This is a genomic window from Mesonia sp. HuA40 (assembly GCF_008017835.1).
GTDB lineage: Bacteria > Bacteroidota > Bacteroidia > Flavobacteriales > Flavobacteriaceae > Mesonia.
Genome location: NZ_VRLT01000059.1, coordinates 1 through 57,671, shown reverse-complemented (window position 1 = coordinate 57,671; position 57,671 = coordinate 1). Strand labels below are relative to the sequence as shown.

At 35.8% G+C, this 57,671-nt stretch carries 53 protein-coding genes and 1 pseudogene (1 of these 54 running past the window's edge); 32 read left to right on the top strand and 22 right to left on the bottom strand.

The features are described 5' to 3' along the window. The 3 genes from FT993_RS09975 to FT993_RS09965 form a co-directional block, all read left to right on the top strand. Positions 1-271: the 3' portion of a hypothetical protein gene (locus FT993_RS09975; RefSeq protein ID WP_147862405.1), read on the top strand. 155 nt of this gene lie to the left of the window's left edge; the window shows 271 of its 426 coding nt (coding positions 156-426); the start codon falls outside the window, past its left edge; its stop codon occupies positions 269-271. Between the two features lie 70 nt (positions 272-341). Further along, complete coding sequence (locus tag FT993_RS09970; RefSeq protein ID WP_147862404.1) at positions 342-689, top strand: hypothetical protein; 348 nt, start codon at positions 342-344, stop codon at positions 687-689. A gap of 149 nt (positions 690-838) precedes the next feature. Then, entirely contained in the window at positions 839-3,343 is a 2,505-nt protein-coding gene (locus FT993_RS09965; protein ID WP_147862403.1) for an outer membrane beta-barrel family protein, read from the top strand. A gap of 147 nt (positions 3,344-3,490) precedes the next feature. Here the strand turns inward: FT993_RS09965 and FT993_RS09960 are convergent, their stop codons facing one another. Next, positions 3,491-3,670, bottom strand: coding sequence for a hypothetical protein (locus FT993_RS09960; RefSeq protein WP_147862718.1), 180 nt, complete (start codon positions 3,668-3,670; stop codon positions 3,491-3,493). 295 nt (positions 3,671-3,965) lie between these two features. On the opposite strand from FT993_RS09960, the gene fumC reads away from it, so the two are divergent. Further along, positions 3,966-5,360 (top strand): class II fumarate hydratase, encoded by a 1,395-nt coding sequence (fumC, locus tag FT993_RS09955; protein ID WP_147862402.1) that lies wholly within the window; start codon positions 3,966-3,968, stop codon positions 5,358-5,360. Between the two features lie 99 nt (positions 5,361-5,459). Here the strand turns inward: fumC and FT993_RS09950 are convergent, their stop codons facing one another. Together FT993_RS09950 and ccsA are read right to left on the bottom strand one after the other, a co-directional pair. Next, complete coding sequence (locus FT993_RS09950; RefSeq protein ID WP_147862401.1) at positions 5,460-5,789, bottom strand: multidrug efflux SMR transporter; 330 nt, start codon at positions 5,787-5,789, stop codon at positions 5,460-5,462. 9 nt (positions 5,790-5,798) lie between these two features. After that, positions 5,799-9,038 carry a cytochrome c biogenesis protein CcsA gene (gene ccsA / locus FT993_RS09945; protein ID WP_255504467.1) on the bottom strand — a complete coding sequence of 1,080 codons (3,240 nt, stop codon included), beginning with the start codon at positions 9,036-9,038 and terminating at the stop codon, positions 5,799-5,801. 127 nt (positions 9,039-9,165) lie between these two features. Here ccsA and FT993_RS09940 point away from each other — a divergent pair, with 127 nt between their 5' ends. The 5 genes from FT993_RS09940 to FT993_RS09920 all read left to right on the top strand — a co-directional run bounded on the left by FT993_RS09940 (position 9,166) and on the right by FT993_RS09920 (position 12,559). Next, complete coding sequence (locus FT993_RS09940; protein WP_147862400.1) at positions 9,166-9,915, top strand: Rossmann-like and DUF2520 domain-containing protein; 750 nt, start codon at positions 9,166-9,168, stop codon at positions 9,913-9,915. Next, positions 9,912-10,418, top strand: coding sequence for an HAD family hydrolase (locus FT993_RS09935; RefSeq protein ID WP_187240802.1), 507 nt, complete (start codon positions 9,912-9,914; stop codon positions 10,416-10,418). The genes FT993_RS09940 and FT993_RS09935 overlap by 4 nt, the downstream gene beginning before the upstream one ends. A gap of 1 nt (position 10,419) precedes the next feature. Then, positions 10,420-11,349, top strand: coding sequence for a geranylgeranylglycerol-phosphate geranylgeranyltransferase (locus FT993_RS09930; RefSeq protein WP_147862398.1), 930 nt, complete (start codon positions 10,420-10,422; stop codon positions 11,347-11,349). Beyond that, positions 11,349-11,939 carry a Maf family nucleotide pyrophosphatase gene (locus FT993_RS09925; RefSeq protein ID WP_147862397.1) on the top strand — a complete coding sequence of 197 codons (591 nt, stop codon included), beginning with the start codon at positions 11,349-11,351 and terminating at the stop codon, positions 11,937-11,939. The genes FT993_RS09930 and FT993_RS09925 overlap by 1 nt, the downstream gene beginning before the upstream one ends. Positions 11,940-12,010: 71 nt before the next feature. Beyond that, the gene (locus FT993_RS09920; protein ID WP_147862396.1) at positions 12,011-12,559 is read left to right on the top strand and encodes a mechanosensitive ion channel domain-containing protein; all 549 of its coding nucleotides are present in this window, start codon (positions 12,011-12,013) and stop codon (positions 12,557-12,559) included. Here the strand turns inward: FT993_RS09920 and FT993_RS09915 are convergent. Continuing rightward, on the bottom strand, positions 12,556-13,053 hold the full coding sequence (locus FT993_RS09915; RefSeq protein WP_147862395.1) for a GTP-binding protein: 498 nt from the start codon (positions 13,051-13,053) through the stop codon (positions 12,556-12,558). The genes FT993_RS09920 and FT993_RS09915 overlap by 4 nt on opposite strands. Positions 13,054-13,105: 52 nt before the next feature. On the opposite strand from FT993_RS09915, the gene FT993_RS09910 reads away from it, so the two are divergent. Further along, entirely contained in the window at positions 13,106-15,610 is a 2,505-nt protein-coding gene (locus FT993_RS09910; RefSeq protein WP_147862394.1) for a PIG-L family deacetylase, read from the top strand. A 98-nt stretch (positions 15,611-15,708) separates the two neighbouring features. Then, positions 15,709-17,385 carry a sodium:solute symporter gene (locus FT993_RS09905; RefSeq protein ID WP_147862393.1) on the top strand — a complete coding sequence of 559 codons (1,677 nt, stop codon included), beginning with the start codon at positions 15,709-15,711 and terminating at the stop codon, positions 17,383-17,385. A gap of 45 nt (positions 17,386-17,430) precedes the next feature. Here FT993_RS09905 and FT993_RS09900 read toward each other — a convergent pair whose 3' ends face one another. Further along, positions 17,431-18,279 (bottom strand): DUF2911 domain-containing protein, encoded by an 849-nt coding sequence (locus tag FT993_RS09900; protein WP_147862392.1) that lies wholly within the window; start codon positions 18,277-18,279, stop codon positions 17,431-17,433. A gap of 127 nt (positions 18,280-18,406) precedes the next feature. On the opposite strand from FT993_RS09900, the gene FT993_RS09895 reads away from it, so the two are divergent. Then, a complete protein-coding gene (locus FT993_RS09895; RefSeq protein WP_147862391.1) occupies positions 18,407-19,930 on the top strand; it encodes a helicase HerA-like domain-containing protein in 1,524 nt (507 codons plus the stop codon). Beyond that, positions 19,930-20,520 carry a pseudouridine synthase gene (locus FT993_RS09890; RefSeq protein ID WP_147862390.1) on the top strand — a complete coding sequence of 197 codons (591 nt, stop codon included), beginning with the start codon at positions 19,930-19,932 and terminating at the stop codon, positions 20,518-20,520. Before FT993_RS09895 ends, FT993_RS09890 begins: the two co-directional genes overlap by 1 nt. Positions 20,521-20,529: 9 nt before the next feature. Here FT993_RS09890 and FT993_RS09885 read toward each other — a convergent pair whose 3' ends face one another. Then, the gene (locus tag FT993_RS09885; protein WP_147862389.1) at positions 20,530-22,476 is read right to left on the bottom strand and encodes an endonuclease; all 1,947 of its coding nucleotides are present in this window, start codon (positions 22,474-22,476) and stop codon (positions 20,530-20,532) included. 176 nt (positions 22,477-22,652) lie between these two features. Between FT993_RS09885 and FT993_RS09880 the strand changes: the two genes are divergently transcribed. Beyond that, the gene (locus FT993_RS09880; protein WP_147862388.1) at positions 22,653-23,282 is read left to right on the top strand and encodes an NAD(P)H-dependent oxidoreductase; all 630 of its coding nucleotides are present in this window, start codon (positions 22,653-22,655) and stop codon (positions 23,280-23,282) included. Positions 23,283-23,351: 69 nt separating this feature from the next. On the opposite strand, the gene ribB is transcribed toward FT993_RS09880, so the two are convergent. The 6 genes from ribB to FT993_RS09850 all read right to left on the bottom strand — a co-directional run bounded on the left by ribB (position 23,352) and on the right by FT993_RS09850 (position 30,757). Then, a complete protein-coding gene (ribB, locus tag FT993_RS09875; RefSeq protein ID WP_147862387.1) occupies positions 23,352-24,494 on the bottom strand; it encodes a 3,4-dihydroxy-2-butanone-4-phosphate synthase in 1,143 nt (380 codons plus the stop codon). Positions 24,495-24,513: 19 nt separating this feature from the next. Further along, the gene (locus FT993_RS09870) at positions 24,514-26,022 is read right to left on the bottom strand and encodes an LptF/LptG family permease (protein ID WP_147862386.1); all 1,509 of its coding nucleotides are present in this window, start codon (positions 26,020-26,022) and stop codon (positions 24,514-24,516) included. 21 nt (positions 26,023-26,043) lie between these two features. Further along, the gene (locus FT993_RS09865; protein WP_147862385.1) at positions 26,044-26,685 is read right to left on the bottom strand and encodes an outer membrane lipoprotein carrier protein LolA; all 642 of its coding nucleotides are present in this window, start codon (positions 26,683-26,685) and stop codon (positions 26,044-26,046) included. Positions 26,686-26,698: 13 nt separating this feature from the next. Next, positions 26,699-29,137, bottom strand: coding sequence for a DNA translocase FtsK (locus FT993_RS09860; protein WP_147862384.1), 2,439 nt, complete (start codon positions 29,135-29,137; stop codon positions 26,699-26,701). Positions 29,138-29,207: 70 nt separating this feature from the next. Next, the gene (locus FT993_RS09855) at positions 29,208-29,570 is read right to left on the bottom strand and encodes a diacylglycerol kinase family protein (protein WP_147862383.1); all 363 of its coding nucleotides are present in this window, start codon (positions 29,568-29,570) and stop codon (positions 29,208-29,210) included. Positions 29,571-29,773: 203 nt separating this feature from the next. Further along, on the bottom strand, positions 29,774-30,757 hold the full coding sequence (locus tag FT993_RS09850; protein ID WP_147862382.1) for a hypothetical protein: 984 nt from the start codon (positions 30,755-30,757) through the stop codon (positions 29,774-29,776). Between the two features lie 374 nt (positions 30,758-31,131). Here FT993_RS09850 and FT993_RS09845 point away from each other — a divergent pair, with 374 nt between their 5' ends. From FT993_RS09845 to FT993_RS09815, 7 genes and pseudogenes are all read left to right on the top strand, one after another. Then, positions 31,132-31,512, top strand: a complete 381-nt coding sequence (locus FT993_RS09845) for a hypothetical protein (RefSeq protein WP_255504466.1) — start codon at positions 31,132-31,134, stop codon at positions 31,510-31,512. 133 nt (positions 31,513-31,645) lie between these two features. Beyond that, positions 31,646-32,350 carry a hypothetical protein gene (locus tag FT993_RS09840; RefSeq protein ID WP_147862380.1) on the top strand — a complete coding sequence of 235 codons (705 nt, stop codon included), beginning with the start codon at positions 31,646-31,648 and terminating at the stop codon, positions 32,348-32,350. 784 nt (positions 32,351-33,134) lie between these two features. Beyond that, positions 33,135-33,464 (top strand): annotated as a pseudogene (locus FT993_RS09835) (serine hydrolase); the annotation flags it as partial. A gap of 211 nt (positions 33,465-33,675) precedes the next feature. Continuing rightward, positions 33,676-34,227 carry a hypothetical protein gene (locus FT993_RS09830; RefSeq protein WP_147862379.1) on the top strand — a complete coding sequence of 184 codons (552 nt, stop codon included), beginning with the start codon at positions 33,676-33,678 and terminating at the stop codon, positions 34,225-34,227. Between the two features lie 389 nt (positions 34,228-34,616). Next, entirely contained in the window at positions 34,617-34,790 is a 174-nt protein-coding gene (locus FT993_RS12355; protein ID WP_187240801.1) for a hypothetical protein, read from the top strand. Between the two features lie 471 nt (positions 34,791-35,261). After that, a complete protein-coding gene (locus FT993_RS09825) occupies positions 35,262-37,766 on the top strand; it encodes a heavy metal translocating P-type ATPase (protein ID WP_147862378.1) in 2,505 nt (834 codons plus the stop codon). 589 nt (positions 37,767-38,355) lie between these two features. After that, positions 38,356-38,769, top strand: coding sequence for a hypothetical protein (locus tag FT993_RS09815; RefSeq protein ID WP_147862377.1), 414 nt, complete (start codon positions 38,356-38,358; stop codon positions 38,767-38,769). A 263-nt stretch (positions 38,770-39,032) separates the two neighbouring features. Here FT993_RS09815 and FT993_RS09810 read toward each other — a convergent pair whose 3' ends face one another. The 3 genes from FT993_RS09810 to FT993_RS09800 all read right to left on the bottom strand — a co-directional run bounded on the left by FT993_RS09810 (position 39,033) and on the right by FT993_RS09800 (position 40,322). Further along, complete coding sequence (locus FT993_RS09810) at positions 39,033-39,281, bottom strand: hypothetical protein (RefSeq protein WP_147862376.1); 249 nt, start codon at positions 39,279-39,281, stop codon at positions 39,033-39,035. Beyond that, entirely contained in the window at positions 39,262-39,573 is a 312-nt protein-coding gene (locus FT993_RS09805) for a co-chaperone YbbN (RefSeq protein ID WP_147862375.1), read from the bottom strand. Before FT993_RS09805 ends, FT993_RS09810 begins: the two co-directional genes overlap by 20 nt. A 110-nt stretch (positions 39,574-39,683) precedes the next feature. After that, a complete protein-coding gene (locus FT993_RS09800) occupies positions 39,684-40,322 on the bottom strand; it encodes a peroxiredoxin (RefSeq protein ID WP_147862374.1) in 639 nt (212 codons plus the stop codon). A gap of 270 nt (positions 40,323-40,592) precedes the next feature. Between FT993_RS09800 and hutI the strand changes: the two genes are divergently transcribed. Together hutI and FT993_RS09790 are read left to right on the top strand one after the other, a co-directional pair. Beyond that, on the top strand, positions 40,593-41,828 hold the full coding sequence (gene hutI / locus FT993_RS09795) for an imidazolonepropionase (RefSeq protein WP_147862373.1): 1,236 nt from the start codon (positions 40,593-40,595) through the stop codon (positions 41,826-41,828). A 1-nt stretch (position 41,829) separates the two neighbouring features. Then, positions 41,830-42,804 carry a formimidoylglutamase gene (locus FT993_RS09790; protein WP_147862372.1) on the top strand — a complete coding sequence of 325 codons (975 nt, stop codon included), beginning with the start codon at positions 41,830-41,832 and terminating at the stop codon, positions 42,802-42,804. A gap of 305 nt (positions 42,805-43,109) precedes the next feature. Here the strand turns inward: FT993_RS09790 and FT993_RS09785 are convergent, their stop codons facing one another. From FT993_RS09785 to FT993_RS09770, 4 genes are all read right to left on the bottom strand, one after another. Next, on the bottom strand, positions 43,110-43,553 hold the full coding sequence (locus FT993_RS09785) for a DUF4168 domain-containing protein (protein WP_255504465.1): 444 nt from the start codon (positions 43,551-43,553) through the stop codon (positions 43,110-43,112). A gap of 152 nt (positions 43,554-43,705) precedes the next feature. Further along, positions 43,706-45,247 (bottom strand): acyl-CoA carboxylase subunit beta, encoded by a 1,542-nt coding sequence (locus FT993_RS09780; RefSeq protein ID WP_147862371.1) that lies wholly within the window; start codon positions 45,245-45,247, stop codon positions 43,706-43,708. Between the two features lie 15 nt (positions 45,248-45,262). Further along, positions 45,263-46,708: an acetyl-CoA carboxylase biotin carboxylase subunit gene (gene accC / locus FT993_RS09775; protein WP_147862370.1), complete on the bottom strand. Its 1,446-nt coding sequence runs from the start codon at positions 46,706-46,708 to the stop codon at positions 45,263-45,265. Between the two features lie 37 nt (positions 46,709-46,745). After that, positions 46,746-47,231, bottom strand: coding sequence for an acetyl-CoA carboxylase biotin carboxyl carrier protein subunit (locus tag FT993_RS09770; RefSeq protein ID WP_147862369.1), 486 nt, complete (start codon positions 47,229-47,231; stop codon positions 46,746-46,748). Positions 47,232-47,399: 168 nt separating this feature from the next. Between FT993_RS09770 and FT993_RS09765 the strand changes: the two genes are divergently transcribed. The 5 genes from FT993_RS09765 to FT993_RS09745 all read left to right on the top strand — a co-directional run bounded on the left by FT993_RS09765 (position 47,400) and on the right by FT993_RS09745 (position 50,327). Beyond that, a complete protein-coding gene (locus FT993_RS09765; RefSeq protein ID WP_147862368.1) occupies positions 47,400-47,810 on the top strand; it encodes a hypothetical protein in 411 nt (136 codons plus the stop codon). 280 nt (positions 47,811-48,090) lie between these two features. Next, a complete protein-coding gene (locus FT993_RS09760; protein ID WP_222708310.1) occupies positions 48,091-48,321 on the top strand; it encodes a TrkA C-terminal domain-containing protein in 231 nt (76 codons plus the stop codon). Positions 48,322-48,514: 193 nt separating this feature from the next. Continuing rightward, positions 48,515-49,243, top strand: coding sequence for a DUF3667 domain-containing protein (locus tag FT993_RS09755; protein ID WP_187240800.1), 729 nt, complete (start codon positions 48,515-48,517; stop codon positions 49,241-49,243). Positions 49,244-49,292: 49 nt separating this feature from the next. Continuing rightward, positions 49,293-49,856: a pentapeptide repeat-containing protein gene (locus tag FT993_RS09750; protein ID WP_147862365.1), complete on the top strand. Its 564-nt coding sequence runs from the start codon at positions 49,293-49,295 to the stop codon at positions 49,854-49,856. Between the two features lie 174 nt (positions 49,857-50,030). Then, complete coding sequence (locus FT993_RS09745) at positions 50,031-50,327, top strand: hypothetical protein (protein WP_147862364.1); 297 nt, start codon at positions 50,031-50,033, stop codon at positions 50,325-50,327. Between the two features lie 119 nt (positions 50,328-50,446). Here the strand turns inward: FT993_RS09745 and FT993_RS12350 are convergent, their stop codons facing one another. Next, positions 50,447-50,608, bottom strand: a complete 162-nt coding sequence (locus FT993_RS12350; protein WP_187240799.1) for a hypothetical protein — start codon at positions 50,606-50,608, stop codon at positions 50,447-50,449. A gap of 252 nt (positions 50,609-50,860) precedes the next feature. On the opposite strand from FT993_RS12350, the gene FT993_RS09740 reads away from it, so the two are divergent. The 4 genes from FT993_RS09740 to FT993_RS09725 all read left to right on the top strand — a co-directional run bounded on the left by FT993_RS09740 (position 50,861) and on the right by FT993_RS09725 (position 54,388). Further along, entirely contained in the window at positions 50,861-51,739 is an 879-nt protein-coding gene (locus tag FT993_RS09740) for an AraC family transcriptional regulator (RefSeq protein ID WP_147862363.1), read from the top strand. 25 nt (positions 51,740-51,764) lie between these two features. Continuing rightward, entirely contained in the window at positions 51,765-52,649 is an 885-nt protein-coding gene (locus tag FT993_RS09735) for a pirin family protein (RefSeq protein ID WP_147862362.1), read from the top strand. Positions 52,650-52,984: 335 nt separating this feature from the next. After that, a complete protein-coding gene (locus FT993_RS09730; RefSeq protein WP_147862361.1) occupies positions 52,985-53,701 on the top strand; it encodes a pirin family protein in 717 nt (238 codons plus the stop codon). Positions 53,702-53,863: 162 nt separating this feature from the next. Next, positions 53,864-54,388, top strand: coding sequence for a YceI family protein (locus tag FT993_RS09725; protein WP_147862360.1), 525 nt, complete (start codon positions 53,864-53,866; stop codon positions 54,386-54,388). A 569-nt stretch (positions 54,389-54,957) separates the two neighbouring features. Here FT993_RS09725 and FT993_RS09720 read toward each other — a convergent pair. Together FT993_RS09720 and FT993_RS09715 are read right to left on the bottom strand one after the other, a co-directional pair. Then, on the bottom strand, positions 54,958-56,400 hold the full coding sequence (locus tag FT993_RS09720) for a S41 family peptidase (RefSeq protein ID WP_147862359.1): 1,443 nt from the start codon (positions 56,398-56,400) through the stop codon (positions 54,958-54,960). 473 nt (positions 56,401-56,873) lie between these two features. Next, a complete protein-coding gene (locus tag FT993_RS09715; RefSeq protein WP_147862358.1) occupies positions 56,874-57,275 on the bottom strand; it encodes a hypothetical protein in 402 nt (133 codons plus the stop codon). Between the last annotated feature and the right edge of the window lie 396 nt (positions 57,276-57,671).

The following is a 57,671-nucleotide window of genomic DNA, read 5'->3' as shown; positions in this document are numbered from 1 at the left end:
TGATGAACGCCTATTGGTCCGCAATGCTTTAATGGTACACGAAGTACAGAAGCAAAAAATTGAAAAAACTACTTGGAGTGCTGCACGAAAAAAGGCAATGTATGATAAGATTGACGCAACCCTAACAGGCGAATTGGCCAATATTCTCACTCCAAATCAATTTAAAATTTTCATGCGCTATCAAGAAGATCAACGCCAAAAACTTCGTCAACAACAAAAAGTCGAAAATGCCGATAAGATAAGAACCCAAGGACAAACGAATAAATTTTGACCAAAGGAATTAACGGAGTTTTAACGAGCCAAATGCCTGTATTTTATTAAATTACGATAAAATTTAAATTATGAAAAGTATTATTAGTTTATTACTAATTGGATTTTTGACAATAAATATTCAAGCGCAGGAAGTATTGGCAAGTGAAGTAACTCCACAAATTGAGCAACAAGTTGAAAACGAAGTGAAAATTTTGAAAAACAAATTGGCACTAACCGGGAAACAAGAAAGTCTCATTAGGCTAAAACTTAAAAATTTTGGAGTTAAAGAACAAGAAATCATTAAGAGTTCACTTCAGCCAGAAGAAAAGAAAAAAGCCGTAATGGCTTTAAAACAAAATGAAGTACTTGAAATGCGTAACATTCTCACCGATGCCCAATACAATCAATATGTTTCAATGATGTTAGAAAAAAAATAAATTGTAAATTACTTAAATTGTTCATTCGCAAAATCATAAAGCCACTTCTAGTGGCTTTATGATTTTTTTATGAAAGTGCAATTAAACCTTTAGATGCTTAAAAGGTCTTACACACATAAACAAAACAATAAACAGCTAATTGTAACTTCATGAAACTTCAAAAAAAATTACTAACCTTATTTGCTATAGTAGCTTGTAGTTTAGGTTATGCACAAAAAAATTATCAGATTTCAGGAAAGGTAGTCGATAAGGACGCCGGGATACCTCTAGAATATGCCACTATTACTCTTAAAGATATAAAAGGGAGCCTCCCCCCTCAAGGTGGTGTAACCGATTATGATGGTAATTTTAAGTTTGAGGTTAAAGAAGGAACTTATGACATAGTGGTTGAGTATATTTCTTTTGAACCCAAAAAATATAGCAACCGTACCATTGATAAAGATACAAAAATGGGTACGATAAGTTTAGGCCTTAAATCAGATTCACTCGATGAGGTAGTCGTTCGCGCCGAGACTACTCAGGTAGATATTAGGTTAGATAAAAAAATATACAATATCGGTAAAGATTTAACGACGCAAGGCGCCACCGTTAGTGATGCCTTAAATAACGTTCCTTCTGTATCTGTAGATGTTGAAGGGGGTATAAGCTTACGCGGAAATGAAAACGTTCGTATACTTATTAATGGTAAACCATCGGCTATGGCAGGATTTGGAAATACCGATGTTTTTCAACAACTACCTGCAGATGCTATTGAGCGTGTTGAGGTAATTACCAGCCCCTCTGCCCGCTACGATGCCGAAGGAAGTGCAGGTATTCTAAATATTATTTTGAAGAAAGAAAAAACCCTAGGTTTTAATGGATCCATCACAGCAAACGTAGGTTATCCAACAAATAGTAACTTATCGGCCAACGTAAACCTAAGAACCGATAAGTTTAATGTATTTAACACTACAGGGGTTTACTATAGAGAATCACCAGGGAACGCCAACTTTAATAACCGATATTTTGGGGATGATGTAAGCGTAGATAATACAATAGAAGATAGAGAGTATGACCGTAGAAGAAAAGGAATCAATACCAATATTGGTATGGAATATTTTCTTACCGAAAGTTCATCTATCACTGGTAGCGCTTTTATGCGTTGGGGCGACGACAAAGACATTAGCACCAATAAAACTTCACGATTTTTCGAAAACAATTTAGTAAATAGAACCGAAAGAGAAGAAATTGAAAAGGAAGAAGATGCTAGTTACCAATTCTCATTAAATTACCAGAATAAATTTGATGATAAGGGCCACAAATTAACCGCCGATTTTCAATATTCGTTCGACAATGAAGATAAGCCTACAAGTATTGTAGAAAATATCTTAGAACCCAATGAAGATATTCTAGACCAAGAGAGAATCTTTGAGAACGAAAAACAAAATCAATTCTTAGCTCAAGTAGACTATGTTCTTCCTATGGGGGAAGCACAATTTGAAGCGGGTTACCGAGGAACTTTTGAAAACACCGATACCGATTATAATTTAGAGCGTTTTAATTTTGACACCAATCAATTCGAAATTGATGAAGGATTAACCAACTTATTCAAATATACCGAGAATGTAAACGCTATTTACACTCAATACGGAAATAAATTTGGTAACTTTTCATTCTTGCTAGGCTTGCGTTTGGAGCATACCTTATTAAAAGGAGAAGTTTTTTCTGAATTTGGCGACGAACAAGCCTTAGAAGAAGCGTTAGGAATAAACGTAGATACCAATTTTGAAAAAGATTATCTAGAGTTGTTCCCTACAATTAATCTTATTTATGAATTAGGTGAAAATGAAAACATATCTCTAGGTTATAACCGTAGGATTAACAGACCTCGCGGTTGGTTTATCAACCCCTTCCCTTCTCGTTCTAGTAGAACCAATATCTTTCAAGGTAATCCAGATTTAGATCCAGCTTTTTCAGATGCTTTTGATTTAGGTTACCTTAAGCAATGGGATAAACTTACGTTAACTTCCTCTGTATATTACCAACGCGAAACTGGAGCATTCAACAGAATTCAAGAAGAAACGGGCGAAACTACTCAAGACGGGGTAAAAATTATTCGAACGCTACCTATTAACCTTTCAACCGAACAGCGTTTTGGTGGAGAATTAGGTGTAATATACAATCCAGAAAGATGGTTGCGAATAAACGGAAGTTTTAATCTATTTGCATCTGATACAAAAGGAGATTTTAATGGTGTAAATTATGATGCCAAAAATACCAGCTGGTTTGCGCGTTTTAGCTCTAAAGTTACCTTACCTGCAAATATAGAATGGCAAACTACAGGGTTTTATTTTGGTCCCAGAGAAACAGCAATTATCGACACCGATGGTATCTTTAGTCTAAATTTAGCCTTTAGTAAAGAAATCATTAAAGACAAAGCTACTCTTTCTTTAAATGTTAGTGATTTACTCAATAGTCGTAAAAGAAGGTCTTTAACCAACACCCAAGAAAATAGTTTAGATACAAATTATTTCACGTCTGATTCGGAATTTCAATGGAGAGAAAGACAAATTACCTTAGGTTTAATTTACAGATTCAATCAGCCTAAAAACGGTCGCAGAAACGGTCAACGTAACTCAGGTGGAATGGATATGGACGAGGAAGGTGGATTTTAAGCTACCAATTTTCTGAAAAACACAAAAACCCCTTAGCAAAACTAAGGGGTTTATTATTTGAATTAGTTACTTATCACCTACCATAAAAAAAGCTTGTCTCTTAAAAAGACAAGCTTATTGATATAAAATAAAGATTTTTAGAGCGATTTACTCCTCAATCATTTCTCTGTTTTTTCTTGCTTCTTTTTTCTCTTTAAAACGCTCTAGAAGAGAACCTCCTATCCAATAAGGCACTACAAAAGTTAATAAAAATAGCATTAACCAAAAACCGATTAAACCAATAACCGCAAACGCTAAAAAACCTAACCACTGGTCGAATTCGAACATCATAATTTCTAAATTTCAAGAATTTTTTCAAAGATACATATAATTACAAATTATTTCCAACAAAAAGTTAAAAAATAAATAGACCTGCAAACTTTGGCGTCATTCTATATCTAGTAGATTTGATTAACCACAAAATAAGTTTAATTGGCTTGATCAAAACAGGTTCAACTATTAAAATTAAAGCACTCTACAATTCTTTGTCTCTAGGTCAAGTTTAAAGGCTTTATTTAAAAAACAAGAGCAAATCAAGTCTGAATTGATTAAATTTGTGCTGCAAAATTCAAAATACTTCAAAATGAAATACAGAATCGAAAAAGACACGATGGGCGAAGTGCAAGTACCCGCAGATAAACTTTGGGGAGCACAAACAGAGCGCTCAAGAAATAATTTTAAAATTGGCGCACCTGCATCAATGCCTTTAGAAATTATATATGGTTTTGCCTATCTTAAAAAAGCCGCTGCATACACCAACGCAGAAGCTGGTGTTTTATCTAAGGAAAAAAGAGATTTAATAGCTCAAGTATGTGATGAAATTTTAGCAGGAAAACATGATAATCAATTCCCTTTAGTTATTTGGCAAACTGGATCGGGAACGCAAAGCAATATGAACGTAAATGAGGTAATTGCTAATAGAGCACATCAGTTGGCCGGTAAAACTATTGGTGAAGGCGAAAAAACACTACAACCTAATGATGATGTTAACAAATCTCAATCTTCAAATGATACCTTCCCGACAGGGATGCATATTGCCGCTTATAAAAAAATTATAGAGGTAACCCTACCTGGTATTAAACAACTACGCGACACCTTAAATGCAAAAGCAGAAGAGTTTAAAAAAGTAGTAAAGATTGGTAGAACGCATTTTATGGATGCTACCCCCCTAACACTAGGGCAAGAATTTAGCGGCTACGTATCTCAACTGGACCATGGTTTAAAAGCATTGAATAACAGTCTGCCACATTTAGGTGAATTAGCTTTAGGTGGTACTGCGGTTGGTACCGGATTAAATACGCCTAAAAACTATGCTGAAAAGGTAGCTCAATACATCGCCGATTTTACCGAATTACCGTTTACTTCGGCTGAAAATAAATTTGAGGCCTTAGCAGCTCATGATGCATTCGTAGAAACACACGGTGCATTAAGACAATTGGCCGTTTCATTAAACAAAATTGGCAACGATATTAGAATGTTAGCTTCGGGACCTCGAAGTGGAATTGGCGAGATCAATATTCCAGCAAATGAGCCAGGTTCTTCAATCATGCCAGGCAAAGTAAATCCTACCCAATGTGAGGCGTTAACAATGGTATGCTCTCAAGTAATTGGTAATGATGTGGCTATGAGTGTTGGCGGTATGCAGGGTCAATTTGAACTAAATGTTTTTAAACCTGTTATGGCGGCTAACTTGTTACAAAGCGCTCAATTATTGGGAGATGCTTGTGTTTCTTTTGAAGAACATTGCGCTAGTGGCATCACGCCAAACCAAGCAAGAATAGATGAGCTATTACAAAATAGCTTAATGCTGGTAACAGCACTTAATACAAAAATTGGTTACTATAAAGCTGCAGAAATTGCAAATACAGCCCACAAAAATGGCACAACACTTAAAGAAGAAGCCATTAACTTAGGATATACCACAGCCGAAGAGTTTGACGCTTGGGTAAAACCTGAAGATATGGTAGGAGAAATATAGGCCATAATAAACAAAACTTTTTTTACTTTTTAAGAAAGTATTTATTAGTTAAACTGATAAAAAAACCGCTGAAGATTTCAGCGGTTTTTTTTATTAAAGTTAAGTATTTGAGACATATTTAAGTCCAACAATGGAAAGCACTAGCGTACTAATAAAAAAGATGCGCCAAAAATCTATAGGCTCTTTAAAATATAAAGTTCCCACAAGAGCGGTTCCGATAGCCCCTATGCCTGTCCAAACCGCATAGCCAGTACCTATTGGTAACTCTTGTGTTGCTTTTATTAATAATAGCATGCTTAAACACAAGCAAATGACAAAACTGCCATACCAATATACGGCTTCATTGCCAGTACTTTGTTGAGCCTTGCCTAAAGAAGAAGCAAAACCAACCTCAAACAAACCACCTAGAATTAAATAGACCCAACTCACCTTTTGATATTATTTTATATAGAACTTCTTATATTTTCGGTAAGCAAAATGACCCAAAATGAGCCAAGCCACGAAAGCACCAATTATAAATTGATAACTAATGATTTGATCTCCCGAAGCATAGGAATGTAATCCTGTAAGATAAAAATTAACACCAAAATAAGTCATTAAAATAGAACCAAACGCGAGTATAGCTACCCAGTTAAATATAAATCTACCACGCAAACCAGGAACCAAGCGCATATGTATTACAAAGGCGTAAACCATTATGCTTATCAAAGCCCAAGTCTCTTTAGGGTCCCAACCCCAATATCTACCCCAGCTTTCATTGGCCCATTGACCTCCTAAAAAGTTACCAATGGTCAATAACACTAGGCCTACGGTAAGTGCTAACTCATTAATAATTGTTATCTCTTCTATATTTATGCCTAATTTCTTGCGGTTGTTATCGTTGGTAAAAATCATAAGCAAGAGTGCTACCAAACCTAAAATCATTCCCAAGGTAAATGGACCGTAACTGGCTACAATTACTGCCACGTGAATCATCAACCAATAAGAATCTAAAACAGGTTGTAAATTAGCTATACTTGGATCTAACCAATTTGAATGGGCAACGACTAAAATAATTGCAGTAACAAATGTCGTTGACGCGGTAGTTAAATCGCTCTTTCGCCCCCAAGCTAAGCCAAAAAACATTGTTGCCCAAGCTACATAAATTATACTCTCATAAGCATCAGACCACGGAGCATGCCCCGAAACGTACCAACGAGCTATTAAGCCAGCGGTATGAAGCATAAACAATAAAACAATTACAACTTTTGATACCGTTATGAGTATTGGTAAAGCTTTATGCTTTTTGAAAATTGCAATAACCACAAATAGGAACATTGCCATACCAGCTATCATATACATCCAGAATAAATTTCTGAATACATCATATTTATTATAAAGTACCTCTGCTTTAATTTTATTTTCGGAGGGTAATACTTCTGATCCGTATTTTTTCTGAAACCCTACTAAACTCTCTAAAACTTCATTAGCTTTGGTGTAATCTTTGGTTTTCTTAGCCACCTGAATGGTTTGCATATAAAGAGGCAATATATTGGTAACATATAAGCTATCTACCCCAGTAAACATGCCTTCACCTTTAATAGCCTCTGGGTAAGAAACCCATTTATTATTTTCTGCATTGGGTATCGGGAAAATACGTAATATCCTACCTTCTAATGCACTATATAATAAGTTTACTTTTTCATCGGCAGCGATGTAATCTTTTTGAAATTGGTTTTTAACGCTAGCGCGATAGGCTTCTTCTAAAAAAGGAGCTAATTTATAGTTACCTCTTGCATCAAAAAATTGTGCTAAACGTACATGAGAGGCACCTTCTTCAATTCCTATTACGTGATGCAAGCTATCATTTTTGGCTTTTATAGCTATTAGAGGAACATTATACCATAAAGCCGGGTTCTCGGTCATGGAGAAAAACACTTGATCTGGATTTAGACCCTCATAATTGTTACTTTTACTGAGTTTCCTAAGCAGTTCTGAAGAAAAAGTGTTTACAGGTTTCATCCTACCGCCCGCATCTTGAATTACTAAATGTCCGAATTTATCGGCGTGCTCTTTAGAAACTTGTGTAGCTTTTAAAATAGAGTCAATTCGCTTTTTAGGCATCATAGCTTCTAACATATCCATATGGCTATGTTCTTCGTTTGGCGGTGTAGCCTCAGCGGCTGCTTGTGCTATACTATCTAATTTTGCCTTGTTGTGCGTATGATTTTCTTGTGCCCATGAGGTAAAACCAAATAGCAAAGCGATTATCGTAATTTTAGCCTTTTTGGCTTTTAACTTCTCTAATCTTTTAGTTAACTCTCCAAAACGAGATCCTGGTTCAAACAATAAAATCATCAAGGCTAAATAAAGCAGGAAGTAACCGATATAGGTAATCCAAGTCCCCCACCAGTCATGGTTCACTGATAAGATGGTACCTTTTTCATCTGGATTAAATGAAGCTTGGAAAAAGCGATAGCCTTCATAGTCGAGCACATGGTTCATATAAATATCATAATCAAATCTTTCGTCCTCACCTATCACTTCTACCTTACTCTTAAAAGAAGCATAACTAGGAGTTGGATTATCCTCAGTACCCGGATGTTTTTCAGCAATAAAATCATTCAGCTTAAGCGAAAAGGGCAACTGGTATTCTTTACTTCCGTAACGCAAATAAACCTCTAAATCACCAATTTCCAACTTTTTATAATCGTTTAGGTAACCCTTACCCCCTAATAACTTAATCTCTTTGGTTTCACCTTGGGTACTTACATTTAAAAATACTCCATCTTGCTGATTATCCACTCTTTTTTCTGAGGCTTTAACATCATATTTCCCTTTTACCATGGGATCTGGAAACACAAACTGCATTCCCGCCATCTGGTATAATGAACGCATCATAAGTGGCTGTACAGAATCTACTACAACTTTTCCTTGCTTCTGGTCGGCCATACGCATATAAGTCCCCTCAAAAGGAGTTGAGATGCTTTGTTCTTGATCATTAATAGTGATGTTAATGGCTCCGTCGGTAGGCTTATTCAACGTAAAAAGTACATTATGAATTGAGGTAATTTCGCCCTCTTCTAAATAATGATCGTGTCGATCGCCACCTCCAGCTTCAACAATTTTTAGGTAATTCTTACCATTTTCATCCTCAATTAGCCCTTCTTCGGCACCATGGATAAAATCTGTCACCGCAAACTCAATATGCTGGCCTTTAAAATCTGTACTCAATGTTTGCTTATTATCTATCTTAGGAGCTAAAGTCAAAGGTAAATTAACAGTCCGTCTAAGATGCTCTCCATCTACCTCACCATCTACTAAAACAGAAAGATAGGTTTTTTCAGATAACATTATATTACTTGTCTCGCCTTCACGAATGGGCATCACACCTTCATAACCAATATACCTTGTTACCCCGGCTCCTATTATTATCAAAATAAAAGAGAGGTGTAGCAGTAGCGTATTTAACTTTTCTTTTCGTAGCAAGCGATAACGCTTAATATTACCGATAAAATTCAAGGCAAAAATCAGCATCATAACTTCAAACCACCAAGCATTGTAAATCCAAGCTCGAGCTGTAGCAGTAGAATATGAATTTTCAACAAAAGTACCTACAGCCATGGCTACAGAAAATGCGATAAAGAGGAAGGCCATTGTACGTGTAGAAAAAAGAATTTTGGCCAGTTTATTTTGCATAGCAGTCATTTTTTTATAAACACTGCAAATTTACCACCTTTAAAGTTATTTTTACTGCTTTTTTGATAACTTATTGCAGGCATTATTTTAATTTTTTAATGAAAGAAACTTTTAATATTTTAGCCCCATGCTTGAAATTTGCATCATAGGTACGGGAAGGGTTGGAAGTCAACTTATTAGGGTTTTATCGCACACAAATGGCGTAAAAATCACGCAGATTTACAACCGAACAAAAATAAAATTAAAGGCTTTTGAATCTATTGCTCCTACCACTTCTGAAATAAGCGATTTAAAAAGTGCTAATTTAGCCTTGATAGCGGTGAAAGACGATGCCATTGCTCCACTTATTTCTAGTATTGCCTCTATTTTTCCTATCATAGCACATACATCGGGTAGCTTAGGGTTGCAAAAGCACGCACAAAATAATGCTGTATTCTATCCGCTGCAAAGTTTTAGTCAAAAAGAAATCGACTTTAATCAAGTACCACTATGTTTAGAAGCTGATAACCGTCAAACTTTAGATACCATTGAAAATCTGGCAAAAAAAATAAGCACACAGGTTTATAACGTAACTACAGAGCAACGTAAATATTTGCATCTAGCGGCTGTTTTTGCCAATAATTTCACGAATCAAATGTATGCTATGGCTCAAAAAATTTGCCAGGCAAATAATTTAGATTTTGAAATATTGCATCCGTTAATTCAAGAAACAGCGACAAAGATTAAAACTACGCCTGCTATAGAAGCACAAACCGGGCCTGCCCTTAGACAAGATACTCAAACCATGCAAAGGCACTTAAAACTTTTAAGCACACCAGAAGAAAAAGAAATTTATAGGCTGCTATCACGGGCCATTCAAAACACGCATAAATTATGAACTACAAAGAAATTTTAAATCAAATTCAAGCCTTTATTTTAGACGTAGATGGCGTACTTACCAATGGTACTGTACATATTGCTCACGACGGTGAATTGCTAAGAAGCATGAATATAAAAGACGGTTATGCATTAAAAAGAGCAATAGATGCCGGTTATGAGGTTTGTATAATTTCTGGCGGAAAAAATGAGGCAGTTAAGAAAAGGCTAAATGGTTTGGGCATAAAACAAGTTTATCTAGGAATTGAGAATAAAGTAGAGGTGCTAGAACAATTAGCAAAAGAATATAAACTGAACTTAAATCAAATGGCTTATATGGGCGATGACATACCCGATGTATCTCCTATGCAACGCGTAGGATTACCAACTTGCCCACAAGATGCAGTACCCGAGGTAAAATCTATTGCAAAATATATTTCTCATAAAAATGGCGGCCAAGGGTGCGTACGCGACTTAATTGAACAGGTAATGAAGGTACAAAACAAATGGATTAAAATTGACTAACATGCCAATTAAAGCTTTTTTCAACCTCATTCGTTGGCCCAATTTATTGCTAATTGCCTCGTGTTTAATTATCATTAAGTTCAGCTTATTTTCTATAGAAGCATACCCTGTAGCTATTACGCTAAATTGGTTCGGATATAGCCTATTAATCGCTTCTTGCATATTTATTGCTGCGGCCGGTAATATAATTAATGATATACAAGATGTTGTTGCCGATAAAGTAAATAAACCTAAACGCGTAATCGTGGGGCGTTTAATTTCTGAGAAAACCGCATTCAATTGGTTTCTGTTTTTTAATGTTCTCGGGATCCTGTTAGGTTTTTATTTAGCTAATCTTATTGGCAAACCCATATTCATCATGCTTTTTATTGGTAGTTCAGGCTTGCTTTACTTATATGCCACTACGTTAAAATCTTATGTACTCATTGGTAATATCCTAATAAGCGCCCTAGTAGCGCTGGTCTTTCTTTTACCGGCTATTTTTGATTTAATGCCGGCTATAACCCCTCAAAACCAAAGTTTGCAAAAATTCTTTTTCTCTATATTAACAGATTACGCAGTCTTTGCGTTTGTTGTTAATTTAATCAGAGAAATCGTAAAAGACCAAGAAGACATAGCAGGTGACCATAAAATGAAATTTAAAACTTTACCCATAGTATTGGGCAAACAAAGAACCAATATTATATTGTTAATTTTGGGATGTCTCGCTGTAATTGGTTTGGTATATTACGTGCTTACTTATTTTTATAAAAATACCCTTTTTTTAACCTACAGTCTTATTGGCTTAGTCTTGCCGCTTTTACTTTTTGTAGTTAAAGCTCCTTCTGCCAACTCAAAAAAAGATTTTAGACAACTAAGTTTACTGCTCAAAATAACTATGAGCTTGGGTGTTTTATCTCTATTACTTTACGGATTTATACACAACAGCTAATGGCTAATTTAAGTTTACAACAAAAACTAAAAGATAGGCAAATAATATTGGCCTCGGGATCACCACGCAGACAAGCGCTTTTAACTGAATTAGGTCTACCCTACCGGATTGAATTAAAACCCGTAGAAGAGATATTTCCAGATCATCTTACACCAAAAGAGACCGCAGAATACTTGGCAAAATTAAAAGCAAATGCTTTTGACCATTTAAAAGATTCAGAGATCCTAATTACTGGTGATACTGTAGTAGCAATCGATCAGATTATTTTAGGTAAACCCAAAGATAAAGAAGAGGCTATCAAAATGTTAGAATTACTTTCGGGTCGTAAACATCAAGTTATTTCTTCTGTTTTTCTTAAATCAAACCAAAAATCTTGCTGTTTTTCTGCCACTACACACGTAAATTTTAAATCGCTTACGTCTGCCGAGATTGAATTTTACGTGAATACTTTTAAACCTTTTGATAAAGCGGGAGCATACGGTATTCAAGAATGGATAGGACAAATAGGTATTACAGGTATAGAAGGCTCTTATTATACTGTTTTAGGTTTACCTGTACATTTACTTTATAAAAACTTGTTGCAATTTTAATTGTTAGCGAAGTATTAAATTTATTTTGTAGTTGAACAGAATGCAATACCTTTGGTTGAATAATAAACGGCATGCTCAACTATATTAACATCTACCAAAGAGAGCTTTTTATAACCCTTGGTATTCTTATCTTTTTAGGAATATTAAAGTACTTATTCAACAAGGCTACGCTTAAAATTTATCAAAAAGAGGCGATTCATCAGGCTCGTTTTAGACTTATTATTCGCTATATCAATGTATTTATTGTTTTTTTAGCCGTCTTCTTATTGATGGTTGCTTGGGGCGTTAAGATTCAAGAGATTTCGTTGTTGTTCTCGTCTATTTTTGCGGTTATTGGTATTGCGCTTTTTGCCATTTGGTCTATTTTAAGCAATATCACATCGGGTATAATTATGTTTTTCTCGTTTCCTTACCGCATTGGCGATCGCATCAAAATTCACGATAAAGATTTTATTGCTGAGCCTGCAATTATTGAAGATATAAAAGCGTTTCATCTTTACCTCAGACTCGAGAACGGAGAATTAATTACGTATCCAAATAACTTGATTTTACAAAAACCGGTTTCGCTCATCCAAAAAGATGCGTTACTTGATAAAAACAATTCTGATTTTGAGGATTAAACAGCTACACCTAAAGTTTTTTTGTAAAACTGAAACATAGCATCCATATCGGGTCTTCCCTTCATTCGGCCTAAACGACCACCAAAATATAAAACCACCCAAAAGAATACGATGAGTATCATTAAAAAAACCTGCCAAAAATAAGAATTACCTAGATTGTACTGGGTGTAAGCCCATACTAATAAACCCAAAAACGCGGTAGCCAGTATGAGATGAGCAAACATAAAAAGTGTCCAAACCGAAGGATTGGGACCAAAAAAACCATGAATTGAGGTTTTTTCTTCGTCTTTATTAAGTTCTAAATGCAATTGCGGTGACCAAAAATGCTGTTCGTTTTTAGGTAATTTAATAAAAACGTGTTCATCAAAATACACAATCTTATAACGAGATTGTTTAGTTTTTTGCTCCACAAATCGTTTAACCACCTCCTCCAGGGGTAATTTTATCGTCTCTTTAAATCGAGGACGTAAAACAATTTGGTTGTTTAACTCCATAGGCTTCTGTAATAAAAGCTAAAAAATAGTATATTCGAGCAAAAAAAACGCTATGAAACAAAGTAACCTTTGTTTAGTGGTCTTTCTACTATTACTAAGTAAAAGCTTTGCGCAATACCAATCTGCTTTAAATTCTTCCGAAATATATCAAAAAATACAACAACTTAACGTGTTGGGCAGTGTTTTATATATTGCAGCACATCCCGATGATGAAAACACCGCTTTAATAAGTTATTTTGCCAATCATAAAAAAATGCAAACCGCTTACCTCTCACTCACACGAGGTGACGGTGGGCAAAACTTGATTGGCCCTGAACTTCGTGAAAAATTAGGCTTAATTCGTACTCAAGAATTAATTGCTGCGCGTGCCATAGATGGCGGACAACAATTTTTCTCAAGGGCAAATGATTTTGGTTATTCAAAAACACCAGAAGAAACTTTCTCTTTTTGGAACAAACCCGAAATTTTACACGATGTGGTATTAGCCATTAGAAGGTTTAAACCCGATATTATTATCAATCGTTTTGACCACCGAACATCAGGCACCACCCACGGTCACCACACGGCCTCGGCAATTTTGAGTTTAGAAGCCGTAAAAAAAGCTGCAGACCCACACTATAAATTAAAATCCAGTTTTAATTTTCCTACGTGGCAGGTAAAACGCGTATTTTTTAATACCTCTTGGTGGTTTTATGGAAGCCAAGAAAAATTTGATGCAGCCGATAAATCGAATATGATTAAACTGGATAAAGGTTTATATTCACCCATCACAGGGAAATCGAATACAGAAATTGCTTCGCAAAGCCGAAGTCAACACAAGTCTCAAGGATTTGGAAATACACCTATTCGAGGTCAGCAACCCGAATACCTCGAACTGGTTTATGGTAAGCCCTTACAATCAAATGATATTTTCGAAGGTATAAATACGCATTGGTCAGGTTTAGAAAATGGGAAATCGGTTCAAAAACAACTCAATAAAATCATTCGAAATTATGATTTCACCGCCCCCGAAAATAGTATTGAAGCCTTAATAGACCTGAGAAAAAAAATTAAAACGGTAAAAAACAAACATTGGAAAAACATAAAGTTAAAAGCTTTAGATAATATCGTTGCCGCTTGCGCAGGACTGTATTTAGAGAATGTAAGCCAGGAAGCATTTGCTACACCACAAGATAAACTTAATCTACGACTAGAGGTCACACAGCGAAGCGGTTCTCCGCTTATACTGGAAAAATTTTGGATTAAAGGTTTAGAGGTAAATCAAACCTTAAATCATCAACTAAGTATCAACCAGCCCTTTCATACTACGGTAAAAGCAAAGATACCGGCAAATACGGCCTATAGTAACCCTTATTGGTTAAATGAAAAGCCATCACTTGGGTTGTATAAAGTTCCGAATGATTCTTTAATCGGTTTACCCGAATCAAATGCCGCTTTTGAAGTGACTTATCAATTTAAAATTAAACAGGAGACAATTCAATACAAGGTTCCTGTACTTTATAAATACAATGATCCAATTGCAGGCGAAGTTTTTGAACCATTTTATGTTGTGCCACCTATTAGTATAGGCTTACCTACTAAACAGCTTATTTTTACTGAAAATACACCTAAAGACATACAAGTAGAATTAAGGGCTTTTCGCAAAGATATAACAGGCGAACTTATTTTTGATTTACCCGAAAACTGGAAATATACCAGCGAAAATAAAAATCTTCATTTTAAAGAAAAGGGTGAAATCAAAACCGTGAAACTACGCGTATTTCCGCCAAAGAATTCCGCGCAAGCGCAATTAAAGATATCATTTAAGCAGCAAAATAAATTTTATCCCTACACGGTTTCGTTTATCGATTATCCGCATATTCCTAAACAAGTCTTGTTAGAACCAGCCGAATTGAAGCTTACTCGATTAGATTTAAAAACAAAAGCTGAAAAAATAGCCTATATTGTTGGTGCAGGCGATGCCGTGCCCGAAGCTTTAAAAGTAATGAATTATAAGGTTGATCTGTTGCATTTAGATCAGCTTACAAGCGCGCAAAAACTTGAGCAATATGACGCTATTCTACTGGGAATTAGAGCATTTAATGTTTTACCCGAATTAAAATTTAAAAATAGTTGGTTATTTGATTATGTAAAAAACGGTGGTAACTTAATTGTGCAATACAACACTAGCCGCGGATTAGTGACCGAGGAAATAGCACCTTATCCGCTCCAATTAAGTAGAGATCGAGTAACCGATGAAAATGCCAAAGTAACTTTTATCGATAAAAACCATCCGGTTTTAAATACCCCCAATGTCTTAGAAAAAAGTGATTTTGACAACTGGGTACAAGAACGCGGATTATACTTCCCCAATACTTGGTCTGATCGTTTTACGCCAATTCTTAGTATGGGAGACCCCAACGAGTCGCAAACACAGGGTGCTTTATTGGTAGCACCTTATGGTAAGGGCTATTATATTTATACCGGTTTGAGTTTATTTAGAGAATTGCCTGCTGGCGTGCCAGGTGCCTACAGATTATTAGCTAATTTAATTGCCTTAGAAAATGAAGAGAACTAAACCTAAATATGTTTGGAAACAAAAATATAGTCTATTGCTGCTTGCCAATTTGCTATACGTAATTTTATTTTATGTTTTTATGAAATCTTTTAGTTAGTATGCATCCATTAGATATAACCGTACTGGTAGGTACCTTAGCTTTTATCGTACTTTTTGGTTATTTTAAAACCAGAGGCAGTAAAAATGTAAATGATTACCTAAAGGGAGGAAATCAAGCACGCTGGTGGACGGTGGGCCTTTCGGTGATGGCAACACAAGCCAGTGCCATTACTTTTTTGTCTACTCCTGGTCAAGCTTTTCACAGTGGTATGGGTTTTGTGCAGTTCTATTTGGGTTTACCCCTTGCCATGGTAATTATAAGTATGGTTTTTGTTCCACTTTACCATCGTTTAAAGGTGTATACCGCGTATGAATTTTTAGAAAGTAGATTCGATTTAAAAACACGTAGCCTTACAGCAGGCCTATTTTTAATTCAGCGTAGTCTGGCTGCAGGTATCACCATTTATGCTCCATCTATTGTATTGTCTGCTGTAATGGGTTGGGATTTATATACCCTTAACATCATCATTGGTATTTTGGTAATTCTATATACAGTTTCTGGAGGAACCAAAGCGGTTTCGGTAACCCAAAAACAACAAATGGGAGTGATTTTTATTGGTATGTTCACCGCTTTCTTTTTACTGATAGATTACTTACCTAATACTGTTGGATTTTCACAAGCCCTTGATATTGCTGGAGCTGCTGGAAAATTTGAGGTGCTCGACTTTTCTTTTGACCTTGAAAACCGGTACACCTTATGGTCTGGCCTTATTGGTGGAACCTTCTTGGCGCTTTCCTATTTTGGGACAGATCAAAGCCAAGTACAACGCTACCTAACGGCTAATTCTGTAAAACAGAGTCAAATGGGACTTATTTTTAATGGGTTTTTAAAAGTACCTATGCAGTTTTTCATTTTGTTGGTAGGTGTTTTTGTTTTTGTATTCTACCAGTTCAACCCTACCCCTCTAAACTTTAATCCAGCTGCCGAAGAAGCGGTATTGCAATCAAGTCAAGCTCCACAATATAATCAGTTGAAAGCAGAGCTAAAAGCTATAGAACAAGAAAAAGCCCAAGTAGCCCTTTCCCTTTCCCAAGATGAAAAGCATTTTGGCCAGAATAAATTGGTTTTTAATGAATTGCTTAGCGAGGAAAAAGACATACGCCAACGTGCTAATGCTTTAATAAAAGCTAGTGACGAAAAATTACAAACCAACGACAAAGATTATGTTTTCATACATTTTATTCTTCATAACCTCCCCAAAGGCTTAATTGGTCTACTACTGGCCGTTATTTTATCGGCTGCCATGTCTTCTACGGCATCTGAGCTAAATGCTTTGGCCTCTACCACGGTAATCGACTTATACAAACGCAACATAAAAACAGAAAAAAGCGATAAGCATTACCTACTAGCCTCGAAATTATTTACTTTATTTTGGGGGATTTTCGCTATAAGTGTAGCTTGCACAGCCGATTTGTTTGATAACTTAATTCAATTGGTTAATATTATCGGATCTATTTTTTATGGAAACGTATTGGGAATATTCCTATTGGCTTTCTTCGTGAAGTATGTGCAAAGTAAAGCAACCTTCATTGCTGCCATAATTACGCAGATAATAGTGTTATTCGGCTGGTACTTCGATTGGATGCCCTACTTATGGCTCAACCTATTTGGAGCGGCCCTAGTAGTAGGATTGGCTATTCTTTTACAAACCACTATAAAACAAAAAACAAACTAAGTTGTACAACTTAGTTTGTTTTTATTATTTCTTAAAAATTAAGCCTTACATGGCTCCCCATTCCTTTAAAGAATCGGTATTCATTTTTATATAATCGGCATTACCTGCTTTTCTAGCACCCGCTAAAGAGGCTTTGGCTGATTCGATAGCTTGCTCTTTAAGTCCAGCTTTGGCTTCAATTAAAGATTTTTTACGTAACACCCAGAAAGGAGCTTTCCCGTTTTGCATTTCTACAGATTTACCAATCCAAGTAAGTGCTTGTTTGATATCATTACCCGACTCATAATAGTAATTTGCTGCTGCATAATAATCATTAGCAGTAGGCCCGTTTAAAGTCTTCTCTATATTTTTCATGGTTAATTCTTGGGTAGGAAGTTGCACAGGTAATTTTACCATGGTGTTTTCCCAATGCATCACCAAGTTTGCTCCATCATTATGCAAGTCGCTAAAATAAATTGTAAAAGTTTCTTGTGTCGTGGCTGTTTTGTGTGTTTCGGCTTTTAAGCTTGCCACCACCTTGCTCTCATCCCAATTTTGTGGTAACCCCCAATTACTGGTATCGTTGTACAAATAGACTTCCCAATATTTTTTATGCGGAGTTACATAGATAGCGTAACTACCCGGTTTTAATTCGGTACCGTTAAAATTTACCATGGTATTAAAACTAATCACTGTATTTTGATTAGCTCCAGCTCGCCACATCTTACCGTAAGGCACTAAATTTCCAAATACTTCTCTATCTCGCATCGAGGGTCTAGAGTACTCAATATTAAATTCGGTTAAGCCTACATTTTGCTTTAGGCTACTCTTTGGGCTTGGCTGAGGGGTTTGTAACTGGGCATGACCTTGAAAACTAAACAAAATAGCGGTTGCTAGTAAAAATAATTTTTTCATCTTTTTTATTTTTTCGTTATAACTACAATAATACTCAAATCAGCGCTTTTTTTTGCTTATTTTTTAATGATATCTTATCAAAATTATCTTAAAATTTAGTATACTCGCCCTACAATTCACTATTACAATGAACAACGAAGCTAGCTTTATACAAGAAATACAAGAAGGATATAACTGCAAAGGAGACTCCATTTTTTTAGGTGCCGGTATGCTAAATGAAAAAACTATAGCCGATGCTGTGATTAAAATACCCCTTAAAACGCTCAACAGACACGGATTGATTGCGGGTGCCACCGGTACTGGAAAAACTAAAACCTTACAAATTTTGGCCGAAAATATGAGTCAAAAAGGGATTCCGGTTTTGCTAATGGACTTAAAAGGTGACCTTAGCGGATTGGCGCAAGCTTCCCCTATAGCCGATAAATTAAAAGGACGTCACGAACAAATCAACTATCCTTTTACCCCAAAATCCTCACCTGTAGAATTATTATCACTATCGGGTGAAAAGGGCGTTAAGTTACGTGCCACGGTTAGCGAATTCGGACCGGTTTTATTGTCACGCATTTTAAACCTTAGCGATACCCAAACAGGTATTTTGGCTATTATTTTTAAATATTGTGATGACCATAAAATGCCATTGCTGGATTTAGAAGACCTTAAAAAGATGCTTCGCTTTATTACCGAAGAAGGAAAAACTGAATTTGAAGAAATTTATGGTAGCGTTTCTAAAGCATCAACAGGTGCAATGCTTAGAAAAATTGTTGCCCTAGAGCAGCAGGGAGCTGACCTTTTCTTTGGCGAACCTTCTTTTGATGTAAAAGATTTAATGCGCTTTAACAGTAAAGGAGAAGCTTTTATCAACATAATACGACTTACCGACATTCAGGATAAACCAGCATTGTTTTCAACTTTCATGTTAAGTCTTTTAGCCGAAGTATATTCTACCTTTCCCGAACAAGGTGATGCAGACAAACCTAAATTGGCCATCTTTATTGATGAGGCACATCTGGTTTTTAAAGAAGCTAGCGATGCCTTAATGGGGCAAATTGAGAGCATCATTAAACTCATCCGTTCCAAAGGAGTTGGTGTGTTTTTTGTAACCCAAAACCCAACCGATGTACCCAAAGAAATTTTAAGTCAACTAGGGCTTAAAGTTCAACATGCTTTGCGTGCCTTTACCGCACGTGATCGTAAAGCCATAAAATTAACGGCAGAGAATTACCCTATTTCTTCTTTTTATAAAACCGAAGAAACCCTTACTCAATTAGGAATAGGTGAAGCTTTTATTAGTGCACTCGATGAAAAAGGTAGGCCCACTCCCCTAGCAGCCACTATGTTGCGTGCCCCAATGAGCCGAATGGATGTGTTACAAGAAAACGAAATTGATCTCTTGGTAAATTGCTCTAGCCTGGTGACCAAATACAACCAGTCAATTAATCGAGAAAGTGCATACGAGATTTTAAATCAAAAAATAGAAAAAGCAAGCCAACAAGAACAACTTGAAAAAGCACAAGAGCAACGCAAAGAAGTGGCTAAAAAGCAAACTCGAAAAACCGGCGAATCGGCTACTACAAAGGCAGTATTAAAAGTGCTAACAAGCGCTACCTTTATTCGTGGGGTAATGAGTATACTCAATAAAGCTTTTAAATAATGTATCGACATTTTAAGTTATACAAACCCTACGGTTATTTAAGCCAGTTTATCACCAATCAGCCTAAAGCTAAAAAGAAAAAAATGCTAGGTGAACTCTTTGATTTCCCAGAAAATACAATGGCAATTGGTCGTTTAGATTTAGATTCTGAAGGCTTACTCTTATTAACAACCGATGGTAAAATGAGTTTTGCTGTTTTGTCTAAAAGCGTAGAGAAAGAATACTATGTTCAGGTTGATGGCCTCATAACACCCACGGCAATAGAGCAACTTAAAAACGGCGTGCGTATTAGTATTCAGGGAAAGCCGTACGATACCTTACCTTGTAAAGCATTTAAATTGAAGCAAATACCAAATTTTCCGCCTCGTGCAAAAAAAATAAGAGATGAGCGCCACGGCCCTACTAGCTGGGTGTCAATTTGTATTAATGAAGGAAAGTTTAGACAGGTAAAAAAAATGACAGCTGCCGTTGGTTTTCCTACCTTGCGCCTTGTAAGGGTACGGGTAGGAAATACCAAATTAGAACAGATGGATGCCGGTGAAGTGCAAGAAATAACTTCTTCGCTTGAAGCGGAATTTACTTCTCGTTAAGGAGATAATTTATTGCACTACAATTTTATATCGTAAGCTTTTATTGGTACTTTGTAGTTGTAAGAAATATATACCACTTGGTAAATCAAGCTTAATTTCTCCTTTGGTATTCCCTTTTTGAACAAGCCTACCTATGCTGGAGTATAGCGTAAATTCGCGACGCTGTTGTAAACCTTTTATAAAAAGTATTTTATGTGCCGGATTAGGATAAATCTGTATCACCGAATTGGAGACTTTCGTGCTGGACAACGGATTGTTCCAAGTTTGCCCCTGTTTATTACCCCATATGTACTCAATTAAATCGGGATAATCTATAAACGGATTTCTATTTTTTTGCCAACTATAGATGATATTATTTCGGTTCATCTCAAAATCATCGGGCGGATCGTTTCTATGCCAATTCAATAAGGTGTCTAAATCACCTAATTCACCTGTAATTTGGCTGTAGCCAGAAACAATAGATAAACCATTGTAACGCAATGCCAAAAAGAAAACACTTCGAGCCACATCACCTTTAAAACTCCCTTGATTATTGATGGGACCGGTATATTGCCCGTAATGTTTATTTCCACGTGCAGAGTTTTCAGGACCATCTACTGCTCGCAGTCCGTGTGCATCAGAGTTGGCGTGACGTAAAGAATCGGCATTGGTGGTCCAATACACCGATATACCATCGGCTGTTTCATCTTCTTCTATACTAAAAAATCCGCCTCTTGAGCGAGGAAAAGTGTGCTCTCTATTCCAAGTTCCAGTATTGATAGAGCTGGTCTGAAAATCTATTTTTTGTTTTACACTCTCGGTGTACACTTGCCAAATTTGATTGTTATTTTCAGGGTTTTCATCGGCTTGTTTTAAAATATCAATTACATCGTTATAGGTATGCGCTCGTACCAGGTTAGGGTCGGCAACAATCGCCTGCAAAGCGTCTCTTAGTGAATTTCCTGCCAGTTGATCGATACCCGAATAATATCCCGAAGGCGCGGTACTACTTACCGTATTATAAGTCGGATTTAAAGGAGTTCCCCAAGGAGATATGCTGAAATCATTATCGATAATACGCAATTCGATAAAATTATTTAATGCCAACAACTCAGGAGGTAAATTTACAAAGCCTACACGAGCAATTTCATCGCCCTCATCTAAATTGTCATCTATTATTTGTAAAGTTGTGCTGGTGGTATTACTCCCTGCCGGTATGCTAAGCTGGATATTCCCTGTGAAATCGGCACTTGTAAATCCCCCTTGATCTAATTGTATACCAAAACTAGTATTTTGCGCAACATTTTGTTCTGTAGTAAATTGTATTTGAATGCTTTCTCCTTCTTGAAATTCAGTTTTATTAAAACTCATTTGTATTCCATTGAGTAGAATGCCACTGCCATCATTCAGTTGTCTCGGTGTAGGTGTTTTAACATCATAACCACCTTGATTGTTTAACTGAATGGATTCGTTGTCTTTATTGCCATTTGCATTTTCATCTATTTGCGTAGTTTCGCCCAACAGATTAAGCAAACTGGTGGCCGTTGGGTCGCTTGTACCATACACCAAAGCGTCTATCAAATTGGTAGTTGTAGCTAGGGTGCCGTCGGGAAAATCGGCGGGAGCGGCTTGGTAAATAGCCACTGCATCTGCTCCATTCTGTATTAGATTGGGTGCAATAATGTATTGAGGAACGGGTGACACCGTACTGCTTCCTATTAATAAAATGCCATTTACATCGGTAGTATAGCCGCTTAAATCTAGCGTAAGATAACTTGTATTTCCTCCCGAAGTAGACCCGTTGAAGAAGACTAAAACAAAACCTGTTAAATCAAAATTAGGTGTATTCGACTTTAACTCTACAAACTCTTGGTCATCTATACTGGGGGTATCACAATCTAATTCATTAATTACCAATTGAGCGTTAACCCAAGGGGAAAAAAGTAATAGAGAGATACCAAATATTAAATTGCGCATATTTATATTTTTTACAAAGGTAAGCCACTTTTTACCTAAAAACGCTGAATAATCAGACTTAATCTAGATTTTTAGATTAACTAATGTTTTAATAGCCCTATAGATTTTATAAATCACGAAAGGTTTCTTGATTGCCTTTATCTTTGTAATTTCGCCTTATTTAAAAATTAGAACTTATGAACGTATTATCAAGCTTGAATTGGCGGTATGCAACTAAAAAATTTGATACCGAAAAGCAGGTGAAACGCGATAAAATAAACTTACTTAAGAATGCTTTTAACCTAACGGCAACCTCCTATGGTTTGCAACCAGTAAAGATGCTCATTGTAAAAAATAAAGATTTGCAAGAAAAAATGATGCCGGCGTGTTTTAATCAAAAACAAGTAAATACGGCGTCGCATATTTTGGTTTTAGGTATACCCGAAACCATAGATGAGCAATTTGTACGCAATTATTTTGATTTGGTAAAGAGCATACGACAAACTCCTGATGCCGTCTTAAAACCATTTCAAGACTTTTTAGTAGACGATTTTAAGAAATCAACCACAGAAAAGATTGAGCGTTGGGCTACTAACCAGGTATATTTAGCGCTAGGTAATTTACTTACGGTGTGTGCCATTGAGTCAATTGATTCGTGCCCAATGGAAGGTTTTAATCCAGAAATACTAAGCGAAGTACTTTCGTTAAAAGACTATGATTTAAAACCCAAATTGCTTTTACCCATTGGTTACCGCGCCGATGATGATGCTTTTTCTCAGATGGCCAAAGTGAGAAAACCACTCGAAGAAACCATTATAGAGCTGTAAGTTATAGCAATTATTTAAAAAAAGCTTGTCGAACAAGACAAGCTTTTTTTGTTATTTGAATAAAATCGACTAATAGTTTACATATTCTGTTATTTCTAAACCATAACCAATAATTCCAACTCGTTTGGTTTGCTCGGTATTTGAGAGTAATTTGATTTTATGTATACCTAAATCGTGTAGAATTTGCGCTCCAATACCAAAATCTTTATGATCCATTTCTAGTTTAGGTGCTTTCATAATACCACGCTGCTGCTGATCTCTGAGTTCTTCCAGTCGATGTAATAAATTCAGCGTAGACTGCTCTTGATTGATGAATACAATTACTCCCGATTGTGCTTTCTCAATTGCTTTGAACATGTCATCGAGTTTCTCATCGGCATTATTAGTAAGCGTGCCTAATATATCATTATTCACTAGGGTCGAATTTACCCGCACTAATACCGGTTCTTCTTCTTGCCAATCTCCTTTAGTTAACGCCAAATGAACTTGATCGTTGGTGGTTTGTTTATATGCTCTTAGGCGGTACGTACCAAAGCGAGTATTGATTGTAAAATCTTCTTTTTTCTCAATAAGCGAATCATGACGCATACGGTAAGCCACCAAATCTTCTATAGAGATAAGTTTTAAATCAAATTTTTTGGCCACCTCTATCAATTGAGGTAAGCGAGCCATGGTACCATCTTCGTTTAAAATTTCTACCAAGATTCCAGCCGATTTAAATCCGGCCAAACGTGCTAAATCAACAGCAGCTTCTGTATGCCCAGTTCTTCTTAATACTCCCCCGTTTTTTGCTTTTAAAGGAAAAATATGACCAGGTCTACCTAATTCGTGTGGTTGGGTTTTTTCATCGACTAAGGCTTTAATGGTTTTTGCTCTATCGTGAACAGAAATACCAGTAGTACAACCATGCCCTATCAAATCTACAGATACGGTAAATTGGGTATGGTGCAATACGGTATTATTACTCACCATCATTTCAAGATTAAGCTCATCACAGCGATCTTCTGTTAGCGGCGCACAAATAAGTCCGCGACCGTGTTTTGCCATAAAATTTATCATCTCTGGGGTTACCGCTTCCGCGGCAGCGATAAAATCGCCTTCGTTTTCACGGTCTTCATCATCTACTACAATAACCATTTTACCCTGCTTAATAGCTTCAATAGCTTCGGGAATGGTATCGAGTTGAATTTTCTTTTTATTTTCTTTAGTCATAGCTTTTTTTTCAAATTTACTATTTCTTTGGTTTACGCGTAAGACCTAACTTTGCCGATAGGCGCTTAATTGGTAAAACAATAGCATCTGTATTTATAAATCCTTGGTCGGTAGTCGCTCGATAAGTCAAATAAATGCTCAAAGGCATCATTATAAACGTAGATAACCAACTGGCTAAAAACGGACTAATAGCTCCGTTCTCAGCACTATTGGTAGCAAAAATACCAATAAAATGATAGGTTAAAAACAGTAAAATTGCCACTACCATAGGTAACCCAAGTCCACCTTTACGGATAATAGCTCCTAATGGGGCACCTACAAAAAACAAAATAAAACACGAAACGGCCAAGGCAAATTTACTATGCAATTGGATTTCGGTTTTATTGATGCGGGTTGACTTGCGTCTTAGAATATTTTTCTTCCCTTTAATACTAGACAATGAACCACGAGCAGTACCTATTGCGATATTTAAAATTTGTTGAGTTTCGGTGGGATTATAACTCGCATATAGATCTTCTAAACTATCAATTTGATAAGACAAGGTATCGGTTTGCTTTACTTCTAGACCTTTGGTATTTTTTAAAGTACTAGCGGTTGTTTTTCTTACCCCAAAATTATCGCTATATGCCTGTACACCACTTCGGTTTATGATGTTGGTATTAAAATTTATTTTCTCTTGATTATAATCCGCCGAAAGCGAATCTAAAGCCACTCGAAGTTCCTGACTGTCTAGCATCTTGTAGCTGTAATTGTATTTCTCTTCGTTTAAATCAACATCGTTAAAATTTGATAAATCGATATTTATTGTGTAGGTGTCAAAATAACTTTTTACAAAGGGTTTGCGTTGCCGCTCTTTAAAGTCGTTAGGTTGAATTTCATCATAATAGTTACCTTCAAACAATATCAGCGACAAAAAGTCTGAATCTTCACTACTGGCTAGTTCTCCTCTTTTGGCTTTTATTACGGTAAAGTTACCCCTGTTATTTTGATTTTTTTTATGGATTATTACATCTCGTAAATACTGATCGTTATCGCCAGATTTTTCGGTAACCTTAATATTGACATCTCCAATATCATTAAAGGCCCCCTCAACAATAGCCATTGCAGGCTTAAGCTTAGATATATTTTTTCGCAGGTTAATCGACTTAAATTCGGCCCAAGGAATTACATTGTTCGCAAAGAAAAAAGCAATAATACTCAGTAAACCAATAAAATAAATCAAACTACGCATTGCCCTTTGCAGCGAAATACCCGATGATTTCATAGCTGCAAACTCATAATTCTCGGCAAAACTACCAAAGGTCATTATAGAAGTAACCAAAATAGTTAATGGCAAGACCAGCGGTATTACTTTAGGCATAATGTAAAACAAAAATCTGCCAATCACAAAATAGTCTAGGTCTTTACCCGCCAGTTCTGATATATGTAGCCAAATACCTTGTAGCACAAAAATAAACATCAAGACTACAAAAACCGCAAAAAAGGTTTGTACAAAACTGGTAAATATATACCGATCTAGAATTTTCAAGAAAAAAGGCTTTAGCTTGTTTTACAACTGGTTGATATAATAACCGTTATATTTGTTTTTATCAAAAGTAAACAAAGACTGCGACAAGGGCTCGTTGGTATTAAATTGATTTACTTTAATGGTTACTTTAGTGCCGTTATCTTGAATTTGAATTAATTTATAGATGTGTTTGGTTTGTTTATCAATACCTAATAGAATCTCTTTTACTTCAGCTTGACTGTCAATTGGTGTTAACTTAACAAACTGTATTGTTCTACCCTTAATATCCTGAGTAATATCCCATTTGTAGGTATAACCTTCTTCATAAAAACTTAACATTTTTGATGGGGTAATACTTTCATCTTGGTTAGGATTATAATTTGAGATGGTAATCTCCTCATCCTCAGGCACAATAGTATATAATTTTTTACCATCAAATAGGCGCGTAATCCCCATTAAATTTAACCGATAAAGTTCATTCTTTAAACTCACCTCGCCACGGGTTTCTTGCTTAATATTTTCATTGGTGTTTTCTAAAATATAGTCGAAGTGAATCACCATATTGTCATAAGATTTCACTTTGGCTGATACTTCATTTAGTAATTGCTCTGCTTTCGCTGAATTTTGAGCGTTAACACTAAATATAGCTAGCAATGCTAGACTAAAAACCATTAATTTTTTCATGCTGTTAACTTTTTTATGCTTCATTTAAAAATTCTTCCAATGCGTTTAAGTCGGTTATCAAAACTTGTCTGGCTTTACTACCTTCAAAAGGTCCAACAATACCCGCGGCTTCCATTTGGTCAATAATTCTACCGGCACGATTGTACCCTATCTTTAACTTACGTTGCAATAAAGAGGCAGATCCTTGCTGTGCGGTAACCAATACTTCGGCTGCTTGATTAAACAGACTATCGCGTTCGCTCACATCTATATCAAGACCTGTGCCATTTTCTTCTCCTTCATATTCTGGCAAAATGTGCGCATCGGGATAAGCTTTTTGCGCGCCAATAAAATCGGTTATTTTTTCAACCTCGGGTGTATCTACAAAGGCACATTGCAAACGAATCAAATTATTACCTTGGGTATACAGCATATCTCCTTTTCCTATCAATTGATCGGCACCTCCTGTATCTAATATGGTACGCGAATCTATCTTACTGGTTACCCTAAAAGCAATACGTGCTGGGAAGTTAGCTTTAATCATACCCGTAATTACGTTTACCGATGGTCTTTGGGTGGCAATTATCAAGTGTATTCCTATTGCCCGCGCCAATTGAGCCAGTCGCGCAATGGGAATTTCAACCTCTTTACCCGCTGTCATAATTAAATCGGCAAATTCATCGACCACCAAAACGATATAAGGCAAAAATTTATGTCCGTTTTCCGGATTTAATTTTCTTGCTTTAAATTTCTCGTTGTATTCTTTAATGTTACGCACCATAGCGTCTTTTAACAGCTCATAGCGACTATCCATTTCAATACAAAGCGAGTTAAGCGTATGAATTACTTTGGTATTATCGGTAATAATAGCCTCTTCGGCATTCGGTAATTTTGCCAAATAGTGACGCTCGATTTTGTTAAACAAAGTAAGCTCAACCTTTTTTGGATCTACCAAAACAAATTTCACTTCGGCTGGGTGTTTTTGATAAAGCAATGAGGTAAGTATAGCGTTTAATCCAACCGATTTACCCTGACCTGTAGCCCCCGCCATTAATAAGTGAGGCATTTTTGCTAAATCGGCAACAAAAGTCTCGTTTGAGATATTTTTTCCTAACGCAATAGGCAATTGCATCTCGGCATTTTGAAATTTAGTCGAGCCGATTACCGAACGCATACTTACAATACTCGGATTTTTATTAGGCACCTCTATACCGATAGTCCCCTTCCCTGGTATGGGTGCTATAATACGAATTCCTAGAGCCGATAAAGATAAAGCGATATCATCTTCTAGGTTTTTAATTTTAGAAATACGTACGCCTGCTTCGGGAACAATTTCATATAAAGTCACCGTAGGCCCTACTGTAGCTTTGATTTGCGCAATTTCAATTTTATAGTTTTTAAGGGTATTAACAATATTGTTTTTGTTATTCTCTAGCTCTTCTTGGTTTATGGTAATTCCGCCTTTACCCGAACTGTGGTCTACCAACAATTCAAGGGTAGGAAACTTAAAATTTTTCAATTCTAGCGTTGGGTCAAACTCGCCAAAATCTTTGACCAATTTGTTGCTCAAATTGTCTTCATCTACCTCTTCTTCTGCTGCTTGCTCTACTTCCATCGCCACATCATCGGTTTGATTACCAATGATAATTTTAGCGGGTTCAGCCTTCTCATCCGCTTTATCTGAAGTTTTTTCTGGTTGGGTATTCTCAAAAGTTATCGATGAACCAAGGGTTTCTTCCTTTTCTTCGCCATTTTTATCTAGATTATTATCTTCTGCAGCTTGAGCTTCGGCTTCAGCTTTTTCTTGTTCAAGAAAGGCGTCTATCTCAGCTTGTTCTACATCTTTAGCCTCATCAAAATCGGCTTTCACCTGAGCTCGAGTCGTTTTAAAATATTGCCCCAAGACATCTGGTGTTAAATTATAACGGATGATCAAATAGGCTAAAAAAAGAAAACTCAGAACAAGTATTGTACCTGCAAAGCCTAAATAATCTTGCAAATAATCATTGAGTTCATAACCTACAATACCGCTTAATATGGCTTGTTCGGGTGCGAAAAAACCCAATACCGTACACAACCATAGCATCAAAAGTAAGCCCCAAAACCAATAAGATTTTAATTTCGCCGCAGGCTTTCTAAAGAACCAATAAAATCCTGTAACACTCAGCAAAAAAGCAATTTGATAGGCAGCAATACCAAACCCTTTGAACATAAAGAAATGACTGATTCCCGCACCAAATTTATTCATCACATTATTTGCCTGCACATTCCTATCGGCGAGTGCGGCTAGCGTATCTTGATCGGCTTTCCAGTGAAACAAATAAGAGGTAAAAGCCAATAGCAAACCTAGTCCTAAGAAAAATAAAAATAGTCCCGCTAGTACCTGTTGTTTTTTGCTTGGCACCCAATTTATTTTCTTAACTACTCGTTTTTTGGTTTTAACCGATTTTTTAGATGTTTTTTTCTTAGCCATTCACATTAATTGATTCGCAGACAAAAGTACAAATATGATTAATTAAACCACAGACGCCAGCATTTTAAATTTAGAAATTTATATAGGGGCAATAAATTAAAAGGCCAATAATTACTGCAACGCAAGCGCCTATGAAAACCGCTCCCGCTGCCAAATCTTTTATTTTTCCTATTTTCTCATGAAAGTCAGGATGTATAAAATCGGCTATTTCTTCAATGGCCGAATTAGCTCCTTCTAATCCCATCACTAATCCTATGGCAAAAAGTTGCATCATCCATTCTGTTCTGGAAATGCCGACAAACCACCCCAGTAAACAAACGCATAGGCCAATAAAGAATTGTGCTTGTATGCTATGTTCATAACGCAAAAGCAAATAGGCTCCTTTAATAGCATACCAACCACCTTTAAGCCTATCGCGTATAAATTTTTTCATGTGTATAAAAATCCGTTTAGGTAAATATAGAGTTTAAGCCTTTACCCTCAAAATTTGTTTTATAATTATACACAATAGAGTAACTATTAAAAAGGTTTAACCTGATTCATCAAGATATATTAGCCTTCAAAGCTATAAGCTTGTCTAAATATGGGTTATAGCTGCTTATTATAAAAACTTAGCCTAATCTTAGTATTATGTTACTATTGAATCTTGACATTCAACGGGCCCACCCAAGCCGTTTTGGATCCATCTAAACATACAGTGCGCACATAAAAATCGTAATTTACATTAGGTGAAATTTGGGTGTATGTAATTTGTGTTCCATAATCTGATCGTGACTCAATGGCCGATGATTCAGGAGATTTGTGTTTTCCCACCAAATTAAACTCGTAAGTTTTATTGTTGCCATCGTCTTTCCAACTTATACTAGCCCCAACAGGATCACCAAAGAAATTATATTCGGTAAAATAAGACAGGTTGTAAGGTTCTAAACATACATTTTGATTCTGTTCTGCAAAATAGGAAACAGGACCCACCCAGGCACTATGTCCCAGATCAATATTACAATATGCCCGCACATAAGCATCATACACTTTGTTCTTTTCTAAACTTAAATCAAAAATCGTTTCGCTATTGGAACTTATCTTTTGGCCTTGCCCCACTTCAAAGCCTTGTGCACCATACTCTACCTCGTAAAATGAAGCATCATTTTCATTATCATAGTAATTCCACGCTATGTATCCATTAAATTCTAATGCATAAGGATTCTCACAAAAAGAAGAAATATTTATCGTTTTTGGACCAAACCAATCGGTTTTTTTACCGTTTTCTTGAACACCGCGAATCCAGAAATGATATACCACATCGCTAGCAAAAATCAAATCTCTAATTGGTTTTTCAACCCGTTGCTGATTAGAGGTAGTAAAAAAATCGGCCCATTCAGCTTGAACTTCATAGCCCGCTTCCGCGAAAGCGATTTCGAAATAGTCAAATTCGCCACGAATGCCATAATAAAAGTCTAATGAACTACCGTTTTGAGACACCTCAAAATAATCGATTTGATTCTGGGAAGCACTGCCTTCATCATCTTTAGAGCATCCCCATAAAAGGCCGAGAACCAAAACCAAATAAGCCTGTAACTTTAACTTCGCTATATCAGCAACCACTTTTCTTAGAACTAACATTTCCTTAAATTTTGCGGATCAATATACGCTAATTTTTCATTATTTTTAATAATTTTAGCAAAACATAGATTTTAAAGTAATCGAAACAATAGAAACATTTGAGCCGATTCCGTCACATTATCTAAAAGCTTTAACCTTCCCCGATAAAAAAAAATCGGGAAATGCTATGTGGCCGGTACAGCTCGCCCTTACTTTTAATCGAATTTTAAATTGAACACCTAATAGACCAAATCACCCGTATGTGAGTCGCTACCCTAGAAAATCGTAAAAAACTTTTAATAATAAACAGAATGAAATCATTATTGACCTTTTTCATATATATAAGTTTAGGATGCACAACCTACGCTCAAAGTCAGCTTTCAAAAATGAGTACAATGAAAGTTGAAAAGCCAATTGTAATAATAAACGACACCATAATTGGTAGTTCTACCTTGTTAAACAAAATACAGCCTGAGAAGATTGTGGAACTAAATATTTTCAATGAGAAAAAATTTAGCAATACTTGCCTATTTATTCAAAACGTAAAATATACAGGAATTTTGATGGCGAAGATCAACCACGAAATAAATTTCAAAACGCAAAGAGAGCTGAATTCCTTTTTTGGACTGAATGAGGAAAATGATGTTTATGTAAATGGATATTTAATTGAGCATAAAAATCAGCATATTTCCTCAGAAAGTATTATCGGTATTGAATTATTAAAAGCTGACAATTTTAAAACGGAAAAGCCTGTCTTGAATGTAAAAATCGAATAAAAAGGCTTTACAAATATTTATCAATACAATTACAGCTTTGAAAGGATTAGGAAAACCAATTGAAGGTTTCCCAAAAATAAAATAATTAATTTTAGCCCTAATTAGTGATAGTATAGGCCAATTAGAAAACCTTATGAAAAAAATTTCATTCCTATTTGTACTTATTTGCTCCATCGTAAATGGACAGAGTATAAAAGAACTATATACTGAAAAATTCCAAAGCGATTGGAAAGTTTATGAAGACAAGAATTATGTTAAAAAATATATTGACACTAACATTGTTTATAAATTAAAAAGCGGAAGAACTCCGGAGCAGGAATTACTTTTTCAGGCAAAAGAAAATCATAATAAAAGAGCTGAAAGACTTTCCCAAATCTTTTCAAGTTTAAAAGTAGAACTTGAGGCAACAGATTCACTTGCCTTTATAGAACAACGTTCAACAAATATTAATTTTGAAGGGAATTATGTAAATAAAGGAGCAATCATCACTAATGACACTATTTACGGATTTATTTATGATTACAGTAAAGAAAACTTCAAAATAGAAAACCATAATTACTTTCAGCATTCCGAAAATGAGACTATACATCAAGCAAAACAAGTTATTGGAAATTTAATATTGGCTAACAAAACTAATTATTTAGATTCAATAGCAAAGGTTGAGTCTGCCATGTTTGCAAACTCATTTAAAGACATAAGTCCTGAAACAGAATTTGAAATTCTGATTTATAATAAAACAAAAAATAACGATTTAAGAAGGTTCTATTTGCACGAAACATTCATTTACGTAATGAATTATGCAAAGGAAAAAAATAAACCTGAGCACAACGACAATTAACTATAATTACAAGATCACGGCAATGCGGTAAACTATATTCAAATAGTCTTCATAATTTGAATGATTTAATTTGTAATTACCTGATGCAGTGGTAAATATAAAATTTTATTTTTTTATCTTAATATTAATGTCTTTTATTTCTTGTAATTCATCTTCAGTTGATTTGAATGATGAAAAATACGAGTTTGACGGAAGAGGCGTTGTAAATTGTGAAGTTAATGGTTAATTAATAAAACTAACTTTGGTAATAAGTCAGATGCACAATCTGTATAGTTTATCTAGTTTGGCAATGAATACTTGTATACCAATGTTTTGCGTCTTAGTTTTCAAAATAAAGGACAATCGGCTGATATTTTTGACTAATTTATAACTATTGAAGTTACTAACATTAGCACTACCAAGTCGATGGTCGGCAATATTTATATTTTTGTTAATGAACCAAACCACGGTGAATTAAGTTAGACAATACTGTTTACACTACAAATAACATTTACAGTGGAACAGGAGAAATATTATATCAAGACATCGATAACTAAATTTTGGGTGAGCGTTTTGAACATGACGCAGTAATAAGGAAGGAAAAATTATTGAAATCACATCAGGAAAATTTGATCTAAACTATTAACAAAAAAATTTAGCGCTATTGTATTTAACTCATAGTTAGTAAGCCGGTATTTAAAAGCAAATTGACTTTACTAATCGACAACAAGTGCACTCAAAAATGTTTATACAATTAAAGTCATTTATTTATACTAACTACTTTAATTTTGATACGACAGATTTAAATGATTTGATGAGTGGGTATTACGTGGGAATTGAAAAAGATTTCAAATTCAGAGATAATGGAATGATAGCAACTGCAGAAGATGTGGGAATATTTATTAGAGCCCTAAATGATGGTTCTGTATTTCAAAAGGGAGAACAAGAAATCTATGTATACAAATTTGAACACGGCGGTTTAACAGTAGGCTACCAAAGCTTAGCAGAATACCATGAAGATATTGATACGGTGGTGGTTCAATTTATCAATACAACCAATTTTGAGGGTTATGAGTATAATTTGTCTGAGATAATAATCAACCGAATGGTGAAAATCATCAAAAAGAGAAGTTAGATGAAATTACTTATAAAAGTTTCGCTTCCGCGGAATTAAATAAAACAGATCTAGGTGAACTTTTCTTTTAAAAAATGATTTTTATTAGTAACCAATGTAAGATTTATGTCAATAAACAATAATTCTGCTTATAGCGACGCAAATACAACTACAAACTAGTATATTTGAGTGGTGATAATATATGCCCTAAAAAGCTCAAAACCTCCTGAAAATGGAACAAATAAAAATAATACTCTTTGCCTTAGCTTCTTTCTTTGGTATTGAAAACGGTAGATTAGCTGCTGAGAAGGCCGACATCACAATCTATCCTGAAAATAAAAAAATTGAAATTATTCAAGAAAAATTGTTCAGTATTCCTCAAACAAAAACAGATAGCACATTGGTGGTAGAGCAATGGAATAAAATTCTTGATTTGAAAGGAGATGAAGAAGCCTGGTCAGAGGAGTTAAATGAATTTCCACTCAAAAGCTTTGAGCTTTTTACGACTAACAATACAATTCAACCACACTTAATACTTTATTATACAGATGAAATAAGCCTTAAAGCATTGGGAATTTGGTATAACAAAGAAAAAAATGAATTTTCAATAAATAACATTCCACAACACAATCTAAAAACCGATGATGGAAAATTAGTAGGGAATTATTGGGTTTTCAAAGCTAAAGATACCATCGCCTTTAGCATAGAACCATTTCTTCAAATGCCACAGGCCTATAAAAAATTAAAAACGCCTTTAGAAAAATTAGTGAAAACAGAGAAATAAAGCCATCAGCTGGTCAATTGATTATTCAATAATATAGCAAGCATACGAAAAATTAAGATTTTTTTTTACTTGCCCTATTTCGCGTCTAATGTCACAAATGAGGCGAAAGCAAAAAATTAAACCTAAATCTAATCCGCTAAGGATAGCATCTAAACAAAAAAATCACCTATTAAATATCGCAATATAAAAGAACTATAAAGATGTTCTCTGTAATCATGAGTGTATTATTCATCGCCACTGCCTGTAAACCTGACAAACAACAAAGCGATATAACCTAAATAATTGGAAAAAATGCTAAGTAAATACCGAAAGGAAACCCATTATTAGAAAAGAAATGAATTACTGATAGATTTTATGGCAACCAAGAATAAAGACTACAAAACAACCACTTGATTAAAAGTTGTACCAAGAAAGGAGAAAATCATGAAGTATTGCATAAGTGGCTCCAACCCCATATTAACCTTATTGAAAAGCTGTCAAAAGCCGAAACTAATGAAGAGGCAGAAGTAATTATTTTTAAACTCCAAAAGTCTTTGGGAAGCTATGAACACTATTTCCAATAAGCCTTAAAAAATCTTTGAGGTAAAATTAGAAAATAACCACTCAACGAATTTAATTAGAACTATGGGAAAAACTTAGCTTTTCATTCTTCACCCTTCCCCTTGCCCAGCTCAGAAGTTCAACTGTTTCAATATTACCCATTAGCTGCCCTTATCTGCTTTGGGTAAGCTGAAATCTCAATATTGAAAATTTGTGCTTTTAGAAGAAGGCTGATCGATGAACACAAAATTTACGAAAGTTTTAGCGATGTAAATAAACCTAGCAGCAACTTGGGATATGCCTAAAATATGAACGCTTGTAAACCGATTATTGGGTATATTTGTGGTTTGCTTAACTATATCAAGATAACATTTTAGTTTTGAGCAATTTAAAACTAATAATAATATAAGTATTACATACAAATATCGTATATATTAACTGAATCAATACGATATTAGCGGTTTATCAAAACCGTTTATCTTAAATTAAGAATAATGCAACATACCTATCACATAAACGGAATGAGCTGTAATGGTTGTCGTACTCACGTTGAAGAAACCCTTGCTAAAGTTAAAGGTGTTTCTATGGTAACGGTAAACTTAGAAAAGGCAACGGCTACAATTGAAACAGAAGAAAATATCCCTATAGAAAAATTTCAAGCAGCCTTAGAAAAAGCTTGGGGTAATTATAGTATTCATCATCCTGGCGAACAGCCTAAAAATAAAGATGATAAAAAGAAAAAAACCGCTAAAGGTAAAGGCACGGGTACCTTTTATTGCCCAATGCATTGTGAAGGCGATAAAACGTATGATAAGGCTGGCGATTGCCCTGTTTGCGGTATGGATTTGGTCGAAGAACAAAACCTGTTTACCGCATCATCAGAACAATGGACTTGCCCCATGCATCCAGAAATAATTAAGGATGAGGCAGGCTCGTGTCCCATCTGTGGAATGGATTTAGTGCCCAAACAAGCAAATTTATCTTCAGAAGAAAAAACCTATAAAAGCTTACTAAAGAAATTTTGGTTAGCGATGATATTCACGCTGCCCATCTTTATCATTGCTATGAGCGAAATGCTCGAGAACAATCCATTGTATGACATTATGGAACAGCGATATTGGAACTGGGTACAGTTCGCGTTATCTCTTCCTGTTGTATTTTATGCCGCTTGGATGTTTTTTGAACGGGCTTATAAAAGCATCAAAACCTGGAACCTCAATATGTTTACCCTTATCGGAATTGGCGCAGGGGTGGCATGGGTATTTAGCCTAATAGGATTGTTATTTCCAGCTGTATTCCCTGAACAATTTTTATCGGAATCTGACGCAGTACACGTTTATTTTGAGGCTGCAACCGTCATACTAACACTGGTACTACTAGGCCAGTTACTAGAAGCGCGTGCGCACAGCAAAACCAATTCGGCAGTAAAAGAATTACTCAAATTAGCGCCTAATAAAGCGATTAAAATTGTAAATGAAGAAGAAGTTGAAGTTAGTGTCGATGAAATACAAATAAATGATATTCTAAAGGTGAAACCAGGTGATAAAATTCCTGTCGATGGTATCATTACCGAAGGAGAAACCACTGTTGATGAATCAATGATTACGGGCGAACCTATTCCGGTGAGTAAAACTCAGGAAGATAAAGTAAGCAGCGGTACTATAAACGGGAACCAGTCTTTTTTAATGAGAGCTGAGAAAGTAGGGAACGACACTCTACTTTCGCAAATTATTAAGATGGTAAATGATGCCAGCCGAAGTCGCGCGCCTATTCAAAATTTAGCCGATAAAGTTTCGGGGTACTTTGTACCTATTGTAGTCATCATATCGGTAATTACATTTATGGTCTGGTCTATTTGGGGGCCAGCACCTGCTTATGTTTATGCACTGGTCAATGCAATTGCCGTGCTCATTATCGCTTGTCCCTGCGCTTTAGGTTTGGCCACGCCCATGTCTGTAATGGTTGGTGTGGGTAAAGGTACCCAAAATGGGGTATTGATTAAAAATGCCGAAGCCCTTGAAAAAATGGATCAAGTAAATACTTTGATTGTCGACAAAACGGGTACTATAACCGAAGGAAAGCCAACAGTAGAAAAAATCGGCTCTTTTACCGATGCGTTTAGTGAAAAAGAAGTCTTGCAATACATAGTTGCTTTAAACAGCAATAGTGAACATCCCTTGGCGGAAGCAACGATTAACTACGCAAAAGAACAAAATACTAAACTATTAAAATCTAAAGATTTCAACGCCCTAACTGGCAAAGGGGTTGAAGCTATCATAACGGATAAAAAAGTGGCCCTGGGTAATCCTAAAATGATGGATTATGCTAAAGCAAGCCTTACGGCTGATATGCAAAAAGAAGCCGAAACCTACCAGAAGCAAGGTAAAACGGTTTCCTTTTTAGCCATAGCAAATACCGTTGTGGGTTATGTAGTTATTGGCGATAAGATTAAGAAAACCAGTGCCAAGGCAATTAAAACCCTACAAGAAAAAGGCATTGCTGTTATCATGCTTACAGGCGATAATCACAATACCGCTCAGGCTGTTGCAAAAGAATTAAATTTAGCCGATTTTAACGCCGGTATGTTACCCAAAGATAAACTTCATAAAGTTGAAGAATTACAGAAAAGCGGCAAAGTGGTAGCCATGGCAGGCGATGGTATTAACGATGCTCCAGCCCTAGCCAAAAGTGATGTAGGAATTGCCATGGGAACCGGTACCGATGTCGCCATAGAAAGTGCGATGATTACATTGGTAAAAGGCGATTTACACGGAATTGTAAAAGCAAAAAACTTGAGCCACGCCGTAATGAAAAACATAAAGCAAAATTTATTTTTTGCGCTTGTTTATAACACCTTGGGGGTACCCATAGCTGCTGGTGTTTTATTTCCATTTTTCGGGATATTGCTCTCCCCTATGATCGCTGCATTAGCAATGAGCTTTAGTTCGGTTTCGGTAATCGGCAATGCGCTCCGATTACGTACAAGAAAAATAGAATAAAATGTTAGATGAATCAAAATCTTAAACAAAAGACATAATTCAATCGACAGCCTCACCCAAATCAAAACAAATGTATTATGTTAGCTTAAGCTGAAGAAATTAACAAATTGTTTTTTGGTAATTTCTTGCTTTAAATGAAATAAATATAAATACTTTCTCACTTATGAAAATGAGTAAACTGAATAGAAAGACTATAAAATACGGGTTTTATAGTGGCGTTTTTTATGCCTCAGGTATGGCTTTATTTGATTATTTGGAGTACAAGGACTTTAATTTGTGGAAGTTTATTTTCGGTTTTTTATTTTTCGGTTTTTTATTTTTCGGTTTTTTTACGGGATTACTCATTAGACCATCCTTAAGAAAAAAATTCAGCGAAGAAAAAAGATAGTTTGAAATAGTTTTTTAATTGTAAAGATATAGAGCTAAATTCTCTTAGAATTTAGAAGATTACTTATTTTTTAAACAAGATATTATATAGTTTTTAAGCTTATTCTAACTATTTGTTCCACCTTCACGGCTAATTATGTACAATTCTAATTAAAGCCATAAAATTTCATTATATAACTCAAATACTATTACCCCCTTTACTATGAAGAAATCAGTTTTATTACTTTTTTTAGCACTAACTAGTATAAGCTTTGGTCAGACCAACCTGACAAGAGAATTCGCAAAAATTTTTAACAAGGCCAACAAAGATGAATTAAATCGTATTGCCCATACATTAAACTTTGAACCAAATAAGGAAATAAGGGTTTTTGTTTTTTTCAAAATTAATGAAAAAGGAGAATTTTATGATATAAATGCGCGTAGCGAACACCACAGCATTGAAAAAGAAGTAATTAAGCTTTTTAAAGAATTTACAGCAGATAAAACTACCTACGTTGAAGAAGAGAAAATCGGAAAAAAACTGGCACTACCAGTTGTATTTAAAACAGAAAACGAACGAGCAAGGAAACGTAGACTAAAAAAGGAAAAGAAACTTAAAAGCAAACGCGAAGACTAAAAGTGCATATCTCTTAAAATTTTTTTATGCAAGTTCAATAATCGCTACAAATTTGACAACTAAAAGCTTTTCTCAGCTTTTGAAAATATCGCTTGGGTGGTACTGACTTTAATTACTTGGGCTTGCTATTTGCCGTATCTTGTGTTTAGCGTGAATGTAAGGCTCTCTTAATAAACACTTCAATTCGCATTACTGCATTAAATTTTAAAATAAAAAAACCAGCAAACATCAAGTCTGCTGGTTTAACCTAAAATTTGGGATAACTAGTGATCGATTGAACCCAATACTTTTTTTGCAAATGCATTGGCTGCATCGCGTTCAGATTGGCCATCTGCAATCATCTGTTTAACCTCAATGGCGCCACAAAGATTGGTAATCAATTCACCTATTACATCTAAATCGGTTTCTGTTGCCGAACGATGCTCCGAAAAAGACTCCAATACCTCAATCGTGTGTTCGAGTGCCTCTTCAGAATGATTTTTCTGGAAATGTCTAATTACTGGTAACTTCATCTACTAATGCTTTTAAAGGTTCTAATTTATTGGTCTGTACTTGATTTACAAACTCCCCATCTTTAAAGGTTGCAAATGTGGGTAAATTGTCCACTTTTGCTAACTTTCTAGACTCAGGAAACTTCTCTGCATTTACCAAAATAAACGTAGTATCTTCGTGTTCTTGAGCTAGTTTTTTAAATTTTGGCTTCATCAAACGGCAGTTACCGCACCAGCCAGCCATATATTGTACCACAACGCGATTGTTGCTGTTCACAATCTCTTGTAAATTATCTTGATCTAACTCTTTCATAGCAATTTTTCTTTAATTAGTAATCTTGCATTTTGTAGGCTTTCTAGCTTGTTTTAAATCAATTTGCAAACTATTTCGCCTACAAAATGCAGTGTAAATTTTCTTTTTTCTTAATTAGAAGACAAGTAAGAAGCTACTCCCTTACTGTTAGCCTGCATAGCCTCTTTACCTTCTTCCCAGTTTGCAGGGCAAACCTCACCATTTTTCTGTACGTGGGTATAAGCATCAATCATACGTAAAAATTCAGATACGTTTCTTCCTAATGGCATATCGTTTACTCCCTCATGAAAGATTTTTCCTTCTTCGTCAATAAGGTAAGTTGCACGATAAGTTACGTTATCTCCTTCTACAGTATACGCACCAGTTTCCTCATCGTAATGCTCATTTTCGATATCCAAGATACCTAAACGAGAACTTAAGTTACGGTTTGAATCAGCTAAAATTGGATAGGTTACGCCTTCAATCCCACCATTATCTTTTGGGGTGTTTAACCAAGCAAAATGAACTTCTGCCGTATCACAAGATGCACCAATTACCATTGTATTTTTAGCTTCAAAATCAGCTAAAGCTTCTTGAAAAGCGTGCAACTCAGTTGGGCATACATAAGTGAAATCTTTTGGGTACCAGAATAATAATACTTTCTTATTATTTTTCTTAGCCTCTTCTAAAACATTGATTTTAAAGGTTTCGCCCATTTCATTCATTGCGTTTACCTCTAAGTTGGGGAATTGTTTTCCTACTAATGACATATTTAAAAATTTTAAAGTTATACTTGTTTTACACTCACAAAAATATAGAATAATTAAGGCTAAAACCAAGTTTCGCGCTTGTTCTTTTTTATTACATTATAAGCATATTCTATTTTGCTTATAAAAAATAATAGTTTTTTTTTATTTATGGTGATTTCAAAAGGCTTAAAGCCGATTGAAGGGCCTATATCAAAGCTGTTCAAAACTATAAATAGCCCAATTTTAAGTGGTTTTATTTTACATGTAGGACAGGTTGATTATATTTACCCTATGAAAACACTATTTACGCATATCAAAGGCTTGGTACAAGTAAGAGAAGAGTCATCTACTTGGTTAGCTGGAGAAGCCATGAGCCATTTACCAGTATTAGAAAATGCTTGGTTATTAATTGAAAACGATAAAATAATCGATTATGGCAGCATGCCTAATTTACCCGATAAAACTTGGGACGAGCAAATTGACTTATCTGGAAAATTTGTGTTACCCGCTTGGGTAGACTCCCATACACACTTGATTTATGCTGGCAATCGTGAACAAGAGTTTATAGACCGCATTAAAGGGCTAACCTATGAAGAGATAGCTGCAAAAGGCGGAGGCATTGTTAACAGCGCTAAAAATCTGCAAACAACCTCAGAAAACGAACTTTACCTACAAGCGGCTAATCGTTTAGAACAAGTTATGCAAATGGGTACAGGGGCTATCGAAATCAAATCGGGGTATGGCTTAACGCTGGAAGCGGAATTAAAAATGCTAAGCGTTATAAAAAAACTACGCCAACAATATGATTTACCTATAAAAGCTACCTTTTTGGGTGCCCACGCGGTTCCACCAGAATATAAAAACAACCAAAAAGCCTACGTAGATCATCTGATTAACGAAATGCTACCCGCAGTAGCCGAACAGGGAATAGCCAATTATGTTGATGTTTTCTGTGAGAAGAATTATTTTAGCGTTGCCGAAACCGAACGTATCATAGAAGCCGCACAGCAATATGGCTTACCCGCCAAAATTCACGTAAACCAATTTTATGCTATTGGCGGTATAGCAGCCAGTGTAAAACACAACGCCAGAAGTGTTGATCATTTAGAGGTATTAACCGATACCGATTTAAATGCCTTGCAGCATACGCAAACCATGCCAGTTGCTTTGCCTTCGTGTTCTTTCTTTATCGATATTCCCTACACCCCAGCAAGAAAAATTATAGACGCTGGCCTGCCATTGGCCATTGCAACCGACTACAATCCTGGTACCACGCCCAACGGTAATATGAATTTTTGTTTGTCATTAGCTTGTATTAAGATGAAAATGACGCCCGAAGAAGCTATTAATGCAGCCACCCTCAACGCGGCATACGCTTTAGACTTGTTAGACACCCACGGCAGTATTACACCTGGTAAGCAGGCTAATCTCTTGATTACCGAAAAGATACCCTCATACGGATTTTTACCTTACTCTTTTGGTCAAAACCATATTGAGCAAGTTTATATAAACGGAAAACGCCTTTAATATGAAAAACTTTACTTTTTTTACACCCACTCGCGCTCAAGAACTTACGAAAACCAGAGTTGGAGAAGTTAAAATGGGAGAAAAACTGGCCTTTGTCAATCATTTTGATGATTTAGCCAACCGTCCCGAAGAATTTATTATTTTCGGTATTCCAGAAGATATTGGGGTACGTGCTAACTACGGTAAAGCTGGAACCGCTGCCGCCTGGGAAGCATTTCTAAAGGCTTTTTTAAATATCCAAGTTAATCCTTATAACACCACTAAAAATTGCCTAATTATAGGAGAGATTTTAACCCGTGGCAGTATGCAAGATGCAGATAAAACAAATGATCCAAAAGAGTTGGGCGAAATTGTTAGTTTTAATGATACCACGGTAACTCAAGTAGTGCAAAAGGTAATTGAGGCCAATAAAACGCCAATAGTAATTGGTGGCGGTCATAACAACGCTTACGGTATCATCCGCGGTGTGGCCCTAGGATTAGATCAACCCATTAATGTGCTAAATATAGATGCCCATACCGATTTAAGAAATACCGATTACCGTCATAGCGGAAATGGTTTTAGTTTTGCTAGCAAAGAAGGTTACCTTGATCGGTATGCTATCTTTGGTTTGCATCAAAACTATACACCAGATTATATTTTTGAAGCTATTAAAGCCAACAAACAACAACACTATGTTTGTTACGAAGAGATTATGCATCTTACCGCTCTCGACAAATTGGTGAAATTTAAGAAAACAGCCGACTTTGTTCGCAATCAATTTGGTTTTGAAATCGATTGTGATGCGGTAGCCAATTTTAATAGTAGTGCAGCAACCCCTACAGGTTTTGATATGCGTGAGTTGCGTAGTTTTATCAATTTAGCCAAAAAGCAAAAAACCCATTACTTGCACATTTGCGAAGCCATACCAGATGGGAACGGACAAGTTGGTAAAGCACTAAGCTACCTTGTTTCTGATTTTATACGGGACGAATAAAAACTTTTTATATAAAAAACACCCCCAATTCGCTAAATACGAATTGGGGGGTATTTGTTTTAAAAGCTTTGATTTGCCTAAGCTTATTATTTCTTTATAAATGTTTGGGTAAACCAATCGTCAAGGTTAGCTATTTTGAGATGTACAATACAATGCCAAATGCTCACTAGCAACACGCTTCAAATTATTTAAATTAGCATGAGCAACTTGTTTCACATTTCAATTCATAAAAAGTTATTTTAAAGTATAAAAGCATAAAAAAAGCTGCCTAAGCGGCAGCTTTTATATTGTAAAGCAAATCGATTTTATTCTTGCTTCATCATTAAGTTTTGCAATTTTTGTTGCAATTCTGGATTTTGTTGCAAAGCAGCTCCAATCTGTTGGTAACGCTCGATACTAAGTCCTTTGTCTTGAATGATGCTCATCATATCTTTTTGCAATTGTGGTTGCATTTCTTGCACCTTAGCCACCACTTTTTTGTAGCTCTTCATTTCGGCAGGAGTTGCCTCTACCTCTTGGTTCGGGTTTACCGATGCTTGTTGGATGGCTTGAAAACGTTGCACCTCCATACCTTCTTTCTTCATATAGGCCACCATTTCTTGCTGTAGTTCTCTATTTTCAACCTGCACTGCCTTATAAGCCTCTGCAAATTTTGCCAAATCGGCATCGCTAACTTGAGCTTCTTGAGCAAAAGCATTAGCACTCAACAGCATTACCATAGCAAAAAATACATTTTTAAATCTTCTCATTTCTATTCTTAATTTAGATTAATAAATTTTTTCAATTTTAAGCAAAAAAAATCAACTCGACGAAAAATTTTTACTTTTCTTAGGATTGTTTATGCCTTACTTAACTATTAAACAATTAACAGGCCAAATTTCCTACCTTTTATTAATTTCGCTTAAAGCGGAATGTTACCGTGCTTGCGTTTTGGTCTTAACACTTCTTTGTTCTCAAGCATACTAAAACCTTTGATTAGCTTTCTGCGGGTATCCTTTGGTAAAATTACCTCATCGATGAATCCGCGTTTTGCAGCTTCAAAAGGAGTAGCAAAAAGTTCGGCATATTCGGCTTCTTTTTCGGCCAATTTTGCTTCTTGATCTTCGGCCTCCATAATTTCTTTTCTAAAGATAATTTCACTGGCCCCTTTTGCTCCCATCACGGCAATCTCTGCCCCTGGCCAAGCAAAATTTAAATCGGCACCAATGTGTTTAGAGTTCATTACATCATAAGCTCCGCCATAGGCTTTACGTGTAATCACGGTAACCTTAGGAACCGTTGCTTCGCTTAAGGCGTATAATAATTTGGCTCCGTTTAAAATAATCCCGTTCCATTCTTGATCGGTACCGGGCAAAAATCCAGGTACATCTACTAGTACTAATAAAGGAATATTAAAAGCATCGCAAAAACGGGTGAAACGAGCTGCCTTTTTAGAGGCATCTACATCTAACACTCCAGCTAAGCTCATAGGTTGATTGGCAACTATACCAATACTTTTTCCGCCTAGACGGGCAAATCCTACAATAATATTATCGGCATAATCTTTATGGATTTCAAAGAAAGAATCTTGATCTATAATTCCATTGATTACCGCGTGCATATCGTAGGGTTTATTTGAACTTTCGGGGACAATATCGGCTAAACCTTCGCGCAGTTCATCGCTTAAATTATAAGGTAAATCTGCTGCTTTTTGCTGATTGTTTTGAGGCAAATAGCTGATTAATTTTTTTACGTCTTCTAAGCATTCAATATCGTTTACTGCCGTTCTATGCGTTACTCCCGATTTTGTGGCGTGTGTACTAGCACCGCCCAATTCTTCTGAGGTCACCTCTTCATTGGTAACCGTTTTAACCACATTTGGACCCGTAACAAACATATAACTGGTATCTTGCACCATAAGGGTAAAATCGGTCATCGCAGGAGAATAAACCGCTCCTCCGGCACAGGGTCCCATTATTGCTGATATTTGAGGAATCACACCCGATGATTTTACATTGCGATGAAAAATATCGGCGTAACCGCCTAGCGATTTCACTCCTTCTTGAATTCGCGCTCCACCAGAATCATTAAGTCCAATCATTGGGGCACCAACTTTCACCGCCAAATCCATCACCTTACAAATCTTTTCGGCATGGGTTTCAGACAAAGAGCCACCGAAAACGGTAAAATCTTGTGCAAATACATAAACCAAACGCCCCTCAATAGTACCATAACCAGTTACCACCCCATCGCCATAAAATTTTTGCTTATCCATACCAAACTCGGTTGTTCTATGGGTAACCAAAATTCCTATTTCCTCAAAAGAACCTTCATCAAGTAAATAGTCTATACGTTCTCTAGCGGTAAGTTTCTTTTTTTCGTGTTGTTTAGCGATTCGTTTTTCGCCACCCCCCAAATGGGCTTGTTTTATCTTTTCTTCCAGTATCTTTATATTCTTACTCATAATTCTCTCAAGTCTTTATTTTATGCGCGGTAATCTAAGCTGTTTTTGATCGGTTAAATATTGGCGAAGAGCTACCAAGGCTGCCAATCGCGCTTCTTTTTTGTTGGCTTCTTCTAATAAGCTAGCCGAATAGTATTGTTTCACAAAATGAGTGTCAAAATTCCCTTGACGGAAGGCCTCGTGCTCCATTACAAATTTACCAAAGCTTAAGGTAGTCTCTACGCCAATAACCTTATACCTATCAATAGCCTCAATCATTTTTTGAATAGCTTCTTCTCGGGTTTTTCCGTAAGTAATCAACTTAGACAACATCGGGTCATAATAAATAGGTACCTCCATACCTTCTTCAAAACCATTGTCTACACGAATGCCTTCACCATGTGGCACTTGATAAGTAGATAGCGTTCCTACGCTTGGTAAAAAATCGTCTAACGGATTTTCTGCATAAACGCGCAGCTCCATGGCGTGCCCGTTGATATTTAAATCTTCTTGTTTAAATCGCAAGGCTTTTCCGCGAGCAATATTTATTTGCTCTTCAACCAAGTCTATACCTGTAATCCATTCGGTTACGGGATGCTCCACCTGCAAACGCGTATTCATTTCTAAGAAATAAAAATTACGCTGTTCATCAAATAAAAACTCAACTGTTCCCGCTCCGACGTAATCGCAAGATTTGGCCACTTTAACAGCTGCTTCACCCATTTTTTGACGTAAAGTTTCGTCTAGCACTACCGATGGTGCTTCTTCTACCACTTTTTGGTGCCTTCGTTGAACGCTGCATTCGCGTTCAAATAAATGCACGACATTTCCGTGGCTATCGGCTAAAATTTGAATTTCGATATGCCGCGGTGAAGCAACATACTTTTCAATAAAAACAGCACCGTCTCCAAAAGCCGATTCGGCTTCGCTAATAGCACGGTTCATTTGTTCTTCAACATCGGCTTCCTGCTCTACAACACGCATTCCCTTACCTCCACCACCGGCAGAAGCTTTAATTAAAATAGGAAAGCCAATTTCTTTGGCAATTGCTTTTGCTTTGTCAATATCGGTAATGGCTTCATCTATTCCAGGAACCATAGGTATGTCATAGGCTTTAACCGTTTCTTTTGCAGCCAGTTTACTTCCCATCACCTCTATAGCTTTTGAACCCGGACCAATCCAAGTAATGCCGTTTTCTTCTACGGCTTGTGCAAATTGGGCATTCTCACTTAAAAATCCATATCCAGGATGAATACCATCTACTTTCAGTTTTTTAGCTTCGGCAATGATTACCTCTCCTTTAAGATAAGATTGGTTTGAGGGTGCAGGCCCTAGACAAATGGCTTCATCAGCAAATTTTACGTGCGGTGCATTGCGGTCTGCTTCAGAATATACGGCTACGGTTTTTATACCCATTTTTTGGGCGGTCTTCATAATCCGTAAAGCGATTTCTCCTCGGTTGGCAACTAATATTTTCTTCATAATGATTTTTTTCTATTATAATAAACCACTAGGGCCATTACTCCATTTCAATAAGTAATTGATTTTTTTCTACGGTCTCTCCTTGTTTAATCGCAATGTGCTTAATTTTTGCATCGCGTGGTGCCGTAAGCGCATTTTCCATTTTCATCGCCTCGAGTACCATCAGATAATCACCCTCTTTAACCTCATCGCCTGGCTTTACATTTACTTCGATAATAAGTCCGGGCATTGGGGCTTTAATTTCATTCACCATGGCGCCGGCATTTAACTCTAATCCCATTTCTGAAATTAAACGATCTAAATCGGTTTTTATGGCTACCGTATACGGATTGGCGTTAATGTTTACCTTATAGACTTTATCGATAAAATTTTGCTCGGTAATCGTGGCTTTAAAAGATTTATTCTTCTCTAGACCGTGAAACGAATGATTTGGAAGGTTCTGTAAATCGAATTGACGGATTTCTTCTTCGCTAAAATCAAAATCCCACTGCTCATTTACTTTTACGTGGTACCGCTTACTCATAGTGGTTATATTTACTAAATTTATTGTGCTGTGTAAAGATATAAAATTGACAAAAAGCAAGCGAAGCTTTGCTGAAATAATTGTTTTTTTTGCCTTGCCTGCCGAGTAAATTAAAATAAGGCCAAGAAAAAAATAATTATTTGTATATTCGAAAAAAATAAGACAACTATGATTTCAATTAAAACGACAAAAACTTTTGTTATGGCTTTGGCTTTAGCAGGCGGACTAATAAGTTTCTCTTGTGAAGACCAAGCGAAAAAAGAAAAGGAGACAGCAACAGCTGAACCTACTACAGAGACCAGTAATACAGAGGCTGCTGCCAATAACCAAACCACCAATGCGCAGGACATACCTAGTGGAGATGACCCTAACCCACCGCACGGGCAACCGGGCCACCGATGCGACATTAAAGTAGGTGCGCCACTTAATTCAAAACCTAATCAGATTCAAAACACCGTTACTCCGGTGAACGGAAACCCTGTTGAAGCTGCAACCAATACCAGTAATCTAAAGGTGAATCCCCCACACGGGCAACCAGGTCACCGTTGCGATATTGCAGTTGGGGCTTCTTTAGAATAAAACCAATTACAATTTTTAAAATTAAAAAAACTGCTTGCCCAACAAGCAGTTTTTTTTATACCTATATTTCAAACAGTATAAAATTCATTCATTTCTATACCAAAAACATAGGCAAATATTTAACTTTATAGGCTGACATTAGCTAGTCTTTAAGCTAAGCTACTAATTACAAGGAACTACGCTTTCTATTGTAGCAAAATGGTTAAATGTAGGCTTACCTGAAAAAGACAAACCACTCGCTCCCAACGATAGGTATATTTTAAACCTCCCTAAATCGGTAATGGAGGAGGTACAGATAAACGCCCAAGATTATGCTGTAGGAAAGCGAATCGTAGATTTGCATTTTCCCGATTCGGCCTTTATTAGTATGATCAAAAGGAAAGATAATTTCGTAAGACCTGGAGGCTCTACAATTATTGAAGAGGAAGATATACTGGTGGTGCTCTTAGACCACAAAGACAGTATGCAAGAAGTAAAACGGGTTCTACAAGTAGGCTTTAGTGCGGTTTAGAAAAACCTTTTGGACTTTTAAGGCTATAATTTAAAGCTTGATTTAATTTAAATTCTTTTTCGCTTCCGCGGAAGCGAAAAACCAACTCAATTAAAAATTGTAAAGATTAGTAAACTATTTAATTTAAAAAATAATTACATTTACTTTATCACAAATTGCGCAATACCAAGCGCTAATAACAATTCAAGTTAATTTGCCTAATTGTAAGCACTGTAAACCAGATAAAGCGGCCCAATTTTGTTCTTCTTGCGGCGCCCACTTAAAACCCAAGCGTATCGACGCGGGTTATGTAGTGCAAGAATTAAAAAGCATACTCTATTTAGAATTTGGTATCTTTTATACCATTAAAGAATTAGCATTAAGACCAGGCAAAACCACAAAACGATATCTATGGGGAGAGCGTAAAAGGTTTATCAAACCCATTTTATTTTTAATTGTCTGCTCTTTGGTGTATACCTTGGGGCAGCGGCTCTTTGATTATGAGATATTGACCATTAGCTTTAGCGAAGAAACTAAAAAAAGTCGACCTCTAGCATTTGAACTCTTAAGTTGGTTTACCGACAATTACGGCTACTTAAATGTATGGATGGCTTTATTCATTGCTGCATTTTATCGTTTATTTTTTAGACGCCTTAATTATAATTACTTTGAGATCTTTGTGTTTCTTTGCTATATTCTAGGGCTATTTATGTTGTTTTATTTTGTCTTAGGCTTAGTAGAAAACCTTATTGGCCTTCCCTTTCTTCAAATTGGTTTGCCGCTAAGTTGGATTTACCTAATGTGGGCGGTCAAACAGTTTTATCTAGACAATAGAAAACGTGTCTATATAAAAGCATTTTTAGGCTATAGCTTAGGAACATTTACCAGCCTTTTGTTATTTGTAGCAATAAGCATGGGATTAGATTTCTTATTGGGTAACTAAGCAAACAAAATTTAAACTAGCGATCTCAAGATAACTTTTAAATAATTCTATGAAAACCGACTATTATTACGACCAGGAGTTTACACGAATCGATTGTTTAGCGCCAGGCGAATATGAGCAATGCCGTTTTGAACATTGCGATTTTTTTGAAAAAGACCTTTCTAAAATGCAATTCATAGACTGCCATTTTGAACACTGTAACTTTAGTATGGCGAGACTAAACAAGACCTTGTTTCGTGAAGCATTTTTCAAGCATTGTAAAATGCTCGGACTTCAATTTAATACCTGTGAACCTTTTGGCTTAGCGGTTAGATTTGCTCATTGTCAACTAGGCCATAGTTCGTTTTATCAAAGCAAGCTCAGGCAAACTATTTTTGACCACTGCAACTTATCGGCTGTTGATTTTATTGAAGCCGACCTGACTCAAGCTGTTTTTTCACACTGCGATTTGAGTCAGGCGCGATTTGAGCGCAGCCAATTAACTCAAGCTGATTTTAGAACGGCTCAGCACTATCAAATAAACCCTAATTTAAATACCCTAAAAAAAGCTAAATTCTCATTAGATGGAGTTGCAGGCTTATTAGCCGAATGGGATATTGTATTAGAATCTTAACCTTAGTATACTTAACACCCTTCACGGTAGAAAAGGTTAGTACAGCTATTCTGAAAAACTAAGCCGCTAACCTTTCATAATATCAACAGGCTTCACAGCAAAAAGAAAGGCTTGTTTTTAACAAAATTCCATGTATATTCATCGGCTGAAATGTAAAATATCAGTCTTAAATACATGAGCTACGGAGCAGGCCACATTATGGATATGATAAGTAGGATGAAACAAAACCGTAATCTTCGTCCTAGTAATCGCAGTAAATTCAAAGAAAACAACCGGCAATCGATCAATTCTACTGCAGATGGACAAGAAAAACCATTTTTTAAAAAAATAGCCCCCGACAAACTAAAACAGATTAATGCACAAATTCAATTTGAAGCTAAACGCCAACGTAAAAAAGAACGCTTGATTTATGGTGTTTTCTATATTTGTTTTGCTTTGGCGTTAATACGACTATTAGTTTGGTTGCATTAAAAGCAAGTTTTTTTTGATTGTCTTGTTTACTACACTTTTTGTCTTTCGAGTTTGTTCTTTAAGGAATGTTTTCAATTAGCGTGGCGTTCTTAGAAATCTTGCATAGCGCTTAAAATAAATCAATCACTGTAATTAAAAACACCTACTAGCGCGCGATTGCATCGTGTTCTCCAGTTTCCATTTCCATCAATGGCCCAAATCTTCAATTCATCATTCAAGGATAAAGTTAAAACTCCCAAATAAAAATCTACTGAAGCACGAAACTTATAATTACGGCTCATATTTTGAAAATAGTAATTTTTTTATGAACCTGCTAATGGATAGAAAGCCACAGGCTGCAAAAACAACGGGTTGTAATCCTGCGGAGCCGTAGCCACGAACGAGACGCTCGCGCCAACGAAGAATTACACTTCAATTTCATTTATTTTTAATACCTTAGGCTTAAGATAGTTCACTAAACACTTATAATTTCTATTAGTGACTAACTATTGCCCCCTACAGTAACTTTTAAATTATCCTAAAAGCCTTCCTCAATGGCAGAAAAAGTAAAAACTTACCAAAATGTGAATGCTCAGTCTGAAGAACTGAGTTTTGGTATTTCTAAAATGCAAGCCATTTATGCCAAACGCCAAGGTAAAATCGACAAGCCCCATCGGCATAATTTTTTTACCGTACTCTTGTTTAAAAACGCAAAGGGCAAACACAAAATAGATTTTAACACCTATACCCTGGGCAAACAACAAATCTATTTTGTTGCCCCAGGCCAGGTACATCAGGTTATCGAGGAAAAAGCCTCCACCGGCTATTCAATGGTGTTTTCATACCAGTTTTTGATAGAGAATGCTATTCCGCTTAGCTTCATTGAGCGATTAAATCTTTTTCAAAACTATGGCGATACTCCTCCCTTAAAAACAACAACGCAACAATTCGAAAGGATAATAAACTATGCCGAGCAGATTTTTGATAGCTTTCATCAAAACACCCCCTATAAATTTATGGCTATTGGGGCGCTGCTCAAACTGCTCTTTATTGCCTGCAACAATAGCTGTACGTTAGATAGAGAAGCTACTGATGCTGAACAAGCGGGAGAAAACCTCATTAGGGCGTTTAAAAAAAGTGTTGAGCAAAATTATAAAAGCCAACACACCACCGCATTTTATGCCGAAGCGCTTCACATTACCCCAGATCATTTAAATCGTACATTAAAAGTAAAAATGGGGAAAACGGCTAAAGATTACCTCACCACCCGATTGATTACCGAAGCTAAACGCCTACTCTATTTTAGCGATTTGTCAAATAAAGAAATTGCTTACCACCTAGGTTTCAATCAGCCGGGTAATTTTAGTGCCTTTTTTAAAAACTACACTAAAGTTTCGCCAAGCGGCTTTAGAAAAACAATTCTTCAAAACTAGAGCTACACTTATAAAACAATATGCTATGTCAAATATTAACTTAATCATACCCGAACGTGCTGCTAATATCGGTAATTTTTTAGTCGGTAGACTATTGCCTTTCCGACAAAAGCGTATGCTGGGTCCATTTATTTTTATTGATCACATGGGACCGGTGCAACTCAATAAGCGCGAGCATTTTGATGTTTTGCCGCATCCGCATATCGGGCTCTCTACCCTAACCTATTTATTTGAAGGCAGCATTATGCATCGTGATTCTATTGGTAGCGCCGTAGAAATTAAACCAGGTCCTGTAAATTGGATGACCGCCGGTAAAGGGGTGGTACATTCTGAACGTACACCAGATTACCTACGCAAGACTAATCAAGAATTGCATGGTTTGCAAATTTGGGTGGCTTTACCCAAAGAAAAGGAGTTAATCGAACCCAGTTTTACGCATATTAATGAAGACGAGTTGCCTACTTGGCAAGATAAAAACATCCATTACAAATTAATCGCAGGCGAAGCTTTTGGTAAGCAATCACCAGTACCCGTGCATAGTAAACTCTATATGTTAGAACTTAAATGCTCTACTACCCAAGAAGTTGCACTAGGCGATCAGCTTTACGGAGAAGTGGGTTTATATATACTACAAGGCGGCATTAAAATTGAAAACCAACATTTTGGAGAAAAGCAATTGCTTATCGCTAAAGATACGAAGCTCTGCTCGTTCACTATGGAAGTTGATTCTGTGGTTTACCTATTTGGTGGTGAAGCTTTTCTTGAAGAACGTTATATCGATTGGAATTTTGTTTCAAGCAGTAAATCCCGTATTGAGAAGGCTATAAAAAAGTGGAAAGCACAAGATTTCCCTAAAATTGAGGGCGAAACAGAATTTGTACCCTACCCAGATAAAAAATTGTTTTCTTAAAGCAGCCTACCTTTAGCGACTCTTATCGGCAAAAGGCTTTCAATTTTCTTAGCAACAAAGCATTGCATTATTATTGGCAATCCTTTTTTTTTTGGGTACTAGTTGGTAGTTATAATCACAACCTAAAGCAGGCAAAATGCCAAATGTCGGATTTTAATACGTTTCGCCCCAGTTTTCATATGGTACAAGCGGTAAAATCTTATCATCTTTGTAGCGCAAAACAACAGTAGTGGTTTTAAGCAGCTACCAACATGTACTTTAAAAGGAGTTTTTTTTCGCTTAAAGCGGATTAAATCGGCAAAAAGCATTAACATCACTACAAAAAAAGAAAAGCCGTGCAGTATATTATTCACACATCAGCGTCTAGAGGCCAGGCCTATCACGGTTGGTTAAAATCAAGACACAGTTTTAGTTTTGCCCACTATTTTAATCCCGAAAGGATGCACTTTGGTGTACTACGCGTTTTAAACGATGATCAAATAGCGGGAGGTATGGGTTTTGGTACGCATCCGCATGATAATATGGAGATTATAACTATCCCCTTAAAGGGAGATTTAGAGCATCAAGACAGCATGGGTAACGTTGCGGTAATCAAAGAGGGAGAAGTGCAGGTGTTGAGCGCTGGTACAGGCATCACGCATTCAGAAAAAAACAAAAACCAAGACCAAGAAGTTCATTTACTTCAAATTTGGCTATTTCCTAGACAACAAAATGTAAAACCGCGTTACGATCAAATTTCGGTAAAAGATATAGCAGTCAAAGATGAATTTTATCAAATTCTTTCTCCAAATAAAGAAGATCAAGGCGTATGGATTCATCAAGATGCATGGTTTCATATGGGCGATTTTAGTCGGGGAATAGAAAAGGAGTATTTGCTTAAACAAAAAGAAAACGGCGTGTATGTTTTTGTATTAGAAGGTAACCTTGAAGTAGAGGGACAGCAATTGAACCGTCGAGACGGAATGGGTATTTGGGAAACCGACAGCCTACGGGTTAAAGCACTAAGCGAAGCACGGGTACTTTTAATGGAAGTCCCTATGCAATTGGCATAAAAACAAAGACTAAGTTTTCGCATAAAATCTAAACATAAAAAAAAATAAGCATTAGCTGGTTAAGGGCTTTTAAAGGTCAACTGCATTGGTTTACTCAGCCTTCCTATGCTTAATTATTTACAAAAATTTAAACAATTTATAAATCCTAAAAAACAAAACAAGATGAAGGAAAAAACAATTTGGAAAATCGATCCTGCACACGCAGAAGTAGCTTTTAAGGTAAAGCACATGATGATTTCAACGGTGAAAGGAAATTTTGACGATTTTGAAGCGCAAGTGGCCACCGAAAACGATGACTTTAAACAAGCCGACTTCCGTTTTTCGGCTAAAACGGCTTCGATTAATACCAAGAATGAAGATCGGGACACACATTTAAAATCGGATGACTTCTTTAATGCCGAGCAATATCCCGAACTTACCTTTACTTCTAAATCTTTTGACGGTCAAACTTTAGTAGGCGATTTAAGCATTAGAGACGTGACCAAGGAAGTTCAATTAGACGTTGATTTTAACGGCGTGGCGGTTGATCCCTACGGTCAAACCAAGGCGGGTTTTGAGATTAGAGGTAAAATAAACCGCAAAGATTTTAATTTAACTTGGAGTGCCCTTACCGAAGCAGGAAATATGGTAGTATCAGACCAAGTGAAGCTGGTAATTGATGCTCAATTCATCAAACAAGGTGCTTAATAATCATTATTAATAATAGAATCCTTTAAGCAACAAGCAGTGTTATCGCTGCTTGTTGTTTTTAGAATAAGATGAAAAAAAGATATTAAATTGCGCTCAAATTTTAGAAAACTAACAAACTATTTTTGTGTGGAAGCCCTTTACTGGAAACACGAGAATAATTGAAGTATAAACAGGAAAACACTGTGATATCGAATGAGAAGTATAATCAAAGAAAAGATATCAAGTTGAAAATCAAATAACATGGTCAAAGGTAGCTTTATCAATTCACGAAAAAAACCTATTCTTATTACTCCACCTACTAAAGATATAAATAAAGCTAATTTAGAATCTCATACTTCGAAAGGTTAATATAGGGTATACTTTGTACGGTAACGGTCCGCGTGTATGTGTCAGGAGCGGATTTTGAAGCCGGAACTTTCAACTTGCGCTGACGTTAGCAAAACCATTTTTTGTTTGCTAATTTACATTTTTCCAGCAAATAAAAAATGGTTTTGCGACATAGAAAACCGAAAATTCAATTTAGCACTTAACCCGCTCTTGCACATACACGATGTTGTGTGCCGTTTTTATTTTTCAATTTCTTGTTTGACAATTTCAATCCAATTTCTTTCTTCATCGGGATTTAATTCTATTTCGGGTTTAATTCCAATCATTTCAAAATCAGAATCATCGTAGAAAATCATTTTCTTTTGTGTCAAACTAATCCAAGCTGGTAAATTTGGAATGTCTAATCGTCTCCATTCTCCATAAGAAACAAATCCACCCGTATTTTCTCCAAAAGTTTTTACTTTTCCACTTTGTTTTGCTGTTAAAATAAACCCTTCTGTTGAACTTGCATCCCAGCGATTTTGTATTATATAAACTTTTTTTGGGTTTGGTAATAGTGAATCAATTTTTGAAGTTCTTTTATGAAAAGGTTCAAATTTTCCAATATATTTTCGCAATTCTTCAATTTCGTTGTCGGCATTTATACTGTCTTGTTTTGTTTTTACATCATATAAATATCGTTCATTATAATAATCTTGAAAATTGTCTTTACTTACCCAAATGGATGAAGCTGCAATTGGATTTTGGTAGATTTTTTTATCCATAATGAACGGAAGTAGCGGATAATAACTTAAATCACTTCCTCCGCCATTATTGCGAACATCAATAATTAGATTATTTTTTGAAAGAATATTTTCACGGTTATTAATCAAAATCGAATCAATATTTTTTTTGTTTTCGAAATCAAATGTATTGATTCTCAAATAATTTGTTTGATAACTTAATTCTTCAAAATATGTTGAATCGGGAATTTTATATTGGTTTGATGTTTTTGTTTTTGAATTGTCTCTATAAAAAATCAAACTTCTTCCTAATTTTAAAACGTCATCATTATATTCTACTTTATAAGAAGAAGGTTTCTGCCCGAAACTCCAATAAGCAGCATATAACTCGTTTTTATAATTTTTATAAATTTCGATTTTCAAATCTCCCTTATTGCCTAAAAACTGATTGTTATTCCGCATTGGGTTTAATAAAACGCCTATAAATTTTCTTCCGTTTTGGCTATTTTTCTGAATTTGAACAGAGTAGGTTCCTTCTTTATAATGCCAGTTTCCTAAAATGCCTTTTGGTGTAATTTTCTTGATTGGAAAATTGTCCACGTTTTCATTTATGAATTTTTTTACATTAATACTGTCATTGAAAGATTTAAATGGATAATAGTCATTCGTCAAATAAAGTTTTTGATGAGCATCTCTCAAAAACGACAGATAATATTGAATGACACCTAAGCATTCTTTTTGAGTTTTGATTTGTTTCGCAATTACTTGAACGTGTTTTTTGTGTTTGTAATAGTCAGAAAAACGGTTATATTCAATTACTTGATTTGCAAAAGAGGCAGAGTTTTCTTCAATTTGCTTTGCTACAAAATCTATATTTTCCGAACAATTACATTGGTTTTGAGAAAATGTTTTTTGAGCAAAAATAACTGTCAATAGTAATACTAAAATTTTTGATTTCATACTTTCAAGAATATTCTATACTCCAAAGACAACCTTTGTCTCTATTTTGTTACATCTTTTTGGAGTCTTTTTTTTCTAAAATGGCACACAACGGTTTATATCAACCCAAATATACACTTTTAAAACAATTTCTTTATTGGTTAAAGTGTAACTAAGTTATTGAGGAGTGAATGTGTTAGAGTCAGATTTAACCAGTCGAGTTGACTCGGTTTAAAAGGCAAGAAGAACGCGATGCAATCGCGCAGCAGCGGGGATAGCAATAAAGCATTCAATACGCAAAGAGGTGCAATTTATAAGCTTTTTGGGTATCCTAAGTCTACCGCTAAGAAAAGAAATGTTCCTAATCATCTCTAAAAGAGCAGCACAGCAATAGATTAATCCCCATAGTACCAACCGACAAACAGCCGGGTTAGTCAACACGGCGTTCATGTTAGGCCGTACCGGCCACACGAAGGCTTAGTTATTGGGTGTAGTTATTCAATATCCGTGTACATTTTTGTCGGAAGTTTTATTATTATATCATTATTCTTTTTCATAAATTTATTTAGATTATAGTAAAAAGGTTTATATTTTTTTATAAATTTTTGGTCTTCTGAAGAACGGTTTGGGAGTTGTTCTTTATCTTTTTTTTCAATTAAACTTGTCCATTCGTAGCATTTTGAAATCATTTGTCCGTATTCGTACCAAATTAGTTCAGTTTTTAGTAAGTCTTTATTTAAAGAGATTGAAATTAAATCAAAGATTTGAATTAGATTATAAATTTCTCCATTCCCACAGCCACCATCGGTAAACATATCTTCTACAAATTCAGTTTGTCCATTTAGAAATTTGAACTCATTTTTTTTACTAGTGATGGGATTATTAGCTTGAAACAATTTAATAAATGTTTCTATTTGTTCTTTCCCTATATGTTTTCTTAGATATTCTATTATTTTAAATGTATTGTCAAGCTTTCTTTGTTGATTATTATTTCTAAGCTTTTAATTGTAATAAACGCACCAACAATAGCTAGTAATGCTAAAGTCCAATTCCTAATTTCTGCAATTTCGTTTAATTCCAATAATTTTATGTGTATTATACTGAAATAGGTTGACCTTTTTTATGGTCTTTTTTGGTTGATTAACTATTACTTTTAGATAGTAAGCTCAGATAAATTTACATTATTTTTTCGATAGGATTTGTATTTGATCTTTGGATTTTTGTGGACTTCAGCTGGCTTTCTTAAATCTAGGCTAAAATGTGTTCTTAGGTTATTGTAAATATACACTGCT

Bases quoted from the DNA above. Each gene is read 5' to 3' on its own strand.
- FT993_RS09880 (WP_147862388.1), top strand. From the start codon at position 22,653: ATGAACGTATTATCAAGCTTGAATTGGCGGTATGCAACTAAAAAATTT.
- FT993_RS09905 (WP_147862393.1), top strand. From the start codon at position 15,709: ATGCATCCATTAGATATAACCGTACTGGTAGGTACCTTAGCTTTTATC.
- FT993_RS12350 (WP_187240799.1), bottom strand. From the start codon at position 50,608: ATGAGCCGTAATTATAAGTTTCGTGCTTCAGTAGATTTTTATTTGGGA.
- ccsA (WP_255504467.1), bottom strand. From the start codon at position 9,038: ATGCAAAATAAACTGGCCAAAATTCTTTTTTCTACACGTACAATGGCC.
- ribB (WP_147862387.1), bottom strand. From the start codon at position 24,494: ATGACTAAAGAAAATAAAAAGAAAATTCAACTCGATACCATTCCCGAA.
- FT993_RS09900 (WP_147862392.1), bottom strand. From the start codon at position 18,279: ATGAAAAAATTATTTTTACTAGCAACCGCTATTTTGTTTAGTTTTCAA.
- FT993_RS09740 (WP_147862363.1), top strand. From the start codon at position 50,861: ATGGCAGAAAAAGTAAAAACTTACCAAAATGTGAATGCTCAGTCTGAA.
- FT993_RS09725 (WP_147862360.1), top strand. From the start codon at position 53,864: ATGAAGGAAAAAACAATTTGGAAAATCGATCCTGCACACGCAGAAGTA.
- FT993_RS09745 (WP_147862364.1), top strand. From the start codon at position 50,031: ATGAGCTACGGAGCAGGCCACATTATGGATATGATAAGTAGGATGAAA.
- FT993_RS09890 (WP_147862390.1), top strand. From the start codon at position 19,930: ATGTATCGACATTTTAAGTTATACAAACCCTACGGTTATTTAAGCCAG.
- FT993_RS09805 (WP_147862375.1), bottom strand. From the start codon at position 39,573: ATGAAAGAGTTAGATCAAGATAATTTACAAGAGATTGTGAACAGCAAC.
- FT993_RS09915 (WP_147862395.1), bottom strand. From the start codon at position 13,053: ATGGAGTTAAACAACCAAATTGTTTTACGTCCTCGATTTAAAGAGACG.
- FT993_RS09930 (WP_147862398.1), top strand. From the start codon at position 10,420: ATGCCAATTAAAGCTTTTTTCAACCTCATTCGTTGGCCCAATTTATTG.
- FT993_RS09910 (WP_147862394.1), top strand. From the start codon at position 13,106: ATGAAACAAAGTAACCTTTGTTTAGTGGTCTTTCTACTATTACTAAGT.
- FT993_RS09800 (WP_147862374.1), bottom strand. From the start codon at position 40,322: ATGTCATTAGTAGGAAAACAATTCCCCAACTTAGAGGTAAACGCAATG.
- FT993_RS09825 (WP_147862378.1), top strand. From the start codon at position 35,262: ATGCAACATACCTATCACATAAACGGAATGAGCTGTAATGGTTGTCGT.
- FT993_RS09735 (WP_147862362.1), top strand. From the start codon at position 51,765: ATGTCAAATATTAACTTAATCATACCCGAACGTGCTGCTAATATCGGT.
- FT993_RS09765 (WP_147862368.1), top strand. From the start codon at position 47,400: ATGATTTCAATTAAAACGACAAAAACTTTTGTTATGGCTTTGGCTTTA.
- FT993_RS09850 (WP_147862382.1), bottom strand. From the start codon at position 30,757: ATGTTAGTTCTAAGAAAAGTGGTTGCTGATATAGCGAAGTTAAAGTTA.
- FT993_RS09895 (WP_147862391.1), top strand. From the start codon at position 18,407: ATGAACAACGAAGCTAGCTTTATACAAGAAATACAAGAAGGATATAAC.
- FT993_RS09935 (WP_187240802.1), top strand. From the start codon at position 9,912: ATGAACTACAAAGAAATTTTAAATCAAATTCAAGCCTTTATTTTAGAC.
- FT993_RS09960 (WP_147862718.1), bottom strand. From the start codon at position 3,670: ATGTTCGAATTCGACCAGTGGTTAGGTTTTTTAGCGTTTGCGGTTATT.
- accC (WP_147862370.1), bottom strand. From the start codon at position 46,708: ATGAAGAAAATATTAGTTGCCAACCGAGGAGAAATCGCTTTACGGATT.
- FT993_RS09865 (WP_147862385.1), bottom strand. From the start codon at position 26,685: ATGAAAAAATTAATGGTTTTTAGTCTAGCATTGCTAGCTATATTTAGT.
- FT993_RS09845 (WP_255504466.1), top strand. From the start codon at position 31,132: ATGAAAGTTGAAAAGCCAATTGTAATAATAAACGACACCATAATTGGT.
- FT993_RS09785 (WP_255504465.1), bottom strand. From the start codon at position 43,553: ATGAGAAGATTTAAAAATGTATTTTTTGCTATGGTAATGCTGTTGAGT.
- FT993_RS09840 (WP_147862380.1), top strand. From the start codon at position 31,646: ATGAAAAAAATTTCATTCCTATTTGTACTTATTTGCTCCATCGTAAAT.
- FT993_RS09925 (WP_147862397.1), top strand. From the start codon at position 11,349: ATGGCTAATTTAAGTTTACAACAAAAACTAAAAGATAGGCAAATAATA.
- FT993_RS09770 (WP_147862369.1), bottom strand. From the start codon at position 47,231: ATGAGTAAGCGGTACCACGTAAAAGTAAATGAGCAGTGGGATTTTGAT.
- FT993_RS09750 (WP_147862365.1), top strand. From the start codon at position 49,293: ATGAAAACCGACTATTATTACGACCAGGAGTTTACACGAATCGATTGT.
- FT993_RS09810 (WP_147862376.1), bottom strand. From the start codon at position 39,281: ATGAAGTTACCAGTAATTAGACATTTCCAGAAAAATCATTCTGAAGAG.
- FT993_RS09965 (WP_147862403.1), top strand. From the start codon at position 839: ATGAAACTTCAAAAAAAATTACTAACCTTATTTGCTATAGTAGCTTGT.
- FT993_RS09860 (WP_147862384.1), bottom strand. From the start codon at position 29,137: ATGGCTAAGAAAAAAACATCTAAAAAATCGGTTAAAACCAAAAAACGA.
- FT993_RS09855 (WP_147862383.1), bottom strand. From the start codon at position 29,570: ATGAAAAAATTTATACGCGATAGGCTTAAAGGTGGTTGGTATGCTATT.
- FT993_RS09885 (WP_147862389.1), bottom strand. From the start codon at position 22,476: ATGCGCAATTTAATATTTGGTATCTCTCTATTACTTTTTTCCCCTTGG.
- FT993_RS09940 (WP_147862400.1), top strand. From the start codon at position 9,166: ATGCTTGAAATTTGCATCATAGGTACGGGAAGGGTTGGAAGTCAACTT.
- FT993_RS09815 (WP_147862377.1), top strand. From the start codon at position 38,356: ATGAAGAAATCAGTTTTATTACTTTTTTTAGCACTAACTAGTATAAGC.
- FT993_RS09970 (WP_147862404.1), top strand. From the start codon at position 342: ATGAAAAGTATTATTAGTTTATTACTAATTGGATTTTTGACAATAAAT.
- FT993_RS09780 (WP_147862371.1), bottom strand. From the start codon at position 45,247: ATGAGTAAGAATATAAAGATACTGGAAGAAAAGATAAAACAAGCCCAT.
- fumC (WP_147862402.1), top strand. From the start codon at position 3,966: ATGAAATACAGAATCGAAAAAGACACGATGGGCGAAGTGCAAGTACCC.
- FT993_RS09720 (WP_147862359.1), bottom strand. From the start codon at position 56,400: ATGAAATCAAAAATTTTAGTATTACTATTGACAGTTATTTTTGCTCAA.
- FT993_RS09790 (WP_147862372.1), top strand. From the start codon at position 41,830: ATGAAAAACTTTACTTTTTTTACACCCACTCGCGCTCAAGAACTTACG.
- FT993_RS09760 (WP_222708310.1), top strand. From the start codon at position 48,091: ATGGAGGAGGTACAGATAAACGCCCAAGATTATGCTGTAGGAAAGCGA.
- hutI (WP_147862373.1), top strand. From the start codon at position 40,593: ATGAAAACACTATTTACGCATATCAAAGGCTTGGTACAAGTAAGAGAA.
- FT993_RS09830 (WP_147862379.1), top strand. From the start codon at position 33,676: ATGGAACAAATAAAAATAATACTCTTTGCCTTAGCTTCTTTCTTTGGT.
- FT993_RS09920 (WP_147862396.1), top strand. From the start codon at position 12,011: ATGCTCAACTATATTAACATCTACCAAAGAGAGCTTTTTATAACCCTT.